Below are 57,671 nucleotides of genomic sequence, written 5' to 3'. Positions count from 1 at the left end.
ACAGCAGACCGCCGGAGTGGCTGGTGGTTCCGGTGGCGCTGGATCCGCTCGGGTTCGAGCAGTTGCCGCCGCCGGAGGTGTCCTGGACGCTCGCGCCCTTGACGTTGTTGCCGCACAGGTTGAGCCCGATGTTGACCGGAATCTGGATGTTGTTGCCGGACGCGACGCCGCCGGAGCGGTTCGTGTTCGACGTGGCGACGGCACCCGGACCGGAGGACGCGGCCCGTGGCTTGGGCGCGGGGATCTCGGGGTGCAGCGCGCTGGGCGCCAGTAAATCTGGTGGAGCCTGAACCGTGCCGGATGAGCCTGCTGCGGTGACCGGCGACGACGAGGCGTTCGCGTCGCTCTGCACACCCTGGGCCTGCGCTGGGCCCTGGTTGGCGCCAACTCCCGCGGCCGCGAAGGCCGGGGAGTACGCCGTGCCGGTCAACAGCAGACCACCCGTGGCGACGGTGAAGGCCAGGCTGCGCTTGGCCAAGTCGTACATGGGGACCTCTACTGATCAGTCGGAGGACGGCGGGCCGAAGGACCCGCCTTCCCGGCGCAACGCCTGCCGACCGCGGAGGTCACTCATCCTTACTCTTCAAGGCTGAATATTGATAAGAGTATTTAGTTAACGCGGGGACCGGTGGCACCCGGGCCGACTAACGCAAAGGTCGGCGACCCATCCGCTCAGCCGTATGTATGAAATCAGGCCGCGGACTCAGCCGCGCGCCGCCGCGCGGGCCTTGCGCGCCGCGACCTTCTCCTCGAAACGGGCCGCCGCGTTCTCCAGCGCGTCCATGACCTCCGCGAGTTCCTCGCGCGCCTGCTCGCCGGCCGGGCCGAGGTCGGTGCGCTCGAAGACGCGGACGTTGCGCAGCACCGGGCTGAGCACCTCGTCCCGGTGGATGCGCAGGTTGTAGATGCCCGCGACGGCCATCTGCACCGACTTGCGGCCGAAGTTCTCCACGCCGGCGCCCGGCATCTGGAAGTTCTTCACCACGTCCAGCACGGACCGCATGGTCTGGTCCGGCGCCAGCTCGAAGGCGGCGGCGAGCAGGTTGCGGTAGAAGACCATGTGCAGGTTCTCGTCGTTGGCGATCTTCTGCAGCAGCTGGTCGCAGAGCTTCTCGCCGGAGTACGCGCCGGTGTTGCGGTGCGAGATGCGGGTCGCGAGCTCCTGGAAGGAGACGTAGGCGATCGAGTTCAGCGCGTGCTGCGAGTTCGGCGAGATGTAGCCCTGGGCCATGTGCGTCATCCGGGCCCGCTCCAGCTCCACCGGGTCCACGGCCCGGGTGGTGAGCAGGTAGTCCCGGATCGCCGTGCCGTGCCGGCCCTCCTCGGCCGTCCAGCGGTGCACCCAGGTGCCCCAGGCGCCGTCGCGGCCGAACAGCGAGGCGATCTCGTGGTGGTAGCTGGGCAGGTTGTCCTCGGTCAGCAGGTTGAGGATCATCGAGGTGCGCGCGGTCTCGTCGAGCCTGGACTGCTCCGGCCGCCAGGCCTCGCCCTCGAGCGGGCCGTCGAAGTCGCGCCCCTCGCTCCACGGGACGTAGGCGTGCGGGAACCATTCCTTGGCCACGTTGAGGTGCCGGTTGAGGTTCGCCTCCACGACCGGCTCGAGTTCCAGCAGCAGCGCGGTCTGGCTCAGCTCGCCGCGCGGCGGGCTGCTCGGGGCCTGAGGGTGCTCTGCGGTGACGCTCACAGGATCTCCTGGACTTGGAAGGCGCATGCGAAAGCTACGGTTACGGATGCGTAAGTTACGTTACCGTAGCCCAAGATCGAACGCAGCGCCAGCGGTGGGCGGGGTGCGGCGGCTAAGAAGTCAAGCAAATTTCTCAGTGGTGCGCCGAGCGGGTGGTCGGGCCCGCTCGGAGGATTCGTAAGATCACAGGGGGTGACGGAGAGTCGCCGAAAATGACGATTTTGTTGCCGCAATTGACAAATCGAGTGACCTGGGCCACGCTGATTCTTGAGGGTGGACCCCGTCGGGCGCCGTGAGCGCACCGGGGCCCAAAACGACCGCCGGGCCCCTGAGACCCGACGGCGAGAGAAACAGACATCGCCGCGCCGCCGCACCGGTGCGGCGATGCGCTTTCCCGGACTAGTTGCTTTCCGGCCTGCCGGCTTTCCCTGGCCAGGGCTCTCCAGGGCTACTGTGAGGACATGCGCGCGAATCTGCTCCCGGCCGCCGGCGTCGGCGCCCTCATGGGCCTGCTCGCCGCGCACGAGGGCAGCGGCCCAGGCGCGGCGGTGGTCGTCGGCGTGGTCGGCTGCGCGCTCGTGCTCGGCATGATCGCGCTCAAGAACGTCTTCACCCGCTAGCGGGCCGTCCCGAGAACACCGCCCCCGGCCGCCGTCACCCGAGCGAGTTGAGCAGGCCGGACGGGATCGCCTTGTCCTGGTTCACCGCCGCGATGACCTCGGCCGCCTTCGTCTTGTCGATCTCCACCGTGTCGCCGATCCCGGACACGTTGTAGCTCTCGTTCGCGATCGGCATCGTCCCGGTCGTGCCGCCGCTCGAGCCCAGCGGCTTGGCGTGCGAGGCCATGTCGAGCAGGTCGGACAGGCCGGTGCCGTTGTCGGCCGCGACCGAGTTCAGCACCGCGTCCACGAACGGGTAGAAGGCGAACGGATTCAGATAGACGCCGGGGCGCACGGCCGCGCTGACTATGGCCTTGATGAACGCCTGCTGGTCGGACATCCGGCTGATGTCCGAGTTGGGCAGCGAGTAGCGCGAACGGACGTACGCGAGCGCCTGCGTGCCGTTGAGCGTCTGGCAGCCCGCCGACAGGTTCGCGCCGGAATAGCTGTCGTGGATCGCCGAGGTCAGGCACATGTGCACGCCGCCGACCTCGTTGACCATGTTGACGATGCCGAGGAAGCCGATCTCCAGATAGTGGTCGATCCGGATGCCGAAGTTCTCCTCGACCGTCTGCACCAGCAACTGCGGGCCGCCGAGGTCGTAGGCGGCATTGATCTTGTTGTGCGACGCGGAGTGTGTGCCGCCCTTCGAGTCCGTATACGCCGGGACGGCGACGTAGGAGTCGCGCGGGATCGAGATCAGGTCCGGGCCGGTCGCGCCGTAGTGCAGGATCATGATCGTGTCGGTGCGCGCACCGTTGATCGCGGCGGCCGAACCGGTGTGCAGCTGAGCCTCCTGTTGGGGAGTCAGCGAGTCGCGGCTGTCCGATCCGGTCAGCAGCCAGTTCGTGCCCGCGCCCTGGGCCGGACGGCCGGAGTACTCGGTGAGCGCCCCGACGTGGGTGACCTTCGACGAGGCCCAGAACCAGCTCGCGATCACCGTGATGATGAGGGCCAGCACCACGCCGAGCGCCGTGAAGGCGGTGATCCGGCCCCAACGGCGCTTCCGCTTCGGCTTGTCCTCCTCGGCGCCCTCGGGCAGCAGCCAGCCCGAGTCGCCGCGGGACTTCTTGGTCTTCTTGGCCTTTTTGCCGCTCAGACCGCCGTAGGTCGAGGACTGCTCCGGCAACAGGTCGTCCGGCTCGAATCCGCTCACGCGCTCAGGCTAGTGCGCGGCGTCGGCCTATGCCGGGATCGCTACGCCGCTGTGATCTGATCAGGATTCAGGTAGACCTTGACCAAGGCGCCGTCAGTTCCGGCCAGCATCACGCGGGCGGCTTCCGCCTCCCACGCCGGCCCCAGCTCGCGGTCGAGCAATTCGTCGTCCGGCTCGCGGACCACCGCTGCCGCCTCCAAGCCCTCGGCCCCGGAGGAGACCGCCATGGCCACCGCCAGTTGCAGCGCGGTCAGCGACACTCCACGCAGGCTCACGTCCGTGGCGATGTACGTACGACCGGTCTGGTCCCGGACCGCGGCCGCGCTACTGGCGCGGGGCCGTCCCCGCGCCCAGGCGGACCGTGCCAGGATGATGAGCTTCGCGTCTTCCGGGTCCAGGTCAGCGTCCATGGCGCAAGCTTATCCGGACCCGGAGCTGACGGACGATCAGTCCGCGGAGCGGTGGTTCTGGTGCTCCTCGGGCTCCGGCGGATTCTCCCGCACCAGCACCGTGCCGATCCGCCGGCGGCGCCCCTCGGCCGACTCGGCCACCAGGGTCAGCCCGTCCAGCTCGACCTCGGCCCCCGGGATCGGGACCTTGCCGAGCATCTTGCCGAGCAGCCCGCCGACGGTCTCCACGTCCTCGTCCTCGAGCTCGCGGCCGAACAGCTCGCCGAGCTCGTCCAGGTCGAGCCGGGCGCTCACCCGCGCACCCGTGCGCAGGTCGCCGGGCTCGCCGAGCCATTCCACGGGGGCCCGGTCCTGGTCGTACTCGTCGGTGATCTCGCCGACGATCTCCTCCAGGATGTCCTCGATCGTGACCAGCCCGGCCGTGCCGCCGTACTCGTCGATGACGACCGCGAGGTGGATCCGCTCGGCCTGCATGTCCCGCAGCAGCTCGTCGGCGTGCTTGGAGTCCGGCACGTAGGTGGCCGGCCGCATCACGGACTCGACCAGCTCCACGCTCTCCCCGGCCCGGTGCTCGTGCACCCGGCCGGCCATGTCCTTGAGGTAGACGATGCCGAGCACGTCGTCGGTGTTCTCGCCGACCACCGGCATCCGGGAGAAGCCGCTGCGCAGCGCGAGGGTGAGCGCCTGCCGCAGGGTCTTGCCGCGCTCGATGAAGATCATGTCGGTGCGCGGCACCATGACCTCGCGCACCAGGGTGTCGCCGAGCTCGAAGACGGAGTGCACCATCCGCCGCTGCTCGGCCTCGATCTCGCTGTGCTGCTCGGCGATGTCCACCAGCGCGCGCAGCTCGGCCTCGGTGGCGAACGGCCCCTCGCGGAAGCCCTTGCCGGGGGTCAGCGCGTTGCCGAGCACGATCAGGGCCCTGGTGAGCGGGGTGAGGATGCGGCTGAGCGGGATCAGCACGGCAGCGCCGACGACGGCGATCTTCGGCGCGTGCTGCCGGCCGAGCGTGCGCGGGCTGACGCCGATGGCGACGTACGAGATGACGGCCATGATGACCGTGGCCAGCACCCCGGCCTTCCAGGTCACGCCCCACTCGCGCACGCAGACGAGGGTGACCAGCACCGCGGCGGCCATCTCGCAGGTCACCCGGACCAGCAGCACCAGGTTGAAGTAGCGCGCCGGGTCCGCGGTCACCCGCACCAGCCGGGCCGCGCCCGGCACCCCGTGTTCGGCCATCTCGTCCGCGCGCACCCGGGAGACCCGGGCCAGCGCCGCGTCCAGGCAGGCCGCGAGTCCGGCGACCGCCACCGCGACCGCGGCGCCGACCAGCAGCCAGGCCTCGGCGTCGGTCACGCGACTACCTCGTCGGCCGCGTCGGCGGGTGGCCTCGTTCGTTCGCTCGCGAGCCCGGTCACGGCGCGGCGCCCCCGCGGTCGGCGACCCAGGCCTCGAGCAGCTCGTTCTGCAGCCCGAACATCTCCTCGTGCTCCTCCGGCTCGGCGTGGTCGTAGCCGAGCAGGTGCAGAATCCCGTGCGTGGTCAGCACGTCGAGCTCGTGCGCGGTGGGGTGCCCGGCCGCCACCGCCTGCTTCTCCGCGACCTCGGGGCACAGCACGATATCGCCGAGCAGGCCGGGGGTCGGCTCGTTGTCGTCCTCGGCGCGGGCCGGGCGCAGCTCGTCCATCGGGAAGGAGAGCACGTCGGTCGGGCCCGGCTCGTCCATCCACTGGATGTGCAGCTGCTCCATCGCGCCGGCGTCCACCAGCAGGATGGACAGCTCGGCCAGCGAGTGGATGCCCATCTCGGCCAGGACGAAGCGGGCCAGCGCGACGATCGCGGCCTCGTCGGCCTCGACCCCGGACTCGTTGTTGATATCGATGGACATAACCCGCATCATCCCACGCGGCGCTGCCCGCCCGGTCTGCGCGCCTGCTCGGCCTGCTGCTGCGCGTCGAACCGGCCGTAGGCGTCCACGATCTCCCCGACCAGCCGGTGCCGGACCACGTCCGTGCTGGTCAGCCGGCAGAAGGCGATGTCGTCGATGCCCTCGAGGATCGACTGGACCACGCGCAGGCCGGACTGCACCCCGGAGGGCAGGTCCACCTGAGTGGTGTCGCCGGTCACGACCACCTTGGAGCCGAAGCCGAGCCGGGTGAGGAACATCTTCATCTGCTCGGCCGAGGTGTTCTGCGCCTCGTCCAGGATGATGAACGCGTCGTTGAGGGTTCTGCCGCGCATGTAGGCGAGCGGGGCCACCTCGATGGTCCCGGCGGCCATCAGCTTGGGGATCGAGTCGGGATCGATCATGTCGTGCAGCGCGTCGTAGAGCGGCCGCAGATACGGGTCGATCTTCTCGTAGAGGGTGCCGGGCAGGAAGCCGAGCCGCTCGCCCGCCTCGACCGCGGGCCGGGTCAGGATGATCCGGCTGATCTCCTTGTTCTGCAGCGACTGCACGGCCTTGGCCATCGCCAGGTACGTCTTGCCGGTACCGGCCGGCCCGATGCCGAAGACGATCGTGTGCTTGTCGATCGCGTCCACGTAGTGCTTCTGGTTGACCGTCTTGGGACGGATCGTGCGGCCGCGGTTGGACAGGATGTTCTGGGTGAGCACCTCGGCCGGGCGCAGGCTCTCCTCGCCGCGGCCCGCGGCCTGCAGCAGGGTGATCGAGCGCCGCACCGAGTCCTCGGTCAGCGGGGCGCCGGTGCGCAGCACGATGAGGATCTCGTCGAACAGCGAGCGGACCAGCTCGACGTCCTGCGGCGGCCCGGAGACGGTGATCTCGTTGCCGCGCGCGTGGATGTCGATCGAGGGAAGCTGCTTCTCGATGGTGCGGAGGATGCCGTCCCCGTGTCCGAGGACCGCGACCATGGGATGCGCCGCGGGGATGGTGATCTTGATGGTGCTCTGCTGCTCGGACGTTTCGGACATAGGCTCGGCCATACGGCCTTGAAATCACACCCTCTTGAAAAAACGACGCACCGCTGTTGAGAACTCCATGGTACCCAGCCCGAACGTTCAAGGCTCGGGCATTTATTCCGACTATTCGGCGGGGGTGCCGAATCGGCCGAGCGGATCGCCGCCGAGGACGTGCGCGTGGACGTGGTATACCGTCTGCCCGGCGTGATCCCCCGTGTTGAAGACGATGCGGTAGCCGTCCTCGGCCAGCCCCTCGGCAGCGGCCACAGCGGCCGCTTCGCGCAAAAGTTCGGCGGCCAGCCCCGGGTCGCCGGCGGCGATCTGCTCGGCGTTGGCGTACGCGTGCGTCTTCGGGATCACCAGCACGTGCGTCGGCGCCTGAGGAGCGATGTCGCGGAACGCGAAGATCCGCTCGGTCTCCCGGACGAGGGCCGACGGGATCTTCCCGGCGATGATCGAACAGAAAATACAACCGGGCTCGAAGGTTGTATCCGGAGCGTCGGATTCGCCCGATGCGGTGATCGTTTGTCCCACGTTCGAGTCCTTTCTGTTCAGGGTCTGCGATCCTCGGGCCGTTCGGGAGTCCAACCCTGTGTAACGTCTCGCTCCGACGTCGCAAAGCTATCAGACGCCCGATATATCTGATCTTCCAAGGGGAACTCATGGACCGCCTCGCTGCCCACGTCATCGCCACCGCCGCGCTGACGGTGACGCTGGCCACCGTGCCCGTTCTGTTTGCCGACGCCTCGCACGCCGCCACCATCCCCGCCACCGCCAACACCGCCGTGGCCCCGCACGCGTCCCCCGCGCCGTGCGCCGACCGCCACCAGGTCGGCGAGACCAGGCACGAGATCTACGACGGCATCACCGCGTTCTCGATCAAGGAGTTCTACTCCCCCTCGTGCCACGCTCTCTACGGCTATTCGTATGCCTGGCTGCAGTTCCGCAACCTGCACGTGCGCTACGACGTCGGCATGGCGGTCTACGACGTGACCCACGGCGCCATCGACGGCGCCCGCACCTTCATCGGCGGCATCGGCGGCCCCGACTTCTGGTCGACCCCCGTCCACCTCGCGCCCAAGACCTGCTACCAGGGCGAGGGCCACTACTTCTACTACCCCCCGAACGCCCCGGGCGGCTTCATCGAAGGCGACACCCGCTCCACCCCGGTCTGCGCCTGAGACCCGTTCCGGTCAGCCCCAGCGTCCCGAACGGGCCAGGAGTACCGCGGCGGCGGCGGTGCCCGCGGTGGAGGTGCGGAGCACGGTCGGGCCCATGCGGTGCGACTGGGCGCCCGCCTCGGCGAACTGAGCCAGTTCCTCAGGGGAGATTCCGCCTTCGGGGCCGACCACGAGGACGATGTCCGACACCTCGTCAGAAGTCTTCGGCAGCTCGGCGCTCGCCAGCGCGAGTTCGGCCTCTTCGTGCAGGACGATCGGCAGGGCGGCGGCGGCCAGCAGCTTCGCCACCTTCGATGTCGTGGCCGGCTCGGTGACCTCGGGCCACCAGGCGCGCCGGGACTGCTTGGCCGCCTCGCGGGCCGTGCTGCGCCACTTGGCCAGGGACTTCTCGCCGCGCTCGGCCTTCCACTGCGTGATGGAGCGGGAAGCAGGCCAGGGCACGATGACGTCCACGCCGATCTCGGTCATGGTCTCGACTGCCGTCTCGCCGCGATCGCCCTTGGCGAGCGCCTGAACGACCGTCAGGCGCGGGTTCGGCGCCGGCTCCTCGAGCCTCTCGACGACCTCGAGGTCCAGCGCGTTCCCCGCCGTACGCAGCACGACGCAGTGCGCCACCAGGCCGCGGCCGTCGGTCAGGTCGACCGGCTCGCCCGGCTGCAGGCGGCGCACCAGCGCGGCGTGCCGGCCTTCCGGGCCGTCCAGCCGCACGGTCTCGGCACCGGCCAGCAGCCCGCGCGGCGCGTGGAATACGGGATCTGTCATCGGCTAGCGGTTGTTGATCGCGTCCTTGAGCCGGGAGAACAGCCCCTGCTGGCCGGGCGCGAAGGTGCCCTGCGGCCGTTCCTCGCCGCGCAGCTGCGCCAGCTTCCGCAGCACCGACTCCTGCTCGGCGTCCAGGTTCTTCGGCGTCTGCACCTCGATGTGCACCACGAGGTCGCCGCGGGCGGAGCCGCGCAGGTGCTGGATGCCCCTGCCGCGCATGGTGATCGACTGCCCGGACTGGCTGCCCGGCCGGATGTCCAGCTCGACCTGGCCGTCCAGCGTCTGCAGCGGGATGTTCGTGCCCAGCGCGGCGGCCGTCATCGGCATGGTCACCGTGCAGTGCAGGTCGTCGCCGCGCCGCTGGAAGATGTCGTGCGGCTCCTCGACGATCTCGATGTAGAGGTTGCCCGCGGGCCCGGCGCCCGGGCCGACCTCGCCTTCGCCGGCCAGCTTGATCTGGGTGCCGTTGTCCACGCCCGGCGGGATCTTCACGGTCAGCGTGCGGCGGGTGCGCACCCGGCCGTCGCCCGCGCACTCCACGCACGGGGTGGGCACGATCGTGCCGTAGCCCTGGCACTGCGGGCACGGCCGCGAGGTCATCACCTGGCCGAGGAACGAGCGCGTCACCTGCGAGACCTCGCCGCGGCCGCGGCACATGTCGCAGGTCACCGGCTGGGTGCCGGGGGCCGCGCCGTCGCCGTTGCAGGTCGGGCAGACCACGGCGGTATCCACCTGGATGTCCCGCTGGGTGCCGAAGGCGGCGTCCTGCAGGCTGATCTCCACCCGGATCAGCGCGTCCTGGCCGCGCTGCACCCGGGAGCGCGGGCCGCGCTGGCCGCCGCTGCCGAAGAAGGCGTCGAGCATGTCGCTGAACGCGAATCCCGGTCCGAAGCCGCCCGCGCCCGCCCCGGCCGCGGCGCCGCCGCGCGGGTCGCCGCCGAGGTCGTAGACCTGGCGCTTCTGCGGGTCGGACAGGACCTCGTAGGCGAGCCCTATCTCCTTGAACCGGTCCTGGGTCTGCGGGTCCGGGTTGACGTCCGGGTGCAGTTCGCGGGCAAGCCGGCGGTACGCCTTCTTGATCTCGTCCTGGGTGGCGTCCCGCCTGACCCCGAGGACCGCGTAGTAGTCGGTCGCCACGTTACGTCTTCTCCACTGATGCTCGTCCTATGTCCCGGCAATCGGCACTCGCCCAGGCTACGCCTTACGCCTGTTCGAGAATACGGCCGACGTATCTGGCAACGGCCGAGACCGCCCCCATAGTGCCCGGGTAGTCCATTCTGGTCGGCCCGAGCACCCCCAGCTGCGCGAGGGTGTCCTCGCCCCGGCCGTAGCCGCTGGTGACGACGGAGGTCGACGTCAGCTGGTCGAGCTCGTTCTCCCGGCCGATGCGCACGGTCAGCAGCGAGGGCGCGGTCGCCTCGCCGAGCAGCTTGAGCAGCACCACCTGCTCCTCCAGCGCCTCGAGCACCGGGTGGATGGTGTCCGGGAAGTCGTGGCCGAAGCGGGCCAGGTTGGCCGTGCCGCCGAACACCACCCGCTCCTCGCGCTGCTCCACGATCATCTCGAGCAGCACGGCGCACAGCGCGTCCACCGCGGAGAGCGGGGGACCCGCCGCGGCCTGCACCTCGCCGCCGGGCGAGCGCCGCGCGAAGTCCTCGAGCAGCGCCGGCACCTCGGCCAGCCGGCGGCCGACGATCTCGGCGTTGAGCCGCGCGCGCAGCTCGCCGAGCGCGGACTCCTCGATCGGCCCGACCTCGACCAGCCGCTGCTCGACCCGGCCGGTGTCGGTGATCAGCACCAGCATGATCCGGGTGGCGGCCAGGCCGACGAGCTCCACGTGCCGGACCGCGGAGCGGCTCAGCGAGGGGTACTGCACGACCGCTACCTGCCTGGTCAGCTGGGCGAGCAGGCGGACCGTGCGGGAGACCACGTCGTCCAGGTCCACCGCCTCGTCCAGGAAGCTGTGGATCGCCCGGCGCTCCGCCTGGGTCAGCGGCTTGACATTGGTGAGCCGGTCCACGAACAGCCGGTAGCCCTTGTCGGTGGGCACCCGGCCGGCGCTGGTGTGCGGCTGGTGGATGTAGCCCTCCTCCTCGAGCAGGGCCATGTCATTGCGTATGGTCGCCGGGGAGACGCCCAGGTTGTGCCGTTCGACCAGGGCCCTCGAGCCGACCGGCTCCTGGGTGGCGACATAGTCCTCGACGATCGCCCGCAGCACGTCCAGGCGGCGGCGATCCAGTTTCGGCTCGTCCACGGTGCGCACCTCCTGGTCGGCGGGTCTCGAACACGTCGTTACTCGGCAGTTGGCACTCGTTCACCGGGAGTGCCAGCTTTCGCAAGTCCAGTGTACGGCTTGCCGCCAGGGCTTGGTCTACCCTCGGCACGTGGTGAGTGCACAGTCGAACATTCCCGGGGACCTGCCGTCCCACGCACGACGGCGTACGGCGGCAGTCGATATCGAGGCAGTGACCGAACTCGTCGTCGAGGACGTGGAGACCGGCTTCTGCGGCGCCGTCGTGCGGGTGGAGAAGACGCCCGGCGGATACACCGTCACCTTGGCGGACCGGCACGGCAAGCACCGCGTCTTCCCGCTCGGTCCCGGCTTCCTGTTCGAGGGCAGGGCGGCGACGCTGGTCCGGCCGCGCCCGGCGGCGCCCGCGGCCTCGAAGTCGGGCCGGGACCGGACGGCGTCGGGCTCGGTCGCGGTGCACGGGCTGCGCGCGAAGGTGGCCAGGGCCGGGCGGATCTACGTCGAGGGCAAGCACGACGCGGAGCTGGTGGAACGCGTGTGGGGCGACGACCTGCGGATCGAGGGCGTCGTGGTGGAGATGCTCGGCGGCGTGGACGAGCTGCACGAGATCGCCGCGGAGTTCCAGCCGGGGCCGGGCCGCAAGCTCGGCGTGCTCCTCGACCACCTGGTGCCGAACAGCAAGGAGACCCGGACGGCCGACCGGCTGCAGCGCGGCCGCGAGGACTTCATCCTCGTGCTCGGACACCCGTACGTCGACATCTGGCAGGCCGTCAAGCCCGCGTCGGTCGGCATCGCGGCCTGGCCGGTCGTGCCGAAGCGCGAGGAGTGGAAGGACGGCGTCTGCGAGCGGCTGCATCGCAAGGACCCGAGCTGGCCGCTGGATCCGCGCCGCGCCTGGGCGCGGATCCTCGGGACGGTGAACTCGTACAAGGATCTGGAGCCCGCCCTGCTCGGCCCGGTCGAGGCGCTGATCGACTTCGTGACCGCGCCCTGACCGCGCCCTGGACCCGCCCTGGACCGGCCTGGCCTAGGCGTCGGTCCGGCCGAGCCGCCAGGCGGCCGCCGCGAGGAAGACCACCGGGTACGCCAGCAGCACGATCAGGCTCGACGTGCGCGAAAGGAAGTCCGGGTCCGGATGGAGCGCGACCAGCTGACCGGCCAGGTTGTCGGGCAGCCACTTGCCGATCCGGGAATTCCACGGACTCGGCAGCGCCGAGATGATGCCCGGCAGCACGAATACGAGGGTGAACAGGGCGACGATGGCACCGGCCGTGTGCCGCAGCAGCGCCCCGAACGCGAGCCCCAGCAGCGCGACGACGGCCAGGTAGAGCCCCATCGACGTGACCGAGCCGAGCGCGCCGGGACTGCTGATCGACTGGGCGACGCCGGTGGGCTTGAGCAGGGCCTGCGAGACGAAGAAGCCCACGAATGCGGCCGCCTCTCCGACGACCAGCGACGTGATCCCGATCACGACGGACTTCGCCATCAGCACCGAACGACGCTGCGGGATCGCCGAGAACGTCATACGAATCAGCCCACTGGAGTACTCCGAGCTGATCATCAGTACGCCGAGTGAGCCGATGATCAGCTGGCCGATCTCGAAACCCCGGAATGTCGTACTGAGCGGGTCGAACGCGGCACGATTCAACACCGACATGTGCGACCAGCGCGCGGCGATCGCCTGTCCGACCAGCGCCGAGACGCCGATCCCGACGACCACGAGGGCGAGCAGCGCGTAGTAGGTCGAGCGCGTGGCGCGGAACTTGATGCTCTCGGCGCGGATCAGATCCCTGAACCAGGCGAGCGGCCCGGCGGCGGTCATGCGGGTCACGGTGGCGAGCATTGCCATGGTTCAGCGCTCCTTCGCGGGGACGGGTTCTTCATGCGGGGTGCGGTACTCGACCGCGTCCGCGGTCAGCTGCATGAACGCCTCCTCGAGGCTGGCGTGGTCGCCGCGCAGCTCGTGCAGCTCCAGTCCGGCCGCGGCCGCGAGATGCCCCACGCGGTCGATCGGCAGGCCGGTCACCGCGAGAGCACCGTCGTCGAGGGCTTCGATGCCGCCTCCGTCGTCGATCAGGACCCGCGCGAGCTCCCCCGCGTACGGCGAGCGCACCACGATCCGGGACGCCGAGCCGGACGCGATGAACTCGCTCGTCGTGGTGTCGGCGATCAGCCTGCCGCGACCGATGACGACGAGCCGGTCGGCCGTCTGCGCCATCTCGGAGAGCAGGTGGCTGGACACGAGGATCGTGCGCCCCTCGGCCGCGAGCGACTGCAGCAGCTCGCGCAGCCAGCGCACGCCCTCCGGGTCCAGGCCGTTGACCGGCTCGTCGAAAAGCAGCACGGCCGGGTCGCCAAGCAGCGCGGCGGCGATGCCGAGCCGCTGCTTCATGCCGAGCGAGTATCCGCCGACGCGGCGCCTGGCGACCTTCTCAAGGCCGACCTGTTCCAGCAGGTCGGGCACCCTGCTGAGGCTGATTCCGTTGGCCCGGGCCAGCGAGCCCAGGTGCGCGTCGGCGCTGCGGCCCGGATGCACGGCGGTCGCGTCGAGCAATGCGCCGACCTGGTGCAGCGGCCGGATCAGGGTGCTGAATCGGCGGCCGTCCAGGGTCGCGTCGCCCCGGTCCGGCCGATCCAGGCCGAGGATGACGCGCAGGGTGGTGGACTTCCCGGCGCCGTTGGGTCCGAGGAAGCCGGTGACGTGGCCGGGCTGGACCGTGAAGGACAGCGAGTCGACGGCGAGGGCCTCGCCGTAGCGCTTCGTGATGTCGGAGACCTCAATCATGGGTTCAGCGTCCGCCGCGCGGGCATGCCCGGTCGTCGGAGCGCGGTAGCGGATTCCAGCTACGCCCGCGGGCCTGACACCAGAGCTTTCCGGTCATACGAATACAGCCCGGGTATGACACCGAGCGCCGGTCTCCAGGCTGATGCCATCGCGCGGACGGACGTCTAGCGTCGAGGGCGTGAGCGCGCAGAGTGAGAACATGCCGGTGATGCGGTCCGCCGCGCTGTTTGCCGCGGACGCGATCCTGGCCGTCCTGCTCGGCGCGCTGATGGTCTTCTCGGCCCTCCGGCCGGCGGCGCACGTGTGGACGGGGCCGGTCTGGCTGCGCCTGGTGATCGCGGTGGTCTCGGCCGCCGCGGTGGGCACGCGCCGTCTCGCACCGCTGTCATCGCTCAGCGTGGCGGTGCTCAGCTCGATCGTCGCCTGGACGCTCGGCTTCGAGCGCGACTCGTTCCTGACCGTCGCCCTGGTCCTCTACGTCGTCGCCGCGTCCCGCCCGCCGCGCCGCGCCGGCCTGCTGCTGGCCGGCTCCGTCGCGACGACGGCGGTCGCATACCTGGTCGCGGTGCCCCCGAGCGCCATCCATCCGAGTCCGACGTGGTGGCAGGTGCTCGGCGTGGCCGCGACGCCGATCGCGATCGAGGCGGTGGGCTGGGCGCTCGGGCTGGCGGTCTACCGGCAGCGCAGCTACGTCGAGGCGGTGCGGACCCAGGCCGCGCAGGAGGTGCGTGCGCAGACGGAGCTGGCCGCGCGCTCGGCCGCCGAGGAACGGCTGCGGATCGCCCGCGAGCTGCACGACGTCGTGGCGCACGCGATGAGCGTGATCACCGTGCAAGCCGGCGTGGCCCGCTATATCGACGACGCGCTGCCCGCGCGGACCTCCGCGGCGCTCGCAACGATAGAGTCGACGGGCCGTCAGGCGCTGCGGGACATGCGGCAACTGCTCGGCGTGCTGCGCGCGGAAGGGGAGCAGGTCGCGAGCAGCCCGGCCCCGGCGCTGGCGGATCTCGACGAGCTCGTGGAGGGCCTGCGCGCCGCCGGGACGAGCGTGGAACTGCGCGTCGGCGGCGAGGTGCGCCAACTGCCGGAGGGGCTGGAACTGTCCGCGTATCGCATCGTCCAGGAGGCGCTCACGAACGTCGTGAAGCACGCCGCGACCGACCGGGCCCGCGTCGACCTGCGCTACGAGCCGCGGGAGCTGGCGATCGAGATCGTCGACGACGGAGCTGGGGCACGCGCCGGGATGTCCGGCAGCGGCCACGGCCTCGTCGGGATGCGCGAGCGAGCCGCGCTGCACGGCGGGAGCCTCGAGGCCGGGCCGCTCCCGGTCCGCGGCTACCGCGTCGCGGCGCGGCTCCCCGTCGCCGCTCCGCTGGAGGTGGTCCCGGCATGAACGCCGAAACCGAGGAACCCATCAGCGTCCTGATCGCCGACGATCAGGCGTTGGTGCGCGGCGCGTTCGCCGCGTTGGTGGACGCGGTGCCCGGGATGCGCGTCGTGGGCACGGCCGCCGACGGCACCGAGGCCGTGGAGCAGGCCGCCAAGTGCCGTCCGGACGTGGTGCTGATGGATGTCCGCATGCCCCGCATGGACGGCATCGCCGCCACCCGAGAGATCATCTCGGCCGACGGCAACGGTCCCCGCGTGCTGATCCTGACGACCTTCGACCTCGATGAGTACGTCTTCTCCGCGCTGCGGGCGGGCGCGGGCGGCTTCCTGCTCAAGGACACGCCGCCGGACGACCTCGTCACCGCGATCCGGGTCATCGCGGCCGGAGAGGCGCTGCTCGCGCCGACCGTGACCCGCCGCCTGATCGAGGAGTTCGCCCGCCGCCCGGAACCCGCCAGCGCGCCGCACCAGAGCCTCCAAGGAGTCACCGAACGCGAGCGCGAGGTGCTCGTGCTGATCGGCCGCGGCCTGTCCAACACCGAGATCGCCGCGCACCTGCACCTCGCCGCGGCCACCGTCAAGACGCACATCAGCCGCCTGCTGATGAAGCTCTGCGCCCGCGACCGCGCCCAACTCGTCATCGCGGCCTACGAGAGCGGCCTGCTGAACCCGCAGCCCTGACCGTCAGTCCGTCAGGTCGCGCACGATCGCGTCGGCCAGCAGCCGTCCGCGCAGGGTGAGCACGGCGTGCCCGTCGGCGAAGGGCAGCGGCTCCAGCAGTCGCTCCTGCATGGCGAGCTCCGCCGCGGCGCGCCCCTTCTCGCTCAGCACGCCCAGCTCGAGCCCCTCGGAGATCCGCAGCTCCAGCAGAATCCGCTCGATCCGCCGGTCGTCGGCCGTCAGCACCTCGCGTGCCAGGCCAGGCGAGTGCCCGGCCTCGATGCGCTGCGCATACGCCGTCGGGTGCTTGACGTTCCACCAGCGGGTGCCGCCGATGTGCGAGTGCGCTCCCGGGCCCACGCCCCACCAGTCGGCGCCGGTCCAGTAGAGCAGGTTGTGCCGGCAGTGCGCGTCCTCGGACACGGCCCAGTTGGACACCTCGTACCAGCGGTATCCCGCCTCGCTGAGCAGCTGATCGGCCATCAGGTACCGGTCGGCGTGCAGGTCCTCGTCGATCATCGGCAGCTCGCCGCGGCGGATCCGGCCGGCGAGCCTGGTGCCGTCCTCGACGATCAGCGAGTAGGCGGAGACGTGGTCCGGGTACGCGCCGATCACCGCCTCCAGCGAGGCCCGCCAGTCGTCCTCGGTCTCCCCCGGCGTGCCGTAGATCAGGTCCAGGTTGACCTGCTCGAAGCCCGCGTCGTACGCCCAGCGCACGCACTGCTCCGGCCGTCCCGGCGTGTGCTTGCGCTCGAGTACGTCGAGCACGTTCTGGCGCGCGGACTGCATGCCGAAGGAGATCCGGTTGAAGCCGCCCTCGACGAGCTCGACGAGGTACTTCTCGTCCACCGACTCCGGATTCGCCTCGGTGGTGACCTCCACGTCGGTCGAGAGGCCGAACTCGTTCTTGATCGCCTTGAGCATGGCGACGAGGTCCTTGGCGGGCAGCAGCGTGGGCGTGCCGCCGCCGAAGAACACCGTCTCAACGGGCACATAGGACTCGCCGAGCACGCGGCGGGCCTGGCGGATCTCGGCGATCGCGTGCTCCGCGTACCCGGCCTGCGAGGCGCCGCCGCCCAGCTCGGTGGCGGTATACGTGTTGAAGTCGCAGTAGCCGCAGCGGCTCGAGCAGTACGGGACGTGCACGTACATGCCGAAGGGGCGCGCACCGAATGAACCGAGGGATTCCCTCGGCAGGGCGCCGTCGGCCGGGACCGGTTCGCCGTCGAGTTGTACGGAAGGCATCTGGTCATTGTCTCAGTCCGCAACTGCGGCTGTCAGATCCGGGTCCCTCGGTGCGGCGGCGTTGCCCCGAACGACCCAATCGTTGCGCCGGTCGGACCGTATTCGCCGTGTCCCGAACGGAATTCGAGTGGCGGGGGGACCACAGGCCGGATATGAAGGCCGGGTGACTCTCACTACTCCCAGAACCAGCACCGATACGGTGGACCCCGCCGTCGACCAGCTCACCGCGGACGTCGCTGTGGACGAGGCCGAGCAGCTCGTCAACGGCTTGGACGGCACCGAGGCCGACCCGGCGACCGGAGACGGCCGGACGACGGTGCGCCGGCTGACCGACGCGGATCTGCACCGGTGCGGCGAGCTGGGCGTCAGCCGGGACTGGGGAGCCGAACAGCGCAAGTGGGGCCTGCTCTTCGAGGTGGGAGAGGTCTACGGCATCGAGGACGAGGCCGGCCGGCTCATCGCCACCGCCGTGTTGACGCGGTACGGCCAGCAGTTCGGCTCGATCAGCATGGTGCTCGTCGCGCAGAGCCACGAGCGCCGCGGCCTCGGCACGCGGATCGTGCGGCACGTCCTCGACCAGGCGAGCAGCTCCACGCTGGTGCTGCACGCCACGCCCGAGGGCAGGTCGCTGTACGAGCGCCTGGGCTTCAAGCCCTTCGGCTCGGTCGAGGCGCACGTCGGCGTCTTCGACCCGACCGGCGCCCGCGCCGGCCGCACGCAGCCCGCCTCCGCCGCGGACCTGCTGCAGCTCGCCCGCCTGGACCGCGAGGTCTACGGCGTGCACCGCACCGCCCTGCTCAAGCGGCTGCCCAACTTCGCCGAGCGGGTCAGGGTACTGCGGAGCGAGGAGGGCCTGATCACCGGCTACGGCGCGCTCTGGCGCTCCGAGGACCTGGCCGCGATCGGCCCGGTGCTGGCCCCCGACGTCGCCGGCGCCCGCGACCTGATCACCGACCTCGCCGAGGGCGTGGAGGACCGGCTCCGGCTGGACGTCGACGCCGAGGGCGACGACCTGTCCGCCTGGGCCTGCGGCCACGGCCTGAAGCCCGCCTACACCTGCACGCACATGGTCCTCGGCGACGGCCCCGTCCCCATGGATCAGCTCCGCCTGCACGCCCCGATGATGTGCGCGCTCGGATAACGTGACCCTCGGCCGGGTCGCGCCGCCGTCGACCGCGGCGCGACCCGGCCGAGGGCCCCGCGCTACTTCTTCTTGTTCGGGTCCGAGGGCCCGTCGGAGTCCGAGGACAGCGCGGCGATGAAGGCCTCCTGCGGGACCTCCACGCGGCCGACCATCTTCATCCGCTTCTTGCCCTCCTTCTGCTTCTCCAGCAGCTTCCGCTTACGCGAGATGTCGCCGCCGTAGCACTTCGCGAGCACGTCCTTGCGCATCGCCCGCACCGACTCGCGGGCGATCACCCGGGCGCCGATGGCCGCCTGGATCGGCACCTCGAACTGCTGACGCGGGATCAGGTCCTTGAGCCGCTCGGCCATCTTCACGCCGTAGTTGTACGCGCGGTCCTTGTGCACGATCGCGGAGAAGGCGTCCACCTTCTCGTGGTGCAGCAGGATGTCCACCTTGACCAGGTCGGCCACCTGCTCGCCGTCCACGTCGTAGTCCAGCGAGGCGTAGCCGCGGGTCTTGGACTTCAGCTGGTCGAAGAAGTCGAAGATGATCTCGCCGAGCGGGAGCGTGTAGCGCAGCTCGACCCGGTCCTCGGAGAGGTAGTCCATGCCGAGCAGGCTGCCGCGGCGGCCCTGGCACAGCTCCATGATCGCGCCGATGTACTCGCTCGGGGCCAGCACCGTCGCCCGCACGGTCGGCTCGTAGACCTCGGCGATCTTGCCGTCCGAGGGGAACTCGCTCGGGTTGGTGACGATGTGCTCCTCGCCGCTCTCCATGATCACCCGGTAGACCACGTTCGGGGCGGTGGCGATCAGGTCGAGGTTGAACTCGCGCTCGAGCCGCTCCCGGATGATCTCCAGGTGCAGCAGGCCGAGGAAGCCGACGCGGAAGCCGAAGCCGAGCGCCGCCGAGGTCTCCGGCTCGTACACCAGCGCCGCGTCGTTGAGCTGCAGCTTGTCCAGGGCGTCGCGCAGCAGCGGGTAGTCCGAGCCGTCGATCGGGTAGATGCCGGAGAACACCATCGGCTTGGGTTCCTTGTACCCGGCCAGCGCCTCGGTGGCGCCCTTGTACTGCGCGGTGATCGTGTCGCCGACCTTCGACTGGCGCACGTCCTTCACGCCGGTGATCAGGTAGCCCACCTCGCCCGGGCCGAGGCCGTCGGCCGGCTTGGGCTCCGGCGAGATGACGCCGATCTCCAGCAGCTCGTGCGTGGCGCCGGTGGACATCATCAGGATGCGCTCGCGCTTGGACAGGTACCCGTCGATCACCCGGACGTAGGTGACCACGCCGCGGTACGAGTCGTAGACCGAGTCGAAGATCATCGCCCGGCTCTTGCCCGCGGGATCGCCGATCGGCTGCGGCAGCGTGCGCACCACGTGGTCGAGCAGCTCGGGCACGCCCTGGCCGGTCTTGCCGGAGACCTTCAGCACCTCGTCGGGCTCGCAGCCGATCAGCTTGGCGAGCTCCTCGGAGTACTTCTCCGGCTGCGCGGCCGGCAGGTCGATCTTGTTGAGCACCGGAACGATCGTCAGATCGTTCTCCAGCGCCATGTAGAGGTTGGCGAGCGTCTGCGCCTCGATGCCCTGCGCCGCGTCCACCAGCAGGACCGCGCCCTCGCAGGCGGCGAGCGAGCGGGAGACCTCGTAGGTGAAGTCCACGTGGCCGGGCGTGTCGATCATGTTGAGCACGTGCGTGACCCCGTCCACCCGCCAGGGCAGCCGGACGGCCTGCGACTTGATGGTGATGCCGCGCTCGCGCTCGATGTCCATCCGGTCCAGGTACTGCGCGCGCATCTGCCGCTCGTCGACCACGCCGGTCAGCTGCAGCATGCGGTCGGCCAGGGTGGACTTGCCGTGGTCGATGTGCGCGATGATGCAGAAGTTGCGGAGCAATGCCCGATCCGTCTGGGACGGCTTCGGGATGTCGGGCGGCAGGCCTGGCACGCGGGATCCATTCGACTGGTAGGGACAAGACCTATGGTCCCATGACCAAGCCGTGGACCGTAATTTTCACAGCCCGGAGAGCGCGAGGTGTCCGCGAGACTGGCAGGACTCCCCGCATGAGCCCCGAAAGCGGGACCGTAATTTGCCGGAGAGCGCGAGTATGTCGGCCAGGACTGGCAGAATTCCGCGCATGAGCCCCGTGAGCCGCAGCCGCAAGCCGAAACGCCCGCACAAGCCCGTGCAGCACGCCCCCGCCTCCCCGTACGCCAAGTTCCTCGACGAGGCGAAGGCCCTGCTCGATCCGGAGACCGAGGTGGTCGAGGCCGAGCTGTGGGGGTCCTTCGCGCTCGGCGCCGTGTTCGAGACCTCCTGGTTCGGCGAGGACGAGGGGGACGACGAGGACCCGGACGACGTGTTCGAGGAGCAGTACGGGGAGCTCGTCGAGTACTTCGGCAAGCAGAAGCGGCGGCCCGAGGCGCTCGCCGGGCTGCGCGCGCTGGCGATGGTCGGCGAGGACTGGACCCGCGAGGAGGCGCTGCGCGCGGCGGACGAGCTCGCCGCGGCCGGGGTGAAGGAGCCCGGCTGGCTGCGCCGGGCCGAGGAGGTCGAGCCCACCTCCGTCTTCCGCGCGGGCGACCTGTTCGGCGACGCCGGGACGATCAACCTGGGCTTCAAGCGGGGCGGCGAGGAGCACACCGTCAGCTGTTACGTGGCGGACCGCGGCGGACCGGTGCTGGAGCGGGTGCTGGTGGTGCCGGGCGGCGCGGCCGAGTTGGCACGCGGGATGCGTGCGCACGAGGAGGGCGAGGGCAGGCTGCACATCAGCGAGCTGACGCCGGTGCATGCGCGCACGCTGCTCGCGGAGGCGCTGGACCGGCTGCTGTCCGAGGGTCCCGACGACCCGGAGGAACTGCGCGAGATCGCCGAGGAGGCCGGTCTCGACCTCGAGGAACTGGAGATGACCAGCCCGGCGGGCCTGTGGGCGCTGCTCGCGGCGCGGCTCGAACTGCTGCCCGAGCCCGAGGTGTCGGACACGGCGGTGGGCAGCGCCGAGGACGTGCGGGAGACCGTCGCCGCCTTCCTCGCCTCGAAGCACGCCGCCGAACTGCCGGATCGCGAGCTGGCCGGCGCGCTGGCCACGGTCTTCGCGGACGTCGCGGCCCTCAGCGACCGGACGGCCGTCGGCTTCGGCCCGATCAGCCTCGGCGGCTACCTGCTGGACGAGTTCGCCGAGACCATCGAGCTGACGAAGCCGGAGGCCGAGCAGGTTCCGGCCGTGCTCACCGCGTGGGCCGAGTTCACCAACGAGCGCCGCGGCCTCGGCGAGGAGGGCCTGCAGCTGTGGCGCGAGGCGCTGCCGGAGCTGGCCCGCGCCTTCGCGCAGGTCTACGGCGACGAGGACGTCGCCGAGGTGCGCGAGGAGTACGAGGCGATCCCGGTCCGCGACTACAAGATCAACGCGGGCATGGACCTGTCCGAGGTGCTGCAGCAGCTGGTGGACGAGGCGCGCGGCGGCGAGGACGAAGACGAGTACGAGTTCGAAGATGCCGAAGACGACGACACGCACAACGAGGAATAGGGCGGCGTAGTGGCGGAGACCGGGACCGTCCGCTTCCTGCACACCGCGGACTGGCAGCTGGGCATGACGCGGCACTGGCTCGGCGAGCATCAGGGCGCGTACGACCGGGCGCGGATCGGCGCGATCCGGCGGATCGGTAGGCTCGCCGAGCAGGAGGGCTGCGAGTTCATCGTGGTGTGCGGCGACGTCTTCGAGTACGCGCAGGTCAAGCCGCGTACCGCGGAACCGGCGCTGGAGCGGCTGAGCGCGCTTCCGGTGCCGGTCTACCTGCTGCCCGGCAACCACGATCCGCTGACCGAGTCAGGGATCTACCGCTCGGACTGGTTCCACCGGCAGGCGGGTGAGAGTGTGCGCGTGCTCGACGCTCCCGGGCTCGTCGAGGTGCGGCCCGGAGTGGAACTGCTGGCCGCGCCCTGGTTCTCGAAGCAGGCCCCCGACGAGCAGATCGATCGGCTCGCGGCCCGGCTGGAACCGCCGCCGCCCGGCACCGTGCGAATCGCGGTGGGCCACGGCGGCGTCGACTCGCTGGCCTCCGCGCTCACCGCGGACCCGATCTCCACCGGCAGGCTGGAGCAGGCGGTCGCGGAGGGTCGGGTCGACTACGTGGCGCTCGGCGACCGGCACTCGAAGACCTCCGTCGGCGGCTCGGGCCGAATCTGGTACTCCGGCAGCCCCGAGCCGACCGCGACGCGGGACCCGGACCCCGGATTCGTCCTCGTCGCCGAGCTCGGGCCGAGCCGTGCGGTCGAGGTGACGCCGCATCAGGTCGGCACCTGGACCTTTCGGGAGCGGCACTTCGAACTGGCCGAGGCCGCCGACGTTGACGCCGTCCTCGCCTGGCTGGACGCATTCCCGGAGAAGGCCGACACCGTCGCCAAGCCGATCCTCTCCGGCGCGCTGGGCCTCGCCGAGTCGGAGCGGCTGCGCGCCGGCCTGGAGACCCGGAGCCACCGCTTCGCGGCGATCCTCGAATCGGGTCGCAGCACGCTGCGTGCCCGCCCGGAGGACACCGACCTGGATGACCTGGCGCTCACCGGCTTCGTCGCCGAGACCGTGACCGCTCTGCGCGACCGGGGCGGCGAGGCGGCCAATGACGCGCTGCGACTGCTGATCCGGCTGGCCGGGGACTGAGGGGATTGCACCATGCTGCGACTGCACCGGATCAGGCTGACCGACTTCAAGGGCGTGGCCGCGCGCGAGGTGGCGTTCACCGAGCACGGCATCACGCTGGTCTCCGGCCCGAACGAGATCGGCAAGTCCTCGCTGGTGGACGCGCTTGACCTGCTGATCGACCTGCCCGCGACCTCGCGGCACAGCCGCGTGACGGCGACCCAGCCGACCGGCCGCGACGTGGGCCCGGAGGTGGAGGCGGAGCTCAGCCTCGGCCCGCACCGCCTCGTCTACCGCAAGCGCTGGCTGCGTTCCCCGCAGACCGAGCTGCAGGTCCTCTCGCCGTCCCCCGCGCAGTTCAGCGGGCCGCAGGCGCATGAGCGCCTCAACGGCCTGTTGGCGGAGAACGGCGTGGACAAGGACCTGTGGCGCAGGCTGCGGGTGGACCAGGGCGCGCCGCTTGGCCAGGCCTCGGTCGGCGGCTACGCCTCGGTGCCCGCCATGGCGGGAGAGGCCGAGCACCTCAACTCGGTGCGGCGCGGCCCGGAGGAGGAGCTGTTCGAGAAGGCCAAGGCCGAGTTCGAGCGGTACTTCACCGAGAAGCGCTTCCAGCCGACCGGCGACTACAAGGCGGCGCGCGAGGCGCTGGACGTCGCCAACGACGCGTGCGCCGAGGCGAAGGCCGCGCTGGCGGCGGCCGACGGCGACCTGGCCGACTACCAGCGGACGCGGCGTCAGATCGCGGGCGGCGCGGAGGAGCTGGACGCGGCGACCAGCCGTCTCAAGCTGCTCGAACAGCAGTGGAAGGAAGCGACCGAGGCCGAGGCGAAGCAGCGTGCGCTGGAGACCGTGCTCGGGGAGGCCGAGGTGATCGCGCGCCAGGAGTCGGAGGTCGAGCGGCTGAGTGAGCGGCTCACCTGGAACGAGTCCGACGCCGCTGCTAAGCAGGGCGAGCTCGCGGCGGCGGAGAACGAGGCGGCGCTCGCGGAGGAGCGGCTGCGGGCGTGCGGCGCGCAGCGGGATATCGCCAGAACCGCGGCGCGGCTGGCCGGCGGGGACGTCGCGTGGCGCCGGGACCAGGCGGAGGCCGAGCAGGCTGAGGCGGTGCTCGCACGGCTCGAGGCGGCGCAGCAGCGGCTGGACGCGGCCGCGGCGAGGCTCGACGCGTGCCAGGTCACCGACCTGGTCCTCGCCGGGATCGACGAGGCGCACCGCGCGTGGGAGAAGGCGCACGACCAGCTGGCCGCCAACGCCGCCACGGTCGCGGTGACCCGGCTTGGCGAGACCCCCGTGCTCATCGACGGCGCCGAGTCGGCAGCCGCGGACGACTTCACTCTCCCCGTGCTCGAAGCCCGCACGGTCGAGGTGCCGGGTGCCGTGCGGGTCATGGTCAGGCCGGGCAGCGGGGAGAAGCAGCGGCGCGCGACCGAGCGCGAAACCCTCGAGCGCTACCGCTCGCTCTGCGCACAGGCGGACGTCGCGGATATCGCAGGCGCCAAGGAGGCCGGACAGCTCTGGCGAGCGGCGCACGAGGAGCAGCGGGACGCCCGGACGGCGATCGAGGCCGCGCAGTACGACGAGTCCGTCGGCCAGCTGCGCTCCAGGCTCGAGGTCCTCCGCGAGAAGATCACCGCGTACGAGGCCGCCCTGCCTGCGGAGCGCGTGCCCGCGGCCGACCTGTCCGCCGCGCAGGAGGCCGAGCAGGCCGCGCGCGCGGCGGCGGAGGTGGCCGAGGACCGCTTCCTGGAGGAGGACAAGAAGGCCAATCAGCTCGCGACGCGTGTCAGTACACTGCGCGCCGAGCAGAACGCCGTCGCCCGAGCTGTGCAGGGCGCGTCCGACGAACTCGAACTCGCGCGCAAGCGGCTGACCGAGATAGGGCCCCCGCTACTCCCGTCCGAGCTGGAACGGGCGCGGTCCGAGCGTGACACGGCGGCGGAGCGGGTCGCCCAACTCGACCCCGGGCGGCTGACCGAGCAGCTCGACAACCAGCGTCGCCTGGTGCCCGAACTCGCCAACGAGCAGAACAAGCACCGAACGCACCTCGAGGTGCTCTCCGACCGGCTCACCCGCTACGGCCGGTCCGCGCCCGAGGAGCAGTTGGCGCTGGCCGACACCGAGCAGAAGCGCGCCCAGCGGGCGTATGACGCACTGGAACGCCGGGCCCAGGCCGCGAAGCTGCTGTTCGAGACGCTGAGCAGCCACCGCGAAGCGGCCCGCGACCGGCACACCACGCCGTTCCGCCAGCGCGTCGAGCGCTACGCGCAGCGCCTTTTCAGCCCCGGCGTGCACGTCGAGATCGGCCCCGACCTGACGATCGTCTCGAAGACCGTCGGCGGCGTCACCGTCCCCTTCGACTCGCTCTCCGCGGGCGCCCGCGAGCAACTGAGCCTGCTGGCCCGCATCGCCTGCGCCGACCTGGTCGGTTCGGTCCCGCTGATCCTCGACGACGTGCTCGGCCACTCCGACCGGGACCGCCTCAGGGACGTGGCGGTGATCCTCGGCCAGGTCGCCGACCGCACCCAGATCATCCTGCTCAGCCACGAACCCACCCGCTTCCCCATCGCCGGCATTCACCGCGTCGACCTCTAGCGCGGCCGACCGCCGGGTGCGGTGGGGCGCCGGTGCGGTGGGCGCTGGTGCGGTGGCGCAGCGGAACTCTAGTGGAGCTCTGGCGCGGTGGGGCGCTGGTGCGGTGGCGCAGCGGAACTCTGGCGCAGCGGAACTCTGGCGCAGTGGAGCTCTGGCGCGGTCGGGACGCCCTTCATCCGCTGGTAGACTGGGCGATCGCGTGGCCTCGTAGTGCGGTGTTGCCAGCCTGAAGAGCAGTGGTGACAAGACACCGCGCGGTCGCCCCCAGGGCCGACTCGCCACGCTAACCACTTTGGATATGAACTAGAAGAGGCTGTTCTTTACATGGCGAACATCAAGTCGCAGATCAAGCGCATCAAGACCAACGAGAAGGCCCGCCTGCGCAACAAGGCGTACAAGTCGGAGCTGAAGACCGCGATCCGCCGCACCCGCGAGGCCATCGCCGCCGGCGACGCCGCCAAGGCCCAGGAGGCCGCCGCCTACGCCTCCCGCAAGCTGGACAAGGCCGTCTCGAAGGGCGTCATCCACGCCAACCAGGCCGCCAACAAGAAGTCCGCGCTGGCCAAGGCCGTCAACGGCCTGAACGCCTGATCTTCCCCGCACTCTCAGCGGAAGGGCCCCGCACGTCGTACGACGTGCGGGGCCCTGGCCTTTTCGCTTCCGGGCTACAGCGAGAGGACGAGTTTTTCCAGGGCGTAGTAGGGGTCGGCGGCGGCGCCTTTGACGGCGGCGTCGGTGTCGGCGACGGCGCGGAGGGCGGCGGAGAGGCGGGGCGGGTTCCAGCTGCGGGCCTGTTTGCGGAGCTTGTCTATCTGCCAGGGGGGCAGGCCGAGGTCCTTGGCGGCGCCGCCGGCGGCGGCGACCTTGCCGAGGCGGCGCAGGCCGGTGGCGAAGGCGCTGACGATCAGCACGGGGGCCACGCCGGTGTCCAGGGCGAAGCGGAGTTGCTCCAGGGCCTCGAAGCGACGGCCCTCGATCGCCAGGTCGGCGATCGCGAAGCCGGAGACTTCGGCGCGGCCCTGGTAGTACTTGGCGACTATGGTCTCGTCGACGGTGCCCTCGGAGTCGTCGACGAGCTGGCTCGCCGCGGCGGCGAGCTCGCGTAGGTCGGAGCCGACGGCGTCGGACAGGGCGCGGGCGGCGTCGTCGGTGATGGCGCGCTTGACCCGCTTGAACTCGCTCTTGATGAAGCCGATGCGGTCACCGGGCTTGCTCAGCTTCGGGCAGTCGACGAGGTTGGGCTTGCGCTTCTTCACGGCGTCGAGGAACGCCTTGCCCTTGACGCCGCCGCCGTGCACGAGGACGAGAACCGTGGTGTCGGCCGGGTCGTTCAGGTAGCGCGTCACCTCGGTTGTCTGTTCCGGCGTCAGGTCCTGCACGCCGCGCACGACGACGACCTTGGCCTCGCCGAACAGCGACGGCGAGACCAGTTCGGCGAAGCCGCCGGGCGCGAGTTGGCCGGGGATCACGTCGCAGATCTCGACGCTCGGGTCCTGCTTCCGCGCCGCGGCCACCACCTCGGCCACGGCCCGGTCGGCAAGCAGCTCCTCCGGGCCGGTGACCAAGGTGAGGGGTGGGACGACGGTCACTGCGATTCCTCGGCGGCGGGGCCGTCCAGCTTCGCGGCGCCGCACACCCAGGCGAGGGCGAAGGCCTCCTCGTGCCAAGCGTCGTAGCGGCCCGACTTGCCGCCGTGGCCCGCCGACTCGATCTCGGTCTTCAGCAGGATGTCCTTGCTCTGCCCGTTCAGCGCGGTGGCGCGCAGCCGGGCGATCCACTTGGCGGGCTCGTGGTAGCCGACGCGGGTGTCGTTGACGCTGGTACGCGCGAGGATCGGCGGGTAGGCCACCGCGGCGACGTTCTCGTAGGGGCTGTACTCCTTCATGTACTGATACACCTCGGCGGACTCGAGCGGGTTGCCCCACTCGTCCCACTCCATGACCGTCAGCGGCAGGCTCGGGTCGAGGATGGTGTTCAGCGCGTCGACGAACGGGACCTCGGCGAGCACGCCCGCCCACAGGTCCGGCGCGAGGTTCGCGATGGCGCCCATGAGCAGGCCGCCGGCGGAGCCGCCGCGCGCGACGAGGCGGTCCGGCGCGGCCCAGCCCTCGGCGACCATCGCGCGGCCGCAGGCCACGAAGTCGGTGAAGGTGTTCTTCTTGTGCAGCAGCTTGCCCTGCTCGTACCAGAACCGGCCCATCTCGCCGCCGCCGCGGATGTGCGCGATGGCGAAGACGAAGCCGCGGTCGAGCAGACTCAGCCGCGCGACCGAGAAGTACGGGTCCATCGACGCCTCGTACGAGCCGTAGCCGTAGAGGAGGCAGGGTGCCGTTGAGTCTGGTTGCAGGCCCTTGCGGTGAACGACGGAGATCGGGATGCGGGTTCCGTCCTCGGCCACGGCCCACACGCGGCGCTGCTCGTACTGCTCCGGGTCGAAGCCGCCGAGCACGGGCTGGCGCTTGAGCAGCGTGAGGGTGCCGTTGGCGATGTCGTAGTCGTACACGGAGGACGGGGTCACCATCGAGCCGTAGCCGATGCGCACCCGGTCGGTGGTGTACTCCGGGTTGCTTCCGGTGCCGACGCTGTAGATCGGCTCATCGAACGCGATCGGGCTGCCCTGGGCGCTCGGCACGCCGTCCACGATCGGGTGCACGGCGACGCCGGTCAGCCCGTCCTTGCGGTATTCGAGCACGAAATGGTCCGCGAAGGCCTCGGCATCGAGCAGCCGGACGGCGGGATCGTGCGCGAGCAGCGGAGTCCACTCACCCGGAGCCGTGATCGGCGCCGTCGCCAGCTCGAAGTTCTCCTTGCCGTCGCTGTTGTGCACGACCAGCAGCACATCGCGGTCCGAGTCGGTCGGGTGGGCCCAGTGGTCGACGGCGTACTCGACGCCGGTCTGCCGCTCCTTCACCACGCGGAACTCGCCGGTCGGGTCGTCCGCGCGCAGCAGCCGGGACTCGCTGGTGATCTTCGAACCGAGGGAGATCTCGAGGTACTTCTCGCTGCGGCTGAGCCCGACGCCGAGCCAGAAGCGCTCGTCCGGCTCCTCGAAGACCAGCACGTCCTGCTCGGCCGGGGTGCCGATGGCGTGGCGGTGCACGCGGTAGGGGCGCCAGGCCTCGTCCACCGTCGTGTAGAAGAACACCGAGTTGTCGGCGGCCCACGCGGTGCTGTAGTGCGTGTTCGGGATCTCGTCGGTCAGGTCCTGACCGGTCTCCAGGTCCCGGATGCGCAGCGTGTATCGCTCGTCCCCGTCGAAGTCCGTCGAGTAGGCCAGCAGCCGGTCGTCCGGCGAGATGTCGAAGGCGCCGAACGAGAAGAAGTCGTGGCCCTCGGCGAGCGCGTTCCCGTCCAGCAGGACCTGCTCGCCCGGCAGCGCCGAGCCGTCTTCCGGCAGCTCGGGCGGGTTCGGGCCGGTCGCGGCGAGCCGGCAGTGGATGGAGTACTGCTTGCCCTCCTCGGTCCGGGCGTAGTGCCACCAGTCGCCCTTGCGGGTGGGCACGGAGAGGTCTGTCTCCTTGGTGCGCCCCTTGATCTCCTGGAAGATCCGCTCGCGCAGTGCGGCCTGCCCGTCCGTCGCCGCGGCGGTGAAGGCGTTCTCCGCCTCGAGGTATGTCCGGACGTCCTTGTCGTCCTTGTCGAGGAACCAGTAGTACGGGTCCTGGACGTGGTCGCCGTGCTGGACACGCTCGTGCGGCTGGGTTTTCGCGACGGGTGGCTTCATGCTCCGATCCTATGTCCACGATGCGACACGAGGGCGGCTGACGCGACGCATTCGTGGGTAGGAGGAATGACGGAGGGTGACGCGGGGTCACGATCAACACATCTACGCATGGAGATCGAGGACTCGTGTACAAGCTCACCGGAATCAGCAAGCAGTATCGGAAGGGCGGCGCCGTCGTCGACGCGATCCGCCCGATGGACGCGGAGATCGCGGACGGCGAATGGCTCGCGATCCAGGGCCCGACCGGGCACGGCAAGACGACCCTGCTGCAGTTGCTCGGCGGCCTCGACCGGCCGACCGCCGGCACGGTCGAGTTCGACGGCCAGAACCTCGGCGCGATGAGCGAGTCGCGGCTGACGCGTATTCGCGCCGAGCACATCGGATTCGTGTTCCAGTCCTTCAACTTGATCCCGACGCTCAATGCCATCGAGAACGTCGAGACGGCCCTGGTGCCGCTCAAGATCTCGAGCGGCGATCGGCGGGAGCGGGCGATGAAGGCACTGGGCAGCGTCGGCCTGGCGGACCGGGCGTTCCACCTGCCGACGGAGCTCTCCGGCGGCCAGCAGCAGCGCGCGGCCATAGCTCGGGCGCTGGTCAAGGAGCCGCGGGTGCTGCTCGCCGACGAGCCGTCCGGCAACCTGGACGAGGACACCCGCGACGAGATCATCTCGCTGCTGGAGGACTCGTGGCGTGACAGGGGCCTGACGCTGGTCATCGTGACGCACGACAGCATGGTGGCCTCGCGGGCGCAGCGCCGGGGCGTGATGCGCAACGGAAGGCTGACGTACGGCGCCGAAAACGTGTCCGAGGCGGAGCGCGCGGAGCCCGACGAGCCCGGGGCGGAGTCGTGGACCGAGCCCGAGGAAATCGGCAGCGATTCGGAGTGAGTGCGATGGCGTTGCCGGCTGCCGCCACGGCGGCCGTGTGAGGTGGACGTCGGGCTCGGCGGGGCGGTCGGGAGCGTGCCGTCGCCCTTGTCGGCCTGGACCGGGATCGGCGCGTCGGACGCGGCCGGCGCGCTGATCAGGACCATGCCGTCGAGGTCGGTCCGGTACACCCGTGCCCCGTCCGAGCCGGCGAGATAGACGGTTCGCGCGGCCGGGTGGCCGTACGGATTGCCCAGGCCGACGGAGATGACGCTGAGGCTCGGTGCCGCCGCCGCCAGGAAATCAGGAAACTGTTTTGCGCTGCCGTGGTGCGGCACCTTCAGCACGTCGGCCTTGAGGTACTGCTTGCGGTCCTGCAGCAGGATCTGCTGGACCGTCGTCTCGATGTCACCTGTCAACAGGATGTGGAAAGGCGCGCCGCGCACGTTCACCGTGACGGCCATGACGATGGAGTCGTTGTTGGGGCCGGAGTTCTCGCTCGGACCGTCCTCGGCCATGTTGCTCATGCCACTGCCGCTGCCCCTGCCACTGCCACTGCCGCCCGTGTCGGTCGACGCATGCAGTGGGTGCTCGGCCTGCGGCCACAGGACTCGCCAGGAGATGTCCCCGATCTTGCGCTGTTCGTCGGGTTGCACGCGCACGACGGGGATTCGCGCGGCCGCGGCGAGGCGGTTGACCAGGGCGGCTCCGGACGGCGGGTCATCGACGGTCGTCGTCTCGATTTCGCCTACCTTGCGGCCTTGGAGCAGGCCGGAGAGTCCGTCGACGTGGTCGGCATGGAAGTGGGTGAGGATCGCGAGCGGGACGTCGGTGATACCGAGTCGCTGGGCACATGTGTCCTCCTTGGCGGGGTCGGGGCCCGTGTCGACGGCGATGGCCGTGTGCGGGGAGAGATTCAGGAAGAGCGCGTCGCCTTGGCCGATGTCGCACACGGCGAGCGACCAGGGTCGCTGCGGGGTGGACGGGGTGGTGAGTTGGCGCAGCAGCGGGATGGATGCGAGGCCGACGAGGAGCATGCAGATGACGCCGATGACGATCAGGCGGCGCTTGCGAGCGGTACGTCGCTCCGGTTGCGGGGTGGTCATACGGGGCTCCGTCGATCGTGGATCCGGTGTAGCGAGCGGGTGAGTCTGCGGCCGATGGCGTAGGTGGCGAGCAGGGCGAACATGCCGACCAGGCCGGTCGGCCACGGGACCTTGGCGCCGGGAACGCGTGCCACGCCGTGCGCGACGAGGCAGATCCAGCGCGTGGGCCATTGAGCGAGCCAGGCCGCCGCGTGGCCCGCCGGCGGCCAGACGGCGTATCCGGCCATCGCGGTGATGCCGAGGACGGTGGCGGGCGGCGCCGCGGGGACGGCGAGCACGTTGCCGAAGACGGCGTACAACGGCAGCGAGCCGGTGAAGGTGACGAGCAGCGGCTCGCAGTAGATCTCCGCGGCGGCCGTGTACGAGGCGGTGGTCGCGACCCAGCTCGGCAGGCGGTAAAGCACGATCAGCTTGTCGCGCCAGCCGGGGGCGCTGACCAGCAGGCCGGCCGTGGCGGCGACGGAGAGGACGAAGCCGTACTGGTGGGCGAGCCAGGGATCGATCAGCAGCAGGATCAGCGCGGCTCCGGCGGTCGCGGTCAGCCCGCGGAACCGGCGGCCGGTGGAGAGGGCGACGCTCGCGAGCAGCGCGGTGACCGTGGCGCGCACCATCGGTGGTCCGGGGCGGGCGAGGGCGGTGAAGCCGAGCGCGAGCACCGCGGCGAAAACGGCGAGGGCGTGGGCGCATAGGCCCGCGTATCGGGCGAGCGGGAGAACCGCCGCGGACAGAAAAACAAGGTTCTCGCCGGACACCACGACGAGATAGCTGAGGCCGGCGGCTTTGAGGTCGGCGCTGGTGGCGGCCGGGACGGCGCTCGTGTCGCCGAGGGTGAGGGCGGGGAGCACGGCCGCCGGTTCCGGCGGGAGACCGGCGACGGCTTGGCGGAGATCGGAGCGCAGGGCGCCCGCGAGGCTCTGGATGAGGCTCGGGCCGCCGATGACGCGGGGTGGCTGATTCGCCGTCAGCGTGGCCGCGTCGCCGTCCGCCGGGTCCTTCGGCGGCACGAGGCGGCCGCTGAGCTCGATGTGCATGGACGGCAGCAGCGTCGACCAGGTGGCGGACGAATCGGGGTGGGCGAGGACGGTGGCACGGGAGTGCACCCGCAGGGGCGCACCGCCCTCGGACGACACGGATTCGATGCGGACGGGGAGCAGGATGATTCCCTTGACGGGCTTGGGGTCGCCGGTCACGGCCGCCGTCGCGGTCACATAGGAGTGGGCGGCGGCGAGTTCGGAGACGGGACCGAGGCGCAGCGCGTAGACGTGCAGGGCGGCGGATGTCGCGAGCGACGCGGCGACGAGGAGCGTCGCGCCGACGGGGATGAACATCGTGGAGCGCTTGGCGAAGCAGAGTGTTGGGACGCCGATCGCGGCCAGGCCCGCGGCGCATGCGAACGTCGTGGCCGGAGCGTGCGTGAGGCCGAGGCGCGTGGCCAGCCAACCCGCCAGCACCGGCGGGAGCAGGCGCAGGTCGGGGACTTTGGGTCGCGCTCGGTTCATGGTTCCGCTCCCCCGTCTACAGCGCGACCATCGGGGCGAGGTTCGAGAACCGCTGGCCGCTGAAGCCGCTGACCTGCCGGAGGTCGTCGACGCTGTGGAACGGGCCGTGCTCGGTGCGGTAGTCGACGATCCGCTCGGCGAGCGCCGGACCGACGCCGGGGAGTTGCTCGAGGTCTTCCACGGTCGCCAGATTCAGATGGACGAGCTCCGTGCCGCCGCGGCTCTTCTTGCCCTTGCCGCGGCCGGCCGGCGCGCCGGACTGGGCCTGCGGCGGCGTCACGCCGACCAGCACCTGCTCGCCGTCGACGAGCACCTGGGCCTGGTTGAGCGCGGTCAGGTCGATGCCCGGCAGGGCGCCCCCGGCCGCGTTGATCGCGTCGAGGATGCGCGAGCCCGCCGGCAAGGTGCGCACGCCTGGCCTGGGCACCTTGCCCTCGACGTCGACGACGACACCCTGGCCGGAGCCGGACGTGACGGCGGAGTTCGCGGCTGAGTTGCCGGCCGAGTTGGCACCGGAGTCGGTCGCGACCGGGACCGACGGGAGGGACTCGGCCTCGGTCGCCCCGGCCGCGTCGCCGGTGCCGAAGCCGAGCGGACGCTCGCGGGCCACGGACATCTCGTGCGGCTTCGACCGGAGCACGGCCCACCCGCCGATCAGCAGCGCGCCCAGCAGAACGCTGACGGCCAGCACGATCCCGGTCGTGCGGTCCAGCGCCCAGCGGCCGCGGAGCGTGGGCGGCAGCCGGTCGGCGATCGCGGCCTTCCAGCGGCCCCGCCGGGAGATCACCGGCGGGAGGAGCGATGGCTCCGCGGAGCGGGTGGCAGCGCCGGCCACCCCGTCGACCTGTGGTGTCGCCCAGCGCCAGTGCCTGTCGTTCTGAGTCATGATCCGGACGCTAGGGGGCGTACCGGACATCCGTCTCGCGGGATTTCGCGGGCTGTGGACGAAACCCCGGTTGTGGATAAACCCGCCACACATTCGGCTCAGCGATTAAGCACACCATCCCGCCGAAACGGTGAGCCTGTTCGGGGCGACCCCGCTGTCGGCTGAGCGATCTTCGGCTATCGTGCGATTTATGACTGGCCCGACGGTGGTGGTGACGGACTCGACGGCGTGCCTCACGGCGGAGCGGGTGGCCGCGGCGGGCATCGTCGTCGTCCCGCTGCAGGTGGTGATCGGCACCGACTCGTACACCGAGGGCACGGCGCGGGCGCAGACCGCGCTGATGGCCGCGCTGCGGCGCAGGCAGCCCGCGACCACCTCGCGGCCCTCCCCCGAGCAGTTCGCCGCGTGCTACCGCGAACTGGCCGAGCAGGGCGCGGGCGGCATCGTGTCGGTGCACCTGTCCGAGCAGCTGTCCGCCACCGGCGAGGCCGCGCGGCTTGCCGCGAAGAGCGCGCAGGTCCCGGTCGAGGTGGTCGATTCGCGCAGCCTCGGCATGGGCCTCGGCTACGCCGCGCTGGCCGCCGCCGAGGCCGCGAAGGCGGGCGCCGGGCCGCTGGTCTGCGCGGACATCGCGGCCAAGCGGGCGACGATGACCTCGATCCTGTTCTACGTCGACACGCTCGAGTACCTGCGGCGCGGCGGACGGATCGGCAAGGCGCAGGCCTTCGTCGGCTCGGCCCTCGCGGTCAAGCCGCTGCTGCACCTGGTGGACGGTCAGGTGGCCCCGCTGGAGAAGGTCAGGACCGCCGCACGCGCGCTGGCCCGGATCGAACAGGTCGCGCTGGAGCGGGCGGGCGACGGGCCGGTGGACGTGGCCGTGCACCATCTCAACTCGCTGCCGCGCGCGGAACTGCTCGCCGAGCAGCTGCGGCACCGGCTCGCCGGGCTCGGCGAACTGACGATCAGCGAGGTCGGCGCGGTCATCGGCGCGCACGCCGGACCCGGCGTCATCGGCGTCGTGATCTCGCCCCGTTTGGACTAATCGCGCCAACAGGGTTCGTCACGCCGATCGGACCAATCATCTACTGGTCACCTGACGCCGCGTCACTCGACTGGACGACGCTGGCCGGGGCCAACTCGGCGATCAGGGCCTCGGTCAACGGGTGCAGTTCGCGCACGCCGTGCACCCGCCAGGTGCGATCCCGCAGCGAGGCGATCGTCTTCTCGAGGCGCGGCACGTCGCTCGTCGCGAAGACCGCGCGCAGCAGGCCGCGCCACAGCTCCTCGTCCTCGGGGCTCGCGCGCAGGCCCGCCTCGACCGCCGCGATGGCCTTCTCCGCGGCGCCGTTCGCGACCCGCGCGTCGGCCAGCCGCAAGGCGGTGTCCGCGATCTGCGCCGGGATCTGCGCCTCGACGATCTCGTAGGCCAGCCAGCCGTACCGGCCCTTCGTCCGGTTCGCCAGGAAGCGGCCGCGCACCAGGTCGAGCGCCGCGTTGAGCAGATTGTCGAGGTGCACCGGGGACTGCAGGTTCGCGTCGTACAGCGCGCGCGACTGCAGGGACTCGAACAGGTCCCAGTCCGACCACACGAACCGGCCGAGCCGCAGCCGTCCGTCCGGCTCGCTGATCAGGTTCGGCTCGCCGTCCGGGTCGGTGCCCAGCCATTCGGCCAGCCGCTCGACGGTCGCCCGGGCCACGTCCGCCGTCGTGCCGCGCGGCCAGAGTGCGGCCGCCAGCACGCTCGGGTGCACGCCGTCCCGGTGCTGGAGCAGGAAGACCAGCGCCTCGTTGAGCAGCGGGGCGCGCTCCGCCTCCGCGATGCCGGTGCCGCTCGTCTCCAGCTGCCCGAGTACGCGCACGAACACCGACGGCTGCTCGTCCGGCAGCGGACCGGTGTAGCCGACCCCGGCCACCCGTGCCACGCCGCCCGCGCCCCCGCTCAGCGGGATGCCCTCGACGTCGCCGACCGCGCGGAACAGCCCGAGGATCGCCGCGTATTGGTCCTCCGGCAGGAGCTGGGCGCGCGCCTCGATGCCGGAGCGCGACTCGAGGACCGTGCCGTCCTCGGCGACCTCCAGGCGGCCGGCCGCGTCCGGCACCTCGCCGGCGACCACGAAGCCCATGCCGACCCGGGTGGTCTGCGGCGCGATCTCGATCAGCCTGCTGAGGATCGCCGGATGCGGCTCCTCGGCGACGAGCACGAAGTGCGGCGCGAAAGCGGCGGCGTGGCTGGCGCGCACCCGCGAGTCGAGCACCGAGTCGAGGCCCGCGTTGGACAGCGCGGAGGTGCGCTCGGCGGCCTCGGCCTCCAGCACCGGCAGGATCTCGTCGAGCACCTTCACGTGCCGCACCCGGGCCGGGGCGAGCGGCGTCAGGTCGCCCGGGAAGCCGACGAGCGTGATCGACATCCGGTCCGACCAGGCGTTCGTCGCCAGCTCCACGGCCATCGCCGAGATCAGTGCCCTGGTCTGCTCGCGCGGCCCGGTCACGGCGAGCACGCCGGGGACGTCCTCGAGGTCGACCAGGAGCCGGTCCTCGCCGTCCTCGCCCGCGGTGCCGATCGAGACGAGTCCGGGGTACGGGGCGAAGCGCTGGTGCGCGGCGTCCGCGTCGATCTGGCCGATCGCCGGGCGCGGGAAGTTCCAGGAGCGGCCGTCCGCGGCGGTGAACCACGGCAGCGGCGCCTGTTCCGGGCCGGTCGCGTCCACGGCCTCGGTGAGCATCAGCTCGATGCCCTGGGTCCGCAGCCGCAGCGCGCTGGTGCGCGGCAGGGCGCGGTCGCGCTTGCTCAGCTCGGCGGACAGGCCGCGCAGCGCCAGATCGAGGAACCAGACCTCGACCTCGCCCGCGCCGACCCTGATCGACTCCTCGGCCACCGCGGCGTCGCCGGTCGGCGTGGTCGGGCGACGTCCGCCGATCCGGTTCCACAGCTGGCGGCGGCGGTGCCGGCCGAGCGCGAGCAGCAGCCCGGCGGCCAGCAGCGGCGCGCCCGCGATGCCGTAGAGCACGCGCTCCTCGACCGGGCCGAGCTGCTTCTCGTCGGCCGAGGTGGAACCGCGGTGCGAATTGCGCGGCAGACCCGCGCTGGTGATCGCCCCGCCGCCCGATTCCGAGCCGTTCTGCCGGCCGTTCTGCTGCGCGTTCGCCGAGGCCTCGGCGGCGCGCGCGGCGGCGGCCACGGCCTGCGCGATGTCGTCGGCCGCCTGGCTCACCTTCACGCCCTGGGGATTGGCCGGGGTGAGCTTCGACGGAGCGGTCGCGGCGGTGCCGAAGACGAATCCGGCCTGCTGGGCGCCGGGCTCGGCGTCCGTCTTGTGATCCGCGCTCGTGCCGCCCTTGTCGTCGGCGGACTTGTCGACGCCGGTGTTCGTGACGGCGGTCTGGGCGTTCGCGTCCGCATCTTGCACTGTCGGATTGTTCGTCTGCGTGGTCGCAGTGGACGAGGACGTGACGGTCGACGAGCTCGCCATGGCCGGCATCTCGGTGATCAGGTCGCCGCCGGTCGCGTCGGCGGGCATCTCCAGGATCCAGCCGGGCCGGATGAGCGACGCGTCCGTGAGCTTCTGGCCGTCCGGCTGGATGCGGTCCTTGTTGAGCGCGTAGATCTCCTTGTACCGGCGGCCGTCGCCCAGATGCCGTTCGGCGATCTCCCAGAGCGAGTCGTAATTCCGGCCGTGCGGCGGCTGCACGCGGTAGAGCTTCGTGCCCGCGACGGTCTGCACCGAGACCTGCGTCATCGACGAGCTCGCCGCCTGCACGACCGCCTGCCCGGAACGCGTGCTCGGCAGATTCGAGGAAGTCGTGGTGGACGAGCCGTTGCGCGCGACGGTGCCGTTTCCCGAGGGCGGCGACCCGGCCGCGTCCAGCTGCATCGAGATCGCCGTGTGCGGCTTGGGAATCGCGGCCGGCGAGTTCGAAAGGTGCGTGATGTCCGGCGCGAACGAGGCGGCCGTGGCGGTCAGCATCAGCACCGCGGCCACGAGCTGGCGCGCGAGGAACTGGCTCGGCAGGGCGCCGGGCACCTTCGCCGGGATGCCGACCCCGCGCCGCGCGTTCGAAAGTTCCACGATGACGCACGCCGTGAACTGGGCCCACGCCAGCCATACGACCACCGCCAGCGCCTTGACCAGCACATCGCTGCTGAGCGGACTCCGCAGCTGGTCCGTCGTCGGCACCTGATGCGGCAGCGGCCAGCCGATGAAGCGCACCAGGGCGAACGGAACGGCGCCGAGGAGCACGACGAGCACGAGCAGCGCGCCGAGGGCTCTAAGGACGTCTCCAGACGTCCGGCCGTGCGTTCTGATGTCGCTCATTTCCGTCTTCCCTCCCTCGGACTAATTGCCCGTCGCTGCCGTAGCTGTACCCGTTTCGGTGACCGTGACAGTCCCTGAGAACAGATCGAAGACGAACGGTGAGTACGTCAGGTTCACCGAGACCGTCACCGAGTTGCCCGGGCCGTTGCCGACCACCTCGCAGCCCCCGTTCCCGAGGCCGGTGTCGAGGGTCGCGGTTCCGTAGTGGATGCTGCTCGCCGCATTCGTCAGATAGTCCCTCGCCCGAAGGCAGCCGTCGTCCTGGATCACGGCGCCGCCGCTCTGCCGAAGCGAGGCGGTGCTGAGGTTCTGCGCCTCGGCCCGCGCGGCCTGGTCGGCGAGATCCGCGGCGCGTTCGCGTTGCGAGATGGCCAGACCGACGTCGATCACGAGAGCCGCGACCATCACGATCACGAGCGACCAGAGCACGACGAACACCGTCATCGAGCCGCGCTCGTCACGCCGTCCGGGGCGAATCCTCATAGCTGGCCGCCCCGATACGTGTCGACCGGCGCGGATGAGGACTCGTCGATCGTGTAGGAGATGCCGAACTCGGTGACCTTGCACTCGACCGTGATCGTCAGCAGTGTGACGTTGTCCGTGCCGCTGGATATCACCGGCTGCGAGACGGACGGCAGGCCGCCGCCGCTGCTGTTGCACGTGCTGCCCAGATCGTCCTTCGCGACGGTGTACGCGAAGTTGTACGCGTCACTCGTGGACCGCTGCAGCGAGCCCATGCGGGCCGCGTCCTGCGCCGCGCCCTGGACCTGGCCCACGTTCTGCGCGTAGAACCCGAGCCCGACCATGGCGACGACGAACAGGAACAGGATCGGCGTGCCGATGACGACCTCGACGGTCGACACCCCCGCCTGGTCGCGCCGCCGGCGGCGTCTGAGAGCCCTGAGAGCCCTAATAGCCATTGCAGTGCCCGTTGGTCTGGTAGAAGCACTCGACCGGGCCGACGCTGCTCGACTGCACGGTGAAGGTCCAGAAGGGCACGACCGAGGTGATGCTGAACTGCACGCTCACCCCGACCTCGGGGTACGCGTTGCCCAGCGGCACCGGGTCGAGGGCCTGCGCGTTCGGCGAGCCCTCGACCATCGAGCCGAGCAGCTGGTTCACCCAGCCGGTCGCCGTGCTCGTCGCGGCGGTCTGCCAGCTGGTGTTCGTGTTCACGGCGGTCTCCCTGGCCTTGCGCGCGCCCTCCTGTGCGGCCGAGACCGCCACGTGCCGCGCGAACAGGGCCAGGCCGATCTGCACCGAGCCGAACATGAGCAGGAACAGGAGCGGAGTGAACACGACGAATTCGACCACCGTGGCCCCCGACTCCCTGTCCCGCTCCCGCCGCTTCACGTCTCGGCCTAGTTGCTCTTGCAGCCGCTGGTGCCGCCGGCCGAGTTGATGCAGTTCTGGATGGTGTTGGCCTTGGTCGTCAGGGCATTGGTGATGATCACGCCGACCGTGACCGCGAGCACGACGACGATCGTCGTGATGACCACCCACTCGACGACGGACGCGCCCTCCTCCGGGTCGCGGGAGCGGGCCGCGGCGAGCCGGGCCGAGAGCGTCGTCCGGAGGTAGTGCACCGCCGGCGCGAAGGGCGAGTAACCGAACATCGTCAGACCCCTTGCTCAGATGGCGGCGATCTGGGTGATCGCCGGGTAGATGAGGAACACGAGAAAGCCCGCGCAGAGCAGCACCTGCGCGACGAGCATGGACTGCGACTGCTGGCCCGCCTTGCCCTCGATCTCGGACAGTTCGCGGCGGCGCATGGTCTCCGCGCGGGAGGCGAGCGAGGTGCGGATCTTGGCTCCGTCGTCGGCGGTCAGCGCGAGCGCGTTGCCGAGATCGACGAGTTCTTCCACCCCGACCGCGAGGCCGAGGCTGCCGAGCGCGGCCCACTGCGTCTGGCCGGACAGGCGCGCGTCGGACAGCGCGTTGCGGATCCGGCGCACGGCCCAGCCGTCGCTGATCTCCGCGGCGGACATCAGCGCCTCGGGCAGGCCGCGTCCGCCGGCGAGGTTCATGGCGACGAGGTCGAGGTACGCGGAGACGACGCGCTTGAAGTCCTCCCGCCGCTCCTTCGCCTTCTGCTTCACCTCGATGTCCGGCACCACGAAGAAACCGGCGGCGGCGATCAGCGTGAGCCAGAGCGGGACCAGGAACGTCAGGTGCGCGCCCAGCACCCACAGCAGCCCGTAGAGCAGCGGCACGAACACGAAGCCGTACGCGGCGAGCCCGATCTTGGTGGCCAGGAAGGATTCCCAGGTCCGGTCGAGGATCGCGAGGTCCGCGCGGAGTGAGCGTTGCTGCCAGCCCTGCCGCGCATAGAACTCGGCCATCCGCCGGCCGACCGTCTCCTTGAACGACGCCTTGCCGGAGCCGACGTCGATGGAGTACGGGCCGAGCTCGCGCAGCGCGTCGATCTGCGCCACGGTCACGGTCGCGCTGCGCCGGGTCGGCATGAGGGAGCGGATCAGCAGGTAGACGCCGAGGCCGATGGCGGCGCCGAGGGCTACGTATTCGAGCAGCATCTATCTCACCGCACCCACATCAGGAAGCGTTCCGGCGTCTTGACCTCGGAGAGCCTGCGCAGCCAGAAGAATCCGCCCGCGAACAGCAGCATCACCAGGGAGAGCACGAACTGGCCGATCGGCGTTCCGTACGGCCGGACGTACTGGTGGTCGAGCACTGCCATGCCGACCACGACCGCGGTGACGGCGACCACGATGATCTGCACGGCGCGGCGCATCCCGGCGCGCTGGGCCATGACGCGGTTGCGCATGTCCACCTCTTCGCGGGACGACTTGGCGAGCGCGCCGAGAACCTCGCGCAGGCCGGGGCCGCGCAGCCGCGAGTTGAGGATCAGCGCCGCGATGATGATGTCCGCGCTCGGGTCGTTGATGTCGTCCGCGAGCAGGTGCAGCGCCTCCGGCAGCGGCATGCGTCCGCGCAGCCGGTCCATCAGCGCGTCCAGATGCGGACGCAGCAGCGGTCCGGCGGAACGCGCCGAGGCCGGGATCGCCTGCTCCAGGCCGACCGCGCCCGCGATCGTGTCGCGCAGGGACTCCGTCCACATCGCCAGCGCCTCGACCCGCTGCATGCCGAGCCGCTCCTGCGCGAGGCCGCCGAACAGCTTGCTCCAGAAGAAGACCAGCACCGCGACGCCGATGCCCGCGACCGGCCAGCCGGTGATCAGCCCCACGACGATGCCGACGAGCATCGCGATGGCGAGCCGCTGCCCCGCCTTGCGCAGCCATTCGCCGACCTGCGCCTGCCGGCCGGCCGGCTTGTCCGTGGGCTTGAAGCCGATCAGCGACGCGATCAGCAGCGCCACGCCGCCTCCGCCGCAGACGCCGGCGAGCAGCGCCTCGAGCGTCGGCACCTGGAGCAGTTCCTGGGCGTTCACCGTGTCATCACCTCCACACCCCGCTCGGCTGGTAGCCGTGCGCGATCAGCTCGTCGATGCAGCTGACCGGGGAGTGCGGCATCGCGCGCCCGTCCGGCCCGGCCCTGAACACTTCGGAGGACAGCACCCGGCCGTCCACGCCGTTCACCTCGCGCACCGAGGTCACCAGGCGCCGCATCGTGCCGCCGCGGTGGTACTCGTTGCGTCGCTCGATGAAGACCACGAAGTTGATGGATCCGGCGACCAGCATGTGGCTGGCCTCGACCGGCAGCCGCTCCTGCGCCTGCAGCGCGTACGTGGAGATGCGGTTGAAGACCTCGAGCGAGGAGTTCGCGTGGATCGTGGAGAGCGAACCGTCATTGCCCTGCGACATCGCGTTGAGCATCGTGACGATCTCGTCGCCGAGCACCTCGCCGACGATGACCCGGCTCGGGTTCATCCGCAGCGAGCGGCGCACGAGTTCGGCCATGGATATCGCGCCGAGCCCCTCCGAGTTCGGCAGCCGCTCCTCCATCGCGACCGAGTTCGGATGCAGCTCGGGGAACTGCTCGAGGCCGAGCTCGAGGGCGCGCTCGACGGTGACGAGCCGTTCGTGCGCCGGGATCTCATTGGCCAGGGCGCGCAGCATCGTCGTCTTCCCGGCGTTCGTGGAACCGGCGATCATGATGTTCTTGCGGGCCAGGACGGCGGCGGAGAGGAAGGAGCCGAGTTCCGCCAGCAGCGTCCCGTTGCCGACGAGATCGCTCAGGAAGACCTTTCCCATGCGGGCGCGGCGAATCGAGAGCGCGGGGCGGCGCGTCACGTCCATCACGGCGCTGAGCCGCGAGCCGTCCGGCAGCCGCAGGTCCAGTTGCGGATTCGCCGAGTCGAAGGGCCGCGAGCTCAATCCCGAGTAGGCGCCGAGGATTTGGATGAGCTCGACCATCTCGTCATCGGTCTCGGCGATCGGCTCGGCCATCACCTCGCGGCCGTCCGCGTACTGCACGAACACCCGGTCGCAGCCGTTGACGTCGATGTTCTCGATCTCCGGGTCGTCCAGCAGCGGCTGCAGCCGACCGACGCCGAACAGCGCGGCGTGGATCCCGCCGGCGAGCGCCTCTTCCTCCTCCGCGCTCGGCGGGCGGCGCCCCGAGGTCATCTCGGTGTGCGCGTGCTCGGAGAGCACCTGGCCGATCACGGCGCGGGCGAACTGCCGCTCGTCCTGGGGGGTCATCGCCGGCAGGCCGCTGAGCTGGTCGACGCGGCGCTGCTCCGCGATCCGGTCCCCCACCTCCTGCCGCAGCCGCTTGACGAGAGCGTGGTCCATCTCAGGCCACCGTCCCGCTCACCGTCGGCGGATAAGGGTTCTGCGGATAGTGCTGCGGCTGCGGATGAGGCTGAGCTTGTGGATGCGGCTGCGGCTGGGCGTACGGACCCGGATGCGGAACGCTGGTGAGGTTCGGCGGCATCACCGGTATCTCGCCGGTGCCGGCCGGATGGACCGCGGTCGGGGCTATCGGCACGGACTGCGTCTGCGCCATCGGCGAGCCGGCGGCGGCCTGCTGGTTCGGCCGGATCAGGCCGTAGCGCTGGGTCAGGCTCGCGGCCAGCTCGCGCGCGGAACGCGTCAGCATCGCCTTGTCCACCCGCGCCCGCGACCGTCCGCTGAGCGCGTCCGCACCCGCCGCGTCCTGCGCGATGACGCCCAGCACCTCGGCGCCGGCCGTGGTCGCCGCGAGCAGATCGCCGACCTGCTTGGCGACGTGCCTGGCCTTGCCGGGCGGGGCGATGAGCACGATGCCGATCGGCGGCCTGGCGATGGACACCGACGTGCCCTGCGTCGCGTGCAGCCGCGCGGACAGGCTGTTCGCCCTGTCCCGGATGTGCGCGATGTACTCGGCTTCCGTGCGCGCGACCAGAAGAACGAGCGCCGACTGCGCGAGCAGTTCGATGGTCGGCGAGTCGGGCCCGATGCGCCCGCAGTCCGCGATGACGTCGGCGCCGTACGGCAGCTCGGCGTAGCGGTCGAAGGCGCGGCCGAGCGGAGTCCACAGGCCCGCCATGCCGTGCATCTGATCGGCGTTGCCGAGACCCACCATGACATCGAGGCCGCCGTTCAGCCGCTGCGTGTGCCGCGGCAGCACGGTCGCGTCGAAGCCTCGACGCGCCTCGACGGCGAGCGAGACGAGGCCGCGGTTCGGGTCGAGCGGGCCGCCGTGCTCCGCGGGCATCCGGTAGACGAGGTCGCCGCCGTGCGGATCGCACTCCGCGTACAGCGCGCGCCGGGGCCAGACCGCGGCCAGCGCCACCGCGGACGTGGTGACGCCGGGCGAGCCCTTGTCGGCCGCGAGAGCGATCAGAGCCATGACACGCGCCTAGCTGCCCGCGCCGCTGGTGAGCACGAGGTCGCCCTCGGCCGAAGCGGTCAGCATCGCGTTGACGACGGACTTGTCCACCGACACGGCGAACACGTTGCTGGAGGACGCGGCGGACCCGAGCGAGCCGCCGCCGTTCTGCGGGAGCTCCACGACCTTCACGGCGCTGCTCAGCAGGGTCGACACGTCGTTGTTGGCGGAGTTGGACGAACCGCTGGAGCTGCTGGAGCCGCTGGTCGAAGAACTCTGCGGCGGTCCGACGTAGTACGCGTTGACCGTGTCGCCGACCTCGGCGGTCGGCGGATACTGCCCCGCCTTGAGGGTGACGGCGATGGTCGCGGTCGAACCGTTCGCCGCCGGTGCGGTGGTCAGCATCTGGCCGACCAGGATCGTGCCGGCCACCAGGTCGGTCTGCGTCGTGTACTTGCCCAGCAGCGCGCGCTGCGACCAGGTGACGTAGTTGACGCTGCTGTCCTGGGCGACCATCACTTCGGTGATCTCACCCGAGGTGATCAGCTGGCCCTGCGGCACCCGCCGCGTCACCTCGATCACTCCGACCCGGTTTCCCGCCTGCATCTGCAGGTAAACCGAGGCCAGCACGCCCACGGCGATCAGCAGCAGGGCGAGCGCGGCCAGCGCCGGCTTGCGCTCCCGGGCGACCGTCGGCGGCCGCACCGGGCCTCCCGGACCGCCCGGACCGAGCGGAACGGCGGGCCGGGGAGCGGGCGGCGAACCAGAGGGCTTCCATCCCGCCATCCCGGCGACGCTGTTCTCTGTGTTGCTGCTCACCGTTTTTCCCAACCCCGGAGTGGCCGACTGGCTCCCGATAGTAGCGGCACGCTGGTTGAACTCAACAGACCCTGAAGCCGAACCATGGCTAACACCTGAACTGTTGCGTGCAACGTGAACGAAGCTGTGAACAACGGAATCCGGATCGTTATCAGCGCGCCGTTCGGATGGAGCACCACCGGGTACCGAACTGGCGGCGACCCGGGTACGATCCGTGTCGGCTCAGTCGTCGAAGAGTGCCGAACAGTGTCTCTGATCTGAGAATCCGAGACCACCGCAGGGGGAACCGTGCACCCGCGTCCCATCGCAACCCTCGCCGGGACGGTGCTCGCCGCACTGTTTCTGAACGGTTGCTCCGGCTCTGTTCAGCAGAACGGGGCGATCACGGGGGCTGGCACGGCGGCCGCGTCCGCGCCCGGCACCGCGGCCACTGCCACGGCCAACTCCTATCCGGTCGCCGGGCTGAATATGACGTTCGCCATCCCTGCGGACCTGAGCGTCGAGGTGCAGACCTCCGCGCAGAGTTCGACCACCGCCGATCAGATCGAGACCATCCTCGTCGACCAGTACGAATCCTATGTCGAAGCCCTGAGCTCGAATGGGGCCACCGAGGCGAATTACAAGTCGATGACCGTGGGCGACGCGCTGAAAACGGAGAACGCGGAACTCGCCTGGTGGCAACAGCACGGCGAACGTGTCACCGGCGTCGACCGGATCTACGACTTCACGATCGGCACGCCGGGGTCCAAGCTGACCACATTCTCGTACTGCGAGGATTCGACGGGCCTGGCCTACAAGAACCTCTCCACCGGAACGAGGATTCCGAACATCTCCAGCGCCGCCGCCAACCACACCCTGCGCGAGGGCCAACTCGTCAAGGGCGCCGGGCAGCTGTGGGCGGTGTACACGCTTCTCACCCAGAACGGGGCGAAACAGTGCATGGACGGTTGACAGGCCGCGCCGCCCTGGCGTCGTGCCTCGTGCTCGCATCGGGCGGGCTCACCGTGCTCGCCTCGGCTCCGGCCGCGCAGGCGGCCTCCGGGTCCGGGTGCGCCGCGTCGAGCGGCGGCACCAGCGGCGGCGGCTCGGCCAGTGGCAGCACGGTCACCATGTGGGCTTCGCTCACCGTGACCGAGCACCTGTGCGGTCCTGGCAGTTCGGCCATCACCGGGGGCACCAGTTGGACGCCGCCACCGTGCTGGTGGGCGCCGGAGTACACGCCTGACGAGCTCTACTCGACCGTCGGGCAGCTCGATCAGAGCTCTTCTCAGCTCACGTACTCGGCGTTCCAGCAGGAATACGACGTCAACGGCGACAACGGGCACGGTGGTCTCGCCGCCCTCAAGCCCGACTACCGCTCGACGAGCGGCCCGAAGTGGCAGAGCTACAACGTGGGAGCCACCCCGGCCGGCACGTGGTGGGGCCTGGTCTGGAACGACGACGACACCCTGGCCCAGATGCAGCAGTGCTCCGACATCGACACCAAGCACTTCCCCGAGGACTGGTACTGGGTGCCCACCGGCGGTGCGGCGCCCGCCACCGGCGACGCCCCGACCGTGACCGCCGAGCAACTGGCGCTGTATGTGGCGAGCAAGGTCCAGCTACCCCCGCTGAATGTGAACGCCAACCCGTCGTTGGGCTCGAAGTCCACCGTGAACCTGCCGACCTGGGTGTGGGCGAACGCGGCCGACACCTCGTTCAGCGTCAACGACATCTGCCTCACGCAAGACCCGGCCATCTGCGTGAACCTCAAGGCTCAGGCGGAGTCGTTCACGATCGGTACCACCCCTTCGGATTCGAAGCTCCACAACACCGGCTGCACACTCGACCAGGCCACCGGGACGATCGGTACGCCGTACACCGGCGCGAAGGGCGATCCGCCGTGCGGCGTGACCTTCCTGAACCCGGAGAACTACACCCTGCAGGTCATCACCTCATGGCTCATCACGGTGACCTGGAACGGCGGCCAGTGGCAGTCGCCGCAGCCGCTGCCGACGACCGAGACCGACGCGAACGTCACCGCCCAGGAAGTGCAGACCATCAACAACGGCTGACGCGCTGCGGCGCTATCGGGACAGCAGCACGGCTTCCAACGCCAGTGCCGCCCAGGATCCCGCGATGAGGTACGGGCCGAAGGCGAGTTCTGACTTGCGCGAGGCCTTGCGCAGCAGCATCTTGCCGACGTGGTAGACCGACGCGGCCGTCGTGCCGAGCAGGACGCCTGCCTCGACGGCCGGGATGCCGATCCAGCCGAGGTAGAAGCCGATCACGCCGATCAGGCGGACGTCGCCGAAGCCCATGCCGCCGAAGAACCAGAGCAGCCAGAAGAGTCCGAAGCACAGGGCCGCCGCGACCACGGCGACGACGATTCGCCACCACTCGTGGCCGATCCAGGACGCGATCGTCAGGCCGACGACGCCGAAGGCGAAGAGCGGGTACATGATGCGGTTCGGCAGCAGCCTGGTACGCACGTCGATGACCGCGAGTGCCCCGCTCCCGGCGAGGAAACCCGCGTACACGACCGCGACGACCCAGTCCACGCCCCCGAAGATACATCGAGAGCGCGGACCGGGTCGTCCGTCATCCGGCGTACCTACGCCGGAACGATGTTCACCAGCTTCGGCGCACGCACGATCACCGTGCGGACCGCTCGCCCGTCCAGCGCCCGCTGCGCGCCCTCCGTGGCCAGCGCCAGTTCCCTCAGCGCGTCCTCGCTGATGTCCGGCGGCACCTGGATCTTGTCGCGCACCTTGCCCTGCACCTGGATCACGCAGGTCACCTCGTCCGCGACCAGGTACCGCGGGTCGACCACGGGAACCGGCTCGTACGCCAGTGAGCCGGCGTGGCCCAGCTTGCCCCACAGCTCCTCGGCCAGGTGCGGCGCGAACGGAGCCAGCGTCAGGACCAGCATCTCGGCCGTCGCCCGCGGCACGGCGTCCAGCTTCGTCAGGTGGTTGTTCAGCACGATCAGCTTCGCGATGGCCGTGTTGAACCGCAGTCCGGCGACGTCCTCGGCGACGCCCGCGACGGCCTGGTGCGCCGCGCGCAGCGTCTCGGTGTCCGGCTCGCCCTCGGCCACCCGGACGTCGCCGGTCTCCTCGTCCACGATGTTGCGCCAGACGCGCTGCAGGAAGCGGACGGCGCCGGAGACGGCCTTGGTGTCCCAGGGCTTCGAGACCTCCAGCGGACCCATCGACATCTCGTAGACGCGCAGCGTGTCGGCGCCGTAGGTGTCACAGAAATCGTCCGGGGAGACGGAGTTCTTCAGCGACTTGCCCATCTTGCCGGCCTCGCGGCTGACCTCGGCACCCTGCCAGAAGTACTTGTCGCCGTCGGTCTCCACCTCGGCGGCCGGCACCGGGAATCCGCGGGCGTCCCGGTAGACGTCGGCCGTGATCATGCCCTGGTTGAACAGCCTGTGGAACGGCTCCTTCGAGGAGACGTAGCCCAGGTCGAACAGCACCTTGTGCCAGAAGCGGGAGTACAGCAGGTGCAGGACCGCGTGCTCGGCGCCGCCGATGTACAGGTCCACGCCGCCGTTCGGCTTGTGGCTGTCCGGGCCCATCCAGTAGCGCTCGTTGACCGGGTCGACGACCGCGTTCTCGTCGTCCGGGTCGATGTAACGCAGCTCGTACCAGCAGGATCCGGCCCAGTTGGGCATCGTGTTGGTCTCGCGGGTGTACTTGCGCACGCCGCGGCCGTCGCCCAGGTCCAGCTCCACGTCGACCCACGCGGCGTTCCGGGACAGCGGGGTCTCCGGCACCGTATCCGCGTCGTCCGGGTCGAAGGTGCGCGGCGAGAAGTCCTCCACCTCGGGCAGTTCGACCGGCAGCATCGACTCGGGCACCCCGTGCATCACGCCGTCCTCGTCGTACACGATCGGGAACGGCTCGCCCCAGTAGCGCTGCCGGCTGAACAGCCAGTCGCGCAGCCGGAAGGTGACGGTGCCCTCGCCGATCCCCTTGTCCGACAGCCACTGCGTGATCCGCGCCTTCGCCTCGACGACGCCCAGGCCGTTCAGCGAGACCTCGTCGTTGGCGGAGTTGACGATCTCCGCCTCATACGCCACGAACGCGTCGTCCCACGTCGCGGTGTCCTCGCCGCGGCCGTCGGTCGGCTCGACCACGCACCGGATCGGCAGCCCGAAGGCGCGCGCGAAGGCGAAGTCGCGGGTGTCGTGCGCGGGAACGGCCATGATCGCGCCGGTGCCGTAGCCCATCAGCACGTAGTCGGCGATGAAGACCGGGATCCGCTCGCCGCTGACCGGGTTCGTCGCGTACCCGCCGGTGAACACGCCGGTCTTCGTCTTGGCGTCGGCCTGCCGGTCCACCTCCGACTTCGCCGCGGCCATCGCGCGGTACGCCGTGACCGCCTCGACCGGGCTCGCCGCTCCGCCGCGCCACGCCTCGGGAGTGCCCTCGGGCCACGCGTCCGGCGCGATCTTCGTCACCAGGTCGTGCTCCGGAGCCAGCACCATGTACGTCGCGCCGAACAGCGTGTCCGGACGCGTCGTGAATACGGTGACCGCGTCCTTCCCCATCGGGAAGTCGACCCGCGCGCCCTCGGAGCGGCCGATCCAGTTGCGCTGCTGCAGCTTGATCGCCTCGGGCCAGTCCAGCACCTCCAGGTCGGAGATCAGCCGGTCGCCGTACGCGGTGATCCGCATCATCCACTGGCGCAGCTTGGACTTGAACACCGGGAAGTTGCCGCGCTCGGAACGTCCGTCCGCGGTCACCTCCTCGTTGGCCAGCACCGTGCCCAGCCCGGGGCACCAGTTGACCGAGACCTCCTTGGAGTACGCCAGCCGGTACTCGCCCAGCAGTTCGTCCCGCTCGATCCCGGACAGCCCGGCCCAGGCGCGGCCGTCCGGGGTCGGGCGCCCGCCCGACTCGAACTCGGCGATCAGCTCACTGATGGGCCGCGCCGAGTCCCGCTTCGGGTCGTACCAGGAGTTGAAGATCTGCAGGAAGATCCACTGGGTCCACCGGTAGTACGCCGGGTCGATCGTGGTGATCGAACGCCGCGGGTCGTGGCCGAAGCCGATGCGGCCCAACTGCCTGCGGTAGTTCGCGATCGCGGCCTCGGTGGACACCCGCGGGTGCTCGCCGGTGGCCACCGCGTGCTGCTCGGCGGGCAGGCCGAACGCGTCGAAGCCCAGCGTGTGCAGCACGGTGTAGCCGTTCATCCGCTGGTAGCGGGCGAAGACGTCGGTGCCGATGTAGCCGATCGGGTGTCCGACGTGCACGCCGGAGCCGGAGGGGTACGGGAACATGTCCATGACGAAGCTGTGCTTGGTCTCGGACACGTCGCCCTTGAGCGAGCCGGTCGGGTTCGGCGCCTCGAAGGTGCCGTGCGAGGACCAGTAGGTCTGCCAGCGTGTCTCGATCTCCCGGGCCAGCGCCGCGCCGTAGCGGTACGCCGGCTCGTCCCCGGCCGCCGGGGCCGTGCTCTGCGTCATGGGATGTTCCCTCACGTCAGGTGGGTCAGTGCGTACAGGACACTCTTTCGCCGCCAATGAAAAAACCCCTCGCACAGGAGGGGTCGCCACGCTGAGAACGTTCTCGTCAGCGCGGCCGGCTAAGGAGCAGGCGTACGGCTCGCATGGGAGCAGGATACCATCCGTTTCGGACAGGTCGGCGAGGCAATACCAACAGTGACGACCGCCGCGCCGGGGTCCGCGAGCCTTAACTTTGGCTCGGTAATGCGATAGCGTCCGGTGGGCCCACCACTGCTTTACCCACATCTCCCGACGAGGACCCTTGGACGGAACCCAGACCTCTGAGCCGACCGAAGCAGGACCCGGATCCACGTCCGGCCACGCCTCGGCGTACCGGCGGGCACTGGACGAGCAGGTGATGACGGAAGGTCCGCTGGACCTGACCATCCCGCTCAACATCGCCGAGGTCAGGGCGGCCCTTTCCACCACCGGGTCGCAGGCCAAGGCGAAGCCCGCCGCCGCGAGCGCTTCGGCCGCCTCCGCACGCCCGCCGGAGAACCGCGGCGGATCGCGGCACGGCGGTCCGCGGCGGCTCGGCCGGATCGCCGCGTTCGTCGCGGTCACCGCCGCGCTGTCGGTCGGCACCGCCGGCGCCCTCGTGCTGTCCAACAACTCCTCGAACCCCTCCGTCTCGCTGCCCGCGAGCGGCGCGATACCCGTGGCCCCCAGTAGCAATTCGCCCCAAACGGGGCAGCACTCGATGGGATCGGGCTCGACGTCGGCACATGCCACGCCGAGCCTTTCGCATTCCGCGGCGAATCCGGACCCGGTCGACGTCGGCCACTCCGCCGGCCGCACCACCACTTCGGACACCGGGTCCGCGAGCAGTTCGGCCGGTGGCGCCGCGTCCGCCTCGGCCTCCGCGAGCGGCACGGGCGCGACGGGCTTCCCGCCGCTTCCCAGCACCCCCGCGGACTGGCAGACGCTCTACCAGGGCGAGACCACGTCGACGCAGCAGGCGCAGGAGACCGCGGACGTGCAGACCCTGCTGAACAACATCGGCTATCTGCAGCCGTGGCGTCACCAGACGTATGTGCTTCCGGCCTACTCTCCGTACGCCGCGGGGCCCGACGCCGACGGCTACTACGGCTCGGCCACCTCCGACGCGATCGCCACGTTCCAGGAGTACTACAGCATCCCGCACTCCGGACAGCTCGGCGAATGCGATCTGGAGACGTACGAGGCGCTGATCCAGCTCATCGAGTCGGCGGCGTCGAACCAGACGGCCGAGGCCAACCAGACCTCACAGTCGACGGCGCAGTCGACATCGACATCGACGGCCCAGCCGAACTCGAACCAGACGCCCCAATAGCCCGGCGGTTCCCAGGCGCGTCAGACTGTCCACCGCCGCCTCTTCTCATCCGACTGCCCTAGGGTGTCCCGCATGGCCGTGACGAGCTTGACCGAACTGTGGCACGAAATCGTGGGCACGCAGGCGGATCCGCCGCACTCCGTGCTGCTCGCTTCGGGCGCCGTGGCCCTCGTCGCGGTGGTGCCGCAGCCGGTCTGGCGGCTGACCCGCAACGCGGTGACGATCGCGCACGAAGGCGGCCACGCGCTCATCGCCCTGTGCACCGGGCGTCGGCTGAGCGGAATCCGGCTGCACGCCGACACCTCCGGCGTCACGGTGTCCTACGGCAAGCCGCGCGGCCCGGGCATGGTCTTCACAGCCATGGCCGGCTACGTCGCGCCCGCGCTGCTCGGACTCGGCGGCGCCGCGCTGCTCGGCACCGGCCATATAACGGCTCTGCTGTGGTCCTGCGTGGTGCTGCTCGCCCTGATGCTGCTGATGATCCGCAACTGGTACGGCGTGCTGGCGCTGGCCGCCACCGGCGCGCTCGTGCTCGGCGTGACCTGGTACGCGACGGCGCAGGTGCAGGCCGCGTTCGCCGACTTCGCCGTCTGGTTCCTGCTCTTCGGCGGAGTGCGGCCGGTCTTCGAGTTGCAGTGGCAGCGCGGCCGCGGCCGCGCTCCGCAGTCCGACGCGGACCAGCTCGCCAAGCTCACCGGCGTGCCCGGCCTGCTGTGGGTGTTCTTCTTCGGCGTCGTCGCGCTCGGCTGCGCCCTGCTCGGTGCGCACTGGCTGCTGCCGACCTGGACCACGCACCTCTCGCTGCCGCACAGCTGACCGCTCGCTGCCGCACAGCCGACCAGCGGTTCCACCCCGTCTTGCATCCCGGTGCCGTGCTCGCCCCTTGCCGCCTTACTCGTGATCCGCGATAATTCTTACGGGAGATATACACTTCAGACGTAAATTCTATGGAAGGAGCCGGGTCATGGCGAAGATAGGCGAAGCCGTGCTGGAGCGTACCGAGTCCCGCACCGCGGCCGAGTTCCCCGCCTGGCCCCGGCTGGCCGAGGCCGTCGAACTGCTGCGCACGGTCCAGGCCAAGGACGGCTCCGTGGGCCCCGGCGAGGGCAACCTGGAGACCGCCCGGCGCGCCGCGGACGCCATCGCTGAAGCGGTGACCGAACTGTCCCCCGCGTTCCCGCACGACGCCGAGTACCACCAGGCACTGCTCGCCGACCTGCGCGCCTGGGTGGCGGGCGGCTTCGGCGTACCGGACTTCCTCGACTCGCTGCTGGCCTTCCGCCCCGAGACCCAGCGCGTGGACGGCCTGCGCCACCTGGTCGTCTTCCCGATGTACACGCAGAACGGCAACCCGAACCGCAACTTCGAGGCCGTGCTGCTGCGCGTGTTCTGGCCGGACTGGCTGGCCGAGCTCGAAGCCGGCCGCTACGACAACCGGCAGTTCCTGTCGATCTCCTTCGAGGCCTTCACGGCCGGCTACGACACCAACTCGGCCGTGCTCTTCCCGGAGACCGTGGCGGTCGGCTCCGCCGCGCCTTCGGCGAGGAGGGAGGTGCCGAAGTTCACCTGGGGCGCCATCTTCAGCGACCGCGAGGCGGCCCGCTTCCGCACCGTGATCTCCGCCGCCGCCGAGGTGACCCGCCTCGAACTGCCCGAGGACGTGGCCGAACTGCTGCGCGACCAGGGCAAGGCGCAGGACGCGTTCGCCGCCTGGGACATGATCCACGACCGCACGCACAGCCACGGCGACCTGCCCTTCGACCCGTTCATGATCAAGCAGCGGATGCCGTACTGGCTGTACTCGCTCGAGGAGCTGCGCTGCGACCTGAACACCTTCCGCGAGGCCGTGCGCCTGGAGGCCGAAGGGCTGCCGCAGGCCCGCGCGATCCAGCAGGCGATCCTGTTCGACCGGATCTTCCGCTTCCCGATCAGCGGCGACCGGGTCCGCAACTACGACGGCCTCGGCGGCCAGCTGCTGTTCGCCTACCTGCACAAGAACGACGTGCTGCGCTGGACGGACAACCGGCTGACGATCGACTGGCAGGCCGTGGCCCCCGCCGTGATCGCGCTGTGTGAGAAGGTGGAGAAGCTCTACCGGGACGGGATCGACCGGCCCAAGACCGCGCACTGGATCGCCGCGTACGAGCTCGTCGCCGAATACGTCACCGCGCATCCGGCCTCGACGTGGGCGCGCGGCCTCAATAATGCGTTCTGCGGCACTGAGCCGGGATCGGAGCCGTGGGCGCAGGTGCTGCCGCTGGACGGGCCGAACAAGGGACTGGTCGATCTGGTGCTGTCGGACGAATTCCCGCTCAGCATGTTCTACGAGGCCCTGGAGAAGAAGCTGCGCCCGGTCATCGCCTCCACCCGCGGCATCACCGCCCAGCAGTAGCCCTCCTCTCCAGCCCTCCCCTCCGAACGGACAAGCCGACTCCCGTGCCCGCAGCCTCCCTCCCCCTCCACGACCCCGACTCCCGCGGCTTCGCCAGCGACAACTACGCCGGAGTGCACCCCGAGGTGCTCGAGGCGATCGCCCTCGCCAACGGCGGCCACCAGGTCTCCTACGGCGAGGACGTGTACACCGAGCACCTGCAGGAGGTCTTCCGCGGGCACTTCGGCGAGCAGGCCCAGGCCTTCCCGGTGTTCAACGGCACCGGCGCGAACGTCGTCGCGCTGCAGGCGATGACCGACCGCTGGCAGGCCGTGATCTGCGCCGACTCCGCCCACATCCACGTGGACGAATGCGGCGCCCCGGAGAAGGTCGCCGGCCTGAAGCTGCTCACCGTGTCCACGCCGGACGGCAAGCTGACCCCCGAGCTGATCGACCGCCAGGCGTACGGCTTCGACGACGAGCACCGCGCCCAGCCCGCCGTCGTCGCCATCACCCAGAGCACCGAGCTCGGCACCTGCTACACGCCCGAGGAGATCCGGGCGATCGCGGACCACGCCCACAGCCTCGGCATGAAGCTGTACGTGGACGGCGCCCGCCTCGCCAACGCCGCCGCCACCCTCGACGTGCCGCTGCGCGCGTTCACCACCGACGCCGGCGTCGACGTACTCTCCTTCGGCGGCACCAAGAACGGCCTGCTCCTCGGCGAGTGCATCGTCGTGCTGAACCCGGACGCCGTCCACAGCATCAAGTACCTGCGCAAGTCCGCGATGCAGCTCGCGTCCAAGATGCGCTTCATCTCGGTCCAGTTCGAGGCCCTGCTCGGCACCGACCTCTGGCTGCGCAACGCCCGCCACGCCAATGACATGGCCCGGCGCCTCTACGCCGCCGTCAAGGACGTCCCGGGCCTCGAGATCCCCCGCACGGTCCAAGCCAACCAGGTTTTCGCCGTGCTCCCCAAGGAGGTCACCGAGCGCCTCCAGAAGCGCTTCAGGTTCTACACCTGGAACGAGCACACCGGCGAAGTCCGCTGGATGACCTGCTTCGACACCACCGAGTCCGACATCGACACCTTCGCCGCCGCCATCGCCGAGGAGCTGGCCGCCGCCTAGCCGCGCGGGGTGCGGCGGCCGGGCCCCCGCACCCCGGCTGATTGGCCCCGCCCACCTCGGATCGGGTATCGTAACCAAAGCACCGGCCGCGCAGCGGACCGGCAGCGCGCCGTTAGCTCAATAGGCAGAGCAGCTGACTCTTAATCAGCGGGTTCGGGGTTCAAGTCCCTGACGGCGCACCAGATGTGACATGCAGCGGTACCCGTATCGACGGGTACCGCTGATTCTGTGTGGGGCCGCGGTGGGGCAGTCCGCGGCGCCGGCTATGCGCCGCGGCGGTGCTCGATCACGGCGGCGCCGGTGGTGGCGGTGGCCGTCACGATCGCGATCGCCGCGAGGAACACGTACTGGACGTAGGTGGCGAACACCTGGTCCGGCACGCCGACCAGCACGCCGAGCCCGAACGCGAGGCCTCCGACGGCGGCGGTGCGCCGCCACCGGCCGGTCAGTAAGGCGAGACACGGGCCGAGCGCGAGCAAGCCCATCAGGATGATGCGATGTCCGGTGACGGCGTCGACGGCGGCCACCGTCAGGCACAGCGCCACCGACGCACGCCAGGCCCGACGCGGGTCCCACAGCGGCGCACGCACGGTCTCTTCGGTGGCGGTGAGCGGCTCGGCGGGCGCCGCGCTCGAACCCGTCGGGCAGGCGAGGATCAGTAGGCTGACAGCGCCGACCGCGAGCGCGGGCACGAGGGCGACCGGCACACTGACCTCGCCCTGGACGGTGGAGACGATCAGCGCACCGACGAACACCAGGTAGCCGCCGATGATGACCACGCCGGGGAGCCGGGTGAGCGCGCGCTGCCGGTAGGCGAAGGCGAGCGCCACCACGGTCAGGCCGGCGTACCAGCCGGCGACCAGGATCGACTGCCCGGTGCGCGGACCCATCCCGGTGATCGCGGCGGGCAGCAGCAGCCCGGCGGCGATGTTGAGCGCGTTGCTGTTCAACGCGGTCGAGAGCACCGCCGCACCGCGTCCGCGGGCCGCGAGGTAGACGGCGGCCACCGCGTTGGGCAGCGAGGTGACCACCGCGAGGACGAGCCCGCCGGTGATGATGTCCGCCACGTGGAACCGCGTACCGAGAGTGGTGCCGCCCGTCTCCATCAACGTGCTCGCGACCACCACCACGATCAGCATGAGCGCGGCGACCACGCCGTCGCGCCACGTACCGCGACGGGCGCCGACCGCCTCCTCGATCTCGACCTCCTCCTCGTGTACGGCGGTGGTCAGCCACCGCGACCAGGCGGCGGGTACGGGCAGTGTGGCGAGGCGGTCTGGGCGCATCCCGAGGACCAGCAGGTACGGGACGAGCACGAGGGCGACCAGGATGAGCGCGACGAGTGGGGTGACGGTGCCGAGCACGGTGAGCATGCACACCACCGCGACCCACACCGCGACCGCGCCGGACAGGAGGACGACCTTGCGGTGCAGTCCGAAGCGTCCGGCCACCAGCGCACCGAGGCCGAGCAGCGCGGCGAGGTTGAACACGTTGGAGCCGACCACCACCCCGGCGCCGACCGCCCCCTGCCCGTGGGAGAGCGCGACCACCGCGGAGGTGATCTCCGGGGCGTCGGCGGCGAGGGCCGCGACCATGCCGAGCAGCGCCTCGGACATCCCGACGCGTTCGCCTAGGCGTTCCAGGCGGGTGACCAGCACGTAGCTGCCGACGAGACTCGCGACCGTGCCCAGCAGGAACAGCGCGCTCCACACCCCGGTCGACACCGTTCAGCCACCCTCCGCAGACGTAGAATCCGCGAGACAAGCCAGCCCCGCGTGTACCCGTCGAATTTTAGCGTTTTCTCGCACGGCGTATTCCGTAACGGCAGTTCACAGCCCATGCGGGCCCGAACCGGGGATCACGCGTCGCGCGCGGGCGACCGGTCATCGGCCAGAGCGGTGGCCGCCGAATCCGCCAGAACCACGGGAATCCGGCGGGCGAGCCTTCTGCCCAAGGCCGCGACCGCCACAGTGAACGCGACGAGCACGAGGGCGGCGTCGGTGTTCACCAGGGTCGTGCGCACCGGGATGAGCCCGGCGCACACCGCCACGGGCGCCAGCAGCGCAACGGTGACGGCGATCCGGTCCCGGCGGCGGCAGCGGCGAATCAGGGGAACATACCGGTCACGCATCAGGCCTCGCTGGTGTCGTCCACGGCGGCGGCGTCGCGATCCCGGGCGGGCGCGGCGGCGTGGCGTGCCAGGAAGTTGACGCGGTCCCCGACCGCCGGCACGAGGCGCGGATCGGCCTCGTGCGGATCCCGGTGGCGCATGATCGAGACCGGCGTGCGTCCATCGGGCCAATCGACCCAGCTCAGCGGTTTGCCCGCCGCGGCCGAATGCTCGTCGACGAGGACTTCCAGCACGCGGTACCCGGACAGCGGGTTCGGCACCTCGTCCGCGTCGGTCGGCTGCTGGGCCGCGGCCAGATCGCGCTTGAGCGTCAGGCGCGTTCCGCCGGTGGAGACCGGCCCGAGATCGTGGGCGATGGCGTGGATGGCGCTGGCGTTCGTGACCCAACCCTCCACCCGGGCGCCGTCGGCCGAAAGCACCGGCAGACCGTCACGGCCGTAGAGCATCAGTTGGCGCAGCGCCTGACTCAGCGACTCGCTCGCGTACAGCGCCTGCGGGGTGCTCTCGTGGGTGATCGGGCCGGGCAGCGCGGCGGTGATCCGCTCCGGGCTGCCCGGCCGGTGCCCGTCGGCGGCGACCTTCAGGGGCGCTGGCAGCGGGCGCATGGCGTCGGCGAGCTTCACATCCTGCAACGCGCGCCACGGGGTGGAGCGGTCCAGGTCGGTGCCGCGCCGCAGCAGCTTGGTGGTGTAGATCGTCCCGTAGGACACGCCGCGGGAGACCGTCGTGGCGATCGCGACCGCGAGCATCACCGGCGGCAGGGTCAGGACGTGCGGTTCTCCGACCTGAATTTCCAGGGTCCGGTCGTCCTCGCTGAGGATGTATCCGGCCGG

51 protein-coding genes, 1 tRNA gene and 2 pseudogenes (1 of these 54 running past the window's edge) are annotated in these 57,671 nt (G+C 70.6%); 19 read left to right on the top strand and 35 right to left on the bottom strand.

Going from position 1 to position 57,671, the window contains the following annotated elements; translation table 11 throughout:
* Together VG296_RS24670 and VG296_RS24665 are read right to left on the bottom strand one after the other, a co-directional pair.
* On the bottom strand, window positions 1–487 hold the 5' portion of the coding sequence (locus VG296_RS24670; RefSeq protein ID WP_325569604.1) for a chaplin family protein. 1,400 nt of this gene lie to the left of the window's left edge; 487 of the gene's 1,887 nt are visible here — the first part of the coding sequence; the start codon lies at window positions 485–487; the stop codon falls past the left edge of the window.
* Between the two features lie 216 nt (window positions 488–703).
* On the bottom strand, window positions 704–1,684 hold the full coding sequence (locus tag VG296_RS24665) for an acyl-ACP desaturase (RefSeq protein ID WP_325569602.1): 981 nt from the start codon (window positions 1,682–1,684) through the stop codon (window positions 704–706).
* 461 nt (window positions 1,685–2,145) lie between these two features.
* On the opposite strand from VG296_RS24665, the gene VG296_RS24660 reads away from it, so the two are divergent.
* Window positions 2,146–2,304, top strand: coding sequence for a hypothetical protein (locus VG296_RS24660; protein WP_325569600.1), 159 nt, complete (start codon window positions 2,146–2,148; stop codon window positions 2,302–2,304).
* A 34-nt stretch (window positions 2,305–2,338) separates the two neighbouring features.
* Here the strand turns inward: VG296_RS24660 and VG296_RS24655 are convergent, their stop codons facing one another.
* The 6 genes from VG296_RS24655 to VG296_RS24630 all read right to left on the bottom strand — a co-directional run bounded on the left by VG296_RS24655 (window position 2,339) and on the right by VG296_RS24630 (window position 7,362).
* Window positions 2,339–3,499 carry an LCP family protein gene (locus VG296_RS24655; RefSeq protein WP_325569598.1) on the bottom strand — a complete coding sequence of 387 codons (1,161 nt, stop codon included), beginning with the start codon at window positions 3,497–3,499 and terminating at the stop codon, window positions 2,339–2,341.
* 41 nt (window positions 3,500–3,540) lie between these two features.
* Entirely contained in the window at window positions 3,541–3,909 is a 369-nt protein-coding gene (locus VG296_RS24650) for a cytidine deaminase (protein ID WP_325569596.1), read from the bottom strand.
* A gap of 36 nt (window positions 3,910–3,945) precedes the next feature.
* A complete protein-coding gene (locus VG296_RS24645; RefSeq protein ID WP_325569594.1) occupies window positions 3,946–5,265 on the bottom strand; it encodes a hemolysin family protein in 1,320 nt (439 codons plus the stop codon).
* A 58-nt stretch (window positions 5,266–5,323) separates the two neighbouring features.
* The gene (ybeY, locus tag VG296_RS24640; protein WP_325569592.1) at window positions 5,324–5,797 is read right to left on the bottom strand and encodes an rRNA maturation RNase YbeY; all 474 of its coding nucleotides are present in this window, start codon (window positions 5,795–5,797) and stop codon (window positions 5,324–5,326) included.
* An 8-nt stretch (window positions 5,798–5,805) separates the two neighbouring features.
* Window positions 5,806–6,840, bottom strand: coding sequence for a PhoH family protein (locus tag VG296_RS24635; RefSeq protein ID WP_325569588.1), 1,035 nt, complete (start codon window positions 6,838–6,840; stop codon window positions 5,806–5,808).
* Between the two features lie 111 nt (window positions 6,841–6,951).
* Window positions 6,952–7,362: an HIT domain-containing protein gene (locus tag VG296_RS24630; protein ID WP_325569586.1), complete on the bottom strand. Its 411-nt coding sequence runs from the start codon at window positions 7,360–7,362 to the stop codon at window positions 6,952–6,954.
* Between the two features lie 128 nt (window positions 7,363–7,490).
* Between VG296_RS24630 and VG296_RS24625 the strand changes: the two genes are divergently transcribed.
* The gene (locus VG296_RS24625; RefSeq protein WP_325569584.1) at window positions 7,491–8,009 is read left to right on the top strand and encodes a hypothetical protein; all 519 of its coding nucleotides are present in this window, start codon (window positions 7,491–7,493) and stop codon (window positions 8,007–8,009) included.
* A gap of 12 nt (window positions 8,010–8,021) precedes the next feature.
* Here the strand turns inward: VG296_RS24625 and VG296_RS24620 are convergent, their stop codons facing one another.
* The 3 genes from VG296_RS24620 to hrcA form a co-directional block, all read right to left on the bottom strand.
* Window positions 8,022–8,771, bottom strand: a complete 750-nt coding sequence (locus VG296_RS24620; RefSeq protein WP_325569582.1) for a 16S rRNA (uracil(1498)-N(3))-methyltransferase — start codon at window positions 8,769–8,771, stop codon at window positions 8,022–8,024.
* A 3-nt stretch (window positions 8,772–8,774) separates the two neighbouring features.
* Window positions 8,775–9,908 (bottom strand): molecular chaperone DnaJ, encoded by a 1,134-nt coding sequence (gene dnaJ, locus VG296_RS24615; RefSeq protein ID WP_325569580.1) that lies wholly within the window; start codon window positions 9,906–9,908, stop codon window positions 8,775–8,777.
* Window positions 9,909–9,972: 64 nt separating this feature from the next.
* Window positions 9,973–11,025 (bottom strand): heat-inducible transcriptional repressor HrcA, encoded by a 1,053-nt coding sequence (gene hrcA / locus VG296_RS24610; protein WP_325569578.1) that lies wholly within the window; start codon window positions 11,023–11,025, stop codon window positions 9,973–9,975.
* A gap of 133 nt (window positions 11,026–11,158) precedes the next feature.
* On the opposite strand from hrcA, the gene VG296_RS24605 reads away from it, so the two are divergent.
* On the top strand, window positions 11,159–12,016 hold the full coding sequence (locus VG296_RS24605) for a DUF3097 domain-containing protein (RefSeq protein ID WP_414641132.1): 858 nt from the start codon (window positions 11,159–11,161) through the stop codon (window positions 12,014–12,016).
* Window positions 12,017–12,049: 33 nt separating this feature from the next.
* On the opposite strand, the gene VG296_RS24600 is transcribed toward VG296_RS24605, so the two are convergent.
* Window positions 12,050–12,871 carry an ABC transporter permease gene (locus VG296_RS24600; protein ID WP_325569574.1) on the bottom strand — a complete coding sequence of 274 codons (822 nt, stop codon included), beginning with the start codon at window positions 12,869–12,871 and terminating at the stop codon, window positions 12,050–12,052.
* A gap of 3 nt (window positions 12,872–12,874) precedes the next feature.
* Entirely contained in the window at window positions 12,875–13,807 is a 933-nt protein-coding gene (locus VG296_RS24595; RefSeq protein ID WP_325569572.1) for an ATP-binding cassette domain-containing protein, read from the bottom strand.
* A gap of 178 nt (window positions 13,808–13,985) precedes the next feature.
* Between VG296_RS24595 and VG296_RS24590 the strand changes: the two genes are divergently transcribed.
* A complete protein-coding gene (locus VG296_RS24590; protein WP_325569570.1) occupies window positions 13,986–15,200 on the top strand; it encodes a sensor histidine kinase in 1,215 nt (404 codons plus the stop codon).
* On the top strand, window positions 15,197–15,877 hold the full coding sequence (locus VG296_RS24585) for a response regulator transcription factor (protein WP_325569568.1): 681 nt from the start codon (window positions 15,197–15,199) through the stop codon (window positions 15,875–15,877). Before VG296_RS24590 ends, VG296_RS24585 begins: the two co-directional genes overlap by 4 nt.
* A 3-nt stretch (window positions 15,878–15,880) precedes the next feature.
* Here VG296_RS24585 and hemW read toward each other — a convergent pair whose 3' ends face one another.
* Window positions 15,881–17,101 carry a radical SAM family heme chaperone HemW gene (gene hemW / locus VG296_RS24580; protein WP_325569566.1) on the bottom strand — a complete coding sequence of 407 codons (1,221 nt, stop codon included), beginning with the start codon at window positions 17,099–17,101 and terminating at the stop codon, window positions 15,881–15,883.
* A gap of 163 nt (window positions 17,102–17,264) precedes the next feature.
* On the opposite strand from hemW, the gene VG296_RS24575 reads away from it, so the two are divergent.
* Window positions 17,265–18,242 carry a GNAT family N-acetyltransferase gene (locus VG296_RS24575; protein WP_325569564.1) on the top strand — a complete coding sequence of 326 codons (978 nt, stop codon included), beginning with the start codon at window positions 17,265–17,267 and terminating at the stop codon, window positions 18,240–18,242.
* A gap of 62 nt (window positions 18,243–18,304) precedes the next feature.
* Here the strand turns inward: VG296_RS24575 and lepA are convergent, their stop codons facing one another.
* The gene (gene lepA / locus VG296_RS24570; RefSeq protein WP_325569562.1) at window positions 18,305–20,170 is read right to left on the bottom strand and encodes a translation elongation factor 4; all 1,866 of its coding nucleotides are present in this window, start codon (window positions 20,168–20,170) and stop codon (window positions 18,305–18,307) included.
* 190 nt (window positions 20,171–20,360) lie between these two features.
* Here lepA and VG296_RS24565 point away from each other — a divergent pair, with 190 nt between their 5' ends.
* The 4 genes from VG296_RS24565 (at window position 20,361) to rpsT (ending at window position 26,042) form a co-directional block, all read left to right on the top strand.
* Complete coding sequence (locus tag VG296_RS24565; RefSeq protein WP_325569560.1) at window positions 20,361–21,749, top strand: hypothetical protein; 1,389 nt, start codon at window positions 20,361–20,363, stop codon at window positions 21,747–21,749.
* Between the two features lie 9 nt (window positions 21,750–21,758).
* Entirely contained in the window at window positions 21,759–22,880 is a 1,122-nt protein-coding gene (locus VG296_RS24560) for a DNA repair exonuclease (RefSeq protein ID WP_325569558.1), read from the top strand.
* A gap of 12 nt (window positions 22,881–22,892) precedes the next feature.
* Window positions 22,893–25,451: an AAA family ATPase gene (locus VG296_RS24555; RefSeq protein WP_325569556.1), complete on the top strand. Its 2,559-nt coding sequence runs from the start codon at window positions 22,893–22,895 to the stop codon at window positions 25,449–25,451.
* Between the two features lie 324 nt (window positions 25,452–25,775).
* Complete coding sequence (rpsT, locus tag VG296_RS24550; RefSeq protein WP_325569554.1) at window positions 25,776–26,042, top strand: 30S ribosomal protein S20; 267 nt, start codon at window positions 25,776–25,778, stop codon at window positions 26,040–26,042.
* A gap of 74 nt (window positions 26,043–26,116) precedes the next feature.
* On the opposite strand, the gene holA is transcribed toward rpsT, so the two are convergent.
* Both holA and VG296_RS24540 read right to left on the bottom strand, forming a co-directional pair.
* On the bottom strand, window positions 26,117–27,040 hold the full coding sequence (holA, locus tag VG296_RS24545) for a DNA polymerase III subunit delta (protein WP_325569552.1): 924 nt from the start codon (window positions 27,038–27,040) through the stop codon (window positions 26,117–26,119).
* Window positions 27,037–29,175, bottom strand: a complete 2,139-nt coding sequence (locus tag VG296_RS24540) for a S9 family peptidase (protein WP_325569550.1) — start codon at window positions 29,173–29,175, stop codon at window positions 27,037–27,039. Before VG296_RS24540 ends, holA begins: the two co-directional genes overlap by 4 nt.
* A gap of 125 nt (window positions 29,176–29,300) precedes the next feature.
* Between VG296_RS24540 and VG296_RS24535 the strand changes: the two genes are divergently transcribed.
* Entirely contained in the window at window positions 29,301–30,062 is a 762-nt protein-coding gene (locus tag VG296_RS24535; RefSeq protein WP_325569548.1) for an ABC transporter ATP-binding protein, read from the top strand.
* A gap of 599 nt (window positions 30,063–30,661) precedes the next feature.
* Here the strand turns inward: VG296_RS24535 and VG296_RS33300 are convergent.
* The 3 genes and pseudogenes from VG296_RS33300 to VG296_RS24520 all read right to left on the bottom strand — a co-directional run.
* Window positions 30,662–31,078, bottom strand: a pseudogene (locus tag VG296_RS33300) (ComEC/Rec2 family competence protein); the annotation flags it as partial.
* Window positions 31,079–31,143: 65 nt separating this feature from the next.
* Window positions 31,144–32,646, bottom strand: coding sequence for a ComEC/Rec2 family competence protein (locus tag VG296_RS24525; RefSeq protein WP_325569544.1), 1,503 nt, complete (start codon window positions 32,644–32,646; stop codon window positions 31,144–31,146).
* A gap of 16 nt (window positions 32,647–32,662) precedes the next feature.
* A complete protein-coding gene (locus tag VG296_RS24520) occupies window positions 32,663–33,532 on the bottom strand; it encodes a ComEA family DNA-binding protein (protein WP_325569543.1) in 870 nt (289 codons plus the stop codon).
* 190 nt (window positions 33,533–33,722) lie between these two features.
* Here VG296_RS24520 and VG296_RS24515 point away from each other — a divergent pair, with 190 nt between their 5' ends.
* Window positions 33,723–34,574 carry a DegV family protein gene (locus VG296_RS24515; RefSeq protein ID WP_325569541.1) on the top strand — a complete coding sequence of 284 codons (852 nt, stop codon included), beginning with the start codon at window positions 33,723–33,725 and terminating at the stop codon, window positions 34,572–34,574.
* Between the two features lie 40 nt (window positions 34,575–34,614).
* Here the strand turns inward: VG296_RS24515 and VG296_RS24510 are convergent, their stop codons facing one another.
* From VG296_RS24510 to VG296_RS24465, 10 genes are read right to left on the bottom strand one after another with little or no spacing between them, the layout of a single operon-like run.
* Window positions 34,615–37,845: a BTAD domain-containing putative transcriptional regulator gene (locus VG296_RS24510; protein WP_325569539.1), complete on the bottom strand. Its 3,231-nt coding sequence runs from the start codon at window positions 37,843–37,845 to the stop codon at window positions 34,615–34,617.
* Window positions 37,846–37,866: 21 nt separating this feature from the next.
* Window positions 37,867–38,328, bottom strand: a complete 462-nt coding sequence (locus tag VG296_RS24505) for a TadE/TadG family type IV pilus assembly protein (RefSeq protein WP_325569537.1) — start codon at window positions 38,326–38,328, stop codon at window positions 37,867–37,869.
* Complete coding sequence (locus VG296_RS24500; RefSeq protein ID WP_325569535.1) at window positions 38,325–38,708, bottom strand: TadE family protein; 384 nt, start codon at window positions 38,706–38,708, stop codon at window positions 38,325–38,327. The genes VG296_RS24505 and VG296_RS24500 overlap by 4 nt, the downstream gene beginning before the upstream one ends.
* A gap of 46 nt (window positions 38,709–38,754) precedes the next feature.
* Window positions 38,755–39,159, bottom strand: coding sequence for a TadE family protein (locus VG296_RS24495; RefSeq protein WP_325569533.1), 405 nt, complete (start codon window positions 39,157–39,159; stop codon window positions 38,755–38,757).
* Between the two features lie 47 nt (window positions 39,160–39,206).
* Window positions 39,207–39,461, bottom strand: a complete 255-nt coding sequence (locus tag VG296_RS24490) for a hypothetical protein (RefSeq protein WP_325569531.1) — start codon at window positions 39,459–39,461, stop codon at window positions 39,207–39,209.
* 15 nt (window positions 39,462–39,476) lie between these two features.
* Window positions 39,477–40,379, bottom strand: a complete 903-nt coding sequence (locus VG296_RS24485; RefSeq protein ID WP_325569529.1) for a type II secretion system F family protein — start codon at window positions 40,377–40,379, stop codon at window positions 39,477–39,479.
* Window positions 40,380–40,384: 5 nt separating this feature from the next.
* Window positions 40,385–41,254 (bottom strand): type II secretion system F family protein, encoded by an 870-nt coding sequence (locus VG296_RS24480; protein ID WP_325569527.1) that lies wholly within the window; start codon window positions 41,252–41,254, stop codon window positions 40,385–40,387.
* 7 nt (window positions 41,255–41,261) lie between these two features.
* Window positions 41,262–42,560 (bottom strand): CpaF family protein, encoded by a 1,299-nt coding sequence (locus VG296_RS24475; RefSeq protein WP_325569525.1) that lies wholly within the window; start codon window positions 42,558–42,560, stop codon window positions 41,262–41,264.
* Window position 42,561: 1 nt separating this feature from the next.
* Window positions 42,562–43,599: a hypothetical protein gene (locus VG296_RS24470; protein WP_325569524.1), complete on the bottom strand. Its 1,038-nt coding sequence runs from the start codon at window positions 43,597–43,599 to the stop codon at window positions 42,562–42,564.
* Window positions 43,600–43,608: 9 nt separating this feature from the next.
* Window positions 43,609–44,397, bottom strand: coding sequence for a hypothetical protein (locus VG296_RS24465; protein ID WP_325569522.1), 789 nt, complete (start codon window positions 44,395–44,397; stop codon window positions 43,609–43,611).
* A gap of 288 nt (window positions 44,398–44,685) precedes the next feature.
* On the opposite strand from VG296_RS24465, the gene VG296_RS24460 reads away from it, so the two are divergent.
* The gene (locus VG296_RS24460) at window positions 44,686–45,348 is read left to right on the top strand and encodes a hypothetical protein (RefSeq protein ID WP_325569520.1); all 663 of its coding nucleotides are present in this window, start codon (window positions 44,686–44,688) and stop codon (window positions 45,346–45,348) included.
* A complete protein-coding gene (locus VG296_RS24455) occupies window positions 45,345–46,451 on the top strand; it encodes a hypothetical protein (protein WP_325569518.1) in 1,107 nt (368 codons plus the stop codon). The genes VG296_RS24460 and VG296_RS24455 overlap by 4 nt, the downstream gene beginning before the upstream one ends.
* Before the next feature lie 12 nt (window positions 46,452–46,463).
* Here the strand turns inward: VG296_RS24455 and VG296_RS24450 are convergent, their stop codons facing one another.
* Window positions 46,464–46,937 (bottom strand): A24 family peptidase, encoded by a 474-nt coding sequence (locus tag VG296_RS24450; RefSeq protein WP_325569516.1) that lies wholly within the window; start codon window positions 46,935–46,937, stop codon window positions 46,464–46,466.
* 53 nt (window positions 46,938–46,990) lie between these two features.
* Window positions 46,991–49,855: a leucine--tRNA ligase gene (gene leuS, locus VG296_RS24445; protein WP_325569512.1), complete on the bottom strand. Its 2,865-nt coding sequence runs from the start codon at window positions 49,853–49,855 to the stop codon at window positions 46,991–46,993.
* Between the two features lie 301 nt (window positions 49,856–50,156).
* Between leuS and VG296_RS24440 the strand changes: the two genes are divergently transcribed.
* The 5 genes from VG296_RS24440 to VG296_RS24420 all read left to right on the top strand — a co-directional run bounded on the left by VG296_RS24440 (window position 50,157) and on the right by VG296_RS24420 (window position 54,889).
* Window positions 50,157–51,206, top strand: a complete 1,050-nt coding sequence (locus tag VG296_RS24440; protein ID WP_325569510.1) for a peptidoglycan-binding domain-containing protein — start codon at window positions 50,157–50,159, stop codon at window positions 51,204–51,206.
* A 72-nt stretch (window positions 51,207–51,278) separates the two neighbouring features.
* Complete coding sequence (locus tag VG296_RS24435) at window positions 51,279–52,022, top strand: M50 family metallopeptidase (RefSeq protein ID WP_325569508.1); 744 nt, start codon at window positions 51,279–51,281, stop codon at window positions 52,020–52,022.
* A 148-nt stretch (window positions 52,023–52,170) separates the two neighbouring features.
* A complete protein-coding gene (locus VG296_RS24430; protein ID WP_325569506.1) occupies window positions 52,171–53,598 on the top strand; it encodes a DUF6421 family protein in 1,428 nt (475 codons plus the stop codon).
* A 44-nt stretch (window positions 53,599–53,642) separates the two neighbouring features.
* The gene (locus VG296_RS24425; protein WP_325569504.1) at window positions 53,643–54,707 is read left to right on the top strand and encodes a low specificity L-threonine aldolase; all 1,065 of its coding nucleotides are present in this window, start codon (window positions 53,643–53,645) and stop codon (window positions 54,705–54,707) included.
* Window positions 54,708–54,813: 106 nt separating this feature from the next.
* Window positions 54,814–54,889: transfer RNA gene (locus tag VG296_RS24420), tRNA-Lys, on the top strand.
* Window positions 54,890–54,970: 81 nt separating this feature from the next.
* Here VG296_RS24420 and VG296_RS24415 read toward each other — a convergent pair.
* The 3 genes and pseudogenes from VG296_RS24415 to VG296_RS24405 all read right to left on the bottom strand — a co-directional run.
* A complete protein-coding gene (locus tag VG296_RS24415) occupies window positions 54,971–56,431 on the bottom strand; it encodes a hypothetical protein (protein ID WP_325569502.1) in 1,461 nt (486 codons plus the stop codon).
* Between the two features lie 134 nt (window positions 56,432–56,565).
* Entirely contained in the window at window positions 56,566–56,838 is a 273-nt protein-coding gene (locus tag VG296_RS24410) for a hypothetical protein (RefSeq protein WP_325569500.1), read from the bottom strand.
* Window positions 56,838–57,671: pseudogene (locus VG296_RS24405) on the bottom strand (hypothetical protein); the annotation flags it as partial. The pseudogene VG296_RS24405 and the gene VG296_RS24410, both read right to left, overlap by 1 nt.

It is taken from the genome of Actinospica sp. (genome assembly GCF_035552695.1).
GTDB lineage: Bacteria > Actinomycetota > Actinomycetes > Streptomycetales > Catenulisporaceae > Actinospica.
Note: the sequence above shows the minus strand (reverse complement) of the source record. Positions and strands in the feature narration are given on the sequence as shown.

Coding starts and splice junctions, on each gene's coding strand:
- VG296_RS24660 (WP_325569600.1), top strand. CDS start 2,146: ATGCGCGCGAATCTGCTCCCGGCCGCCGGCGTCGGCGCCCTCATGGGC.
- VG296_RS24650 (WP_325569596.1), bottom strand. CDS start 3,909: ATGGACGCTGACCTGGACCCGGAAGACGCGAAGCTCATCATCCTGGCA.
- ybeY (WP_325569592.1), bottom strand. CDS start 5,797: ATGTCCATCGATATCAACAACGAGTCCGGGGTCGAGGCCGACGAGGCC.
- VG296_RS24635 (WP_325569588.1), bottom strand. CDS start 6,840: ATGTCCGAAACGTCCGAGCAGCAGAGCACCATCAAGATCACCATCCCC.
- VG296_RS24625 (WP_325569584.1), top strand. CDS start 7,491: ATGGACCGCCTCGCTGCCCACGTCATCGCCACCGCCGCGCTGACGGTG.
- VG296_RS24620 (WP_325569582.1), bottom strand. CDS start 8,771: ATGACAGATCCCGTATTCCACGCGCCGCGCGGGCTGCTGGCCGGTGCC.
- VG296_RS24600 (WP_325569574.1), bottom strand. CDS start 12,871: ATGGCAATGCTCGCCACCGTGACCCGCATGACCGCCGCCGGGCCGCTC.
- VG296_RS24595 (WP_325569572.1), bottom strand. CDS start 13,807: ATGATTGAGGTCTCCGACATCACGAAGCGCTACGGCGAGGCCCTCGCC.
- VG296_RS24585 (WP_325569568.1), top strand. CDS start 15,197: ATGAACGCCGAAACCGAGGAACCCATCAGCGTCCTGATCGCCGACGAT.
- hemW (WP_325569566.1), bottom strand. CDS start 17,101: ATGCCTTCCGTACAACTCGACGGCGAACCGGTCCCGGCCGACGGCGCC.
- VG296_RS24565 (WP_325569560.1), top strand. CDS start 20,361: ATGAGCCCCGTGAGCCGCAGCCGCAAGCCGAAACGCCCGCACAAGCCC.
- VG296_RS24555 (WP_325569556.1), top strand. CDS start 22,893: ATGCTGCGACTGCACCGGATCAGGCTGACCGACTTCAAGGGCGTGGCC.
- rpsT (WP_325569554.1), top strand. CDS start 25,776: ATGGCGAACATCAAGTCGCAGATCAAGCGCATCAAGACCAACGAGAAG.
- VG296_RS24540 (WP_325569550.1), bottom strand. CDS start 29,175: ATGAAGCCACCCGTCGCGAAAACCCAGCCGCACGAGCGTGTCCAGCAC.
- VG296_RS24525 (WP_325569544.1), bottom strand. CDS start 32,646: ATGAACCGAGCGCGACCCAAAGTCCCCGACCTGCGCCTGCTCCCGCCG.
- VG296_RS24520 (WP_325569543.1), bottom strand. CDS start 33,532: ATGACTCAGAACGACAGGCACTGGCGCTGGGCGACACCACAGGTCGAC.
- VG296_RS24515 (WP_325569541.1), top strand. CDS start 33,723: ATGACTGGCCCGACGGTGGTGGTGACGGACTCGACGGCGTGCCTCACG.
- VG296_RS24510 (WP_325569539.1), bottom strand. CDS start 37,845: ATGAGCGACATCAGAACGCACGGCCGGACGTCTGGAGACGTCCTTAGA.
- VG296_RS24505 (WP_325569537.1), bottom strand. CDS start 38,328: ATGAGGATTCGCCCCGGACGGCGTGACGAGCGCGGCTCGATGACGGTG.
- VG296_RS24490 (WP_325569531.1), bottom strand. CDS start 39,461: ATGTTCGGTTACTCGCCCTTCGCGCCGGCGGTGCACTACCTCCGGACG.
- VG296_RS24485 (WP_325569529.1), bottom strand. CDS start 40,379: ATGCTGCTCGAATACGTAGCCCTCGGCGCCGCCATCGGCCTCGGCGTC.
- VG296_RS24475 (WP_325569525.1), bottom strand. CDS start 42,560: ATGGACCACGCTCTCGTCAAGCGGCTGCGGCAGGAGGTGGGGGACCGG.
- VG296_RS24470 (WP_325569524.1), bottom strand. CDS start 43,599: ATGGCTCTGATCGCTCTCGCGGCCGACAAGGGCTCGCCCGGCGTCACC.
- leuS (WP_325569512.1), bottom strand. CDS start 49,855: ATGACGCAGAGCACGGCCCCGGCGGCCGGGGACGAGCCGGCGTACCGC.
- VG296_RS24435 (WP_325569508.1), top strand. CDS start 51,279: ATGGCCGTGACGAGCTTGACCGAACTGTGGCACGAAATCGTGGGCACG.
- VG296_RS24430 (WP_325569506.1), top strand. CDS start 52,171: ATGGCGAAGATAGGCGAAGCCGTGCTGGAGCGTACCGAGTCCCGCACC.
- VG296_RS24410 (WP_325569500.1), bottom strand. CDS start 56,838: ATGCGTGACCGGTATGTTCCCCTGATTCGCCGCTGCCGCCGCCGGGAC.